Genomic DNA, 55857 nt, shown 5'->3' with positions numbered 1-55857 from the left:
CGCACCCGGTCCAAGGAGATCCTCGCCTCCACCGGCGTGAACCCGAACACCCGCGTTCGTGACCTGGCCGAGGAAGACCTCGTCAAGATCCGCGAGCACGTGGACGCCAACCTCCGCACCGAGGGTGACCTCCGCCGTGAGGTCCAGGCGAACATCCGCCGCAAGGTCGAGATCGGCTGCTACCAGGGCATCCGCCACCGTCGTGGCCTGCCCGTCCACGGTCAGCGCACCAGCACGAACGCGCGTACCCGCAAGGGCCCGCGTCGCGCCATCGCTGGTAAGAAGAAGCCGGGCAAGAAGTAGTCCTCAGCGGACGCACTGCGGACCTCCGGTTCTCCGGAACCCGCAGCAACCAGCGGTCTTCGCTGTAGGACCGATCACCTCCCCTCTCCATCTGGAGTCAAGACATGCCCCCCAAGGGTCGTCAGGGCGCAGCCAAGAAGGTGCGTCGCAAGGAAAAGAAGAACGTCGCTCACGGCCACGCGCACATCAAGAGCACGTTCAACAACACCATCGTCTCGATCACGGACCCCTCGGGCAACGTGATCTCCTGGGCCTCCGCCGGCCACGTCGGCTTCAAGGGCTCGCGCAAGTCCACCCCCTTCGCCGCGCAGATGGCCGCCGAGTCGGCCGCCCGCCGCGCGCAGGAGCACGGCATGCGCAAGGTCGACGTCTTCGTCAAGGGTCCCGGCTCCGGCCGTGAGACCGCGATCCGCTCGCTCCAGGCCACCGGCCTGGAGGTCGGTTCGATCCAGGACGTCACCCCGACGCCGCACAACGGCTGCCGTCCGCCGAAGCGTCGCCGCGTCTGATGCGTCGCGGCCGGTGACGGCCGCGCGTCAGTAGCGTTCAGGTCCGGGCGGTACGCCTCATTCGGGGCGTACCGCCCGTACCCTTGTCTCATCTGTCGGGCATCAAATAGTGGGTGCCCACGACTGAAGGATCACCGCATGCTTATCGCTCAGCGTCCGTCGCTGACCGAAGAGGTCGTCGACGAGTTCCGCTCCCGGTTCGTGATCGAGCCGCTGGAGCCGGGCTTCGGTTACACCCTCGGCAACTCCCTCCGCCGCACCCTCCTCTCCTCGATCCCCGGTGCCGCTGTCACCAGCATCCGGATCGACGGGGTCCTGCACGAGTTCACCACCGTGCCGGGCGTCAAGGAGGACGTGACCGACCTCATCCTCAACATCAAGCAGCTGGTCGTCTCCTCGGAGCACGACGAGCCCGTCGTGATGTACCTGCGCAAGCAGGGCCCGGGTCTGGTCACCGCCGCCGACATCGCGCCACCGGCCGGTGTCGAGGTGCACAACCCCGACCTCGTTCTCGCCACGCTCAACGGCAAGGGCAAGCTGGAGATGGAGCTGACCGTCGAGCGCGGTCGCGGCTACGTCTCCGCCGTCCAGAACAAGCAGGTCGGCCAGGAGATCGGCCGCATCCCGGTCGACTCCATCTACTCGCCGGTGCTCAAGGTCACGTACAAGGTCGAGGCGACCCGTGTCGAGCAGCGCACCGACTTCGACAAGCTGATCGTCGACGTCGAGACCAAGCAGGCCATGCGTCCCCGTGACGCCATGGCGTCGGCCGGTAAGACCCTGGTCGAGCTGTTCGGTCTGGCGCGCGAGCTCAACATCGACGCCGAGGGCATCGACATGGGCCCGTCCCCGACGGACGCCGCTCTCGCCGCCGATCTGGCTCTGCCGATCGAGGAGCTGGAGCTCACGGTCCGTTCGTACAACTGCCTCAAGCGCGAGGGCATCCACTCCGTGGGTGAGCTCGTGGCCCGTTCCGAGGCGGACCTGCTCGACATCCGCAACTTCGGCGCCAAGTCGATCGACGAGGTCAAGGCGAAGCTGGCCGGTATGGGCCTCGCGCTGAAGGACTCGCCTCCCGGCTTCGACCCGACCGCCGCCGCCGACGCCTTCGGCGCCGACGACGACGCGGACGCCGGTTTCGTGGAGACCGAGCAGTACTGAGTCGCCTCCCGGCTGGGAGTGCCCGGTTTCGAGGGCGCCCCGGGCCGGGGCTGAGGCTTCGTCCTCAATCGCCGGGCGGGCTGGAGTGTGGCTGATGCCGGATTCCCAGCCCCGGCCGGCACGTATGACTTCCGTGAGGCGTCCGCTTCGCGGGAACTGACACCGGTACCTGATACGGCCGGTGCAGCACACAAGGAGAATCACCATGCCGCGTCCCGCAAAGGGTGCCCGTCTGGGCGGCAGCGCCGCGCACGAGCGTCTGCTCCTCGCCAACCTGGCGAAGTCGCTGTTCGAGCACGGCCGCATCACGACGACCGAGGCCAAGGCCCGCCGCCTGCGTCCGGTCGCCGAGCGCCTCGTCACCAAGGCGAAGAAGGGCGACATCCACAACCGTCGCCTGGTGCTCCAGACGATCACGGACAAGAGCGTCGTCCACACGCTCTTCACCGAGATCGCTCCCCGGTACGAGAACCGCCCCGGTGGTTACACCCGTATCACCAAGATCGGCAACCGTCGTGGCGACAACGCCCCGATGGCGGTCATCGAGCTGGTCGAGGCGCTGACCGTGGCCCAGCAGGCCACCGGTGAGGCCGAGGCCGCGACGAAGCGTGCGGTCAAGGAAGACGCCCTCAAGAAGGACGAGGCCCCCGCGGCCGAGTCCGTCGAGGACGCCAAGCCGGCCGACGACGCTGAGTCCAAGGACGCCTGAGCGTTCTGAGACGGACCACGGGACGGGCCCGCATCACCCTTCGGGGCGGTGCGGGCCCGTTCTGCTGACCAGGGGCAGTGGAGAGGAAGACGCGGTGAGTGACGAGGCGGAGCCCGGTTTCGTACGGGTGCGGCTGGACCTGTCCTACGACGGCAAGGACTTCTCCGGCTGGGCGAAGCAGACCAGCCGGCGGACGGTGCAGGGGGAGATCGAGGACGCGCTGCGGACCGTGACCCGCTCGGCGGTGACGTACGACCTGACGGTGGCGGGCCGTACGGACGCCGGGGTGCACGCGCGCGGTCAGGTCGCCCATGTGGACCTGCCGGAGGCGGTGTGGGCCGAGCACGAGGAGAAGCTGCTGCGCCGGCTGGCGGGCCGGCTGCCGTTGGACGTACGGATCTGGCGCGCGGCCCCCGCCGCGGCGGGGTTCAACGCCCGGTTCTCCGCGCTGTGGCGCCGGTACGCCTACCGCGTCGGCGACCGGCCCGGCGGGGTGGACCCGCTGACCCGGGGTCATGTGCTGTGGCACGACCGGCCGTTGGACGTGGACGCGATGAACGAGGCGGCCGCGTTGATGGTGGGCGAGCACGACTTCGCCGCGTACTGCAAGAAGCGCGAGGGTGCGACGACCATCCGTACCCTCCAGAAGCTGAGCTGGGTACGGGACGAGGATTCCGGTGTGCTCACCGCGACCGTGCAGGCGGACGCGTTCTGCCACAACATGGTGCGGGCGCTGATCGGGGCGGCCCTGTTCGTGGGGGACGGGCGACGTCCGGCCTCCTGGCCCGCCGAGGTGCTCGCCGCAAAGGTGCGCGACCCCGGCGTGCACGTGGTGCGCCCGCACGGGCTGACGCTGGAGGAAGTGGCCTACCCGGCGGACGACTTGCTGGCGTCCCGGGCCGAAGAGGCCCGGAACGTGCGGACGTTGCCGGGGGTGGGCTGCTGCTGATCGGGCTGCGTGCGGCGGTTGGTGGGTTGCGCTGCCGGTTGCCGCCGCCGGTCCCGAACTCCCGGGTGGCTGCGCGGGAGTCCGGTCACCGGTCAGCCGTTGGGGTCGGCGGCGGCCTGCGAGGCCTGGAGCTGGCCCCGGCCGTGGATCTGGCGGAACGTGAAGTTCGTCAGGTCCTTGTTGACCGCGTAGACGTTCTTGTCGGCGGCGGTGACCCGCTGGCCGTTCAGAAAGCCGCCGACGGTGAAGTAGGCGTAACGGCCGTAGGAGTTGTAGGTGCGCAGGCAGACCGTGCCGCCACGGCAGAAGGTGTCGACGCCTCCGCCGCTGAGCGAGGCGAGACCGCCCGATGCCTGGTCGACGGTCTTCTTCGCGCGGGCCTCGGTGTCGAAGACGGCGACGCCGACCGTGATGGCCACCCCGTCCTTGCGGTAGGTGGCCCGGATGAGCTGCGTGCATCCGTTGTTCGTGAGGACCGAGCCGAGGGCGCCCTGGGTGCCCGTCGCACACTTCGCGGAGCTGCTCGTCGCGCCCTTGAGGTGGACACGGTCGCCCATGGTGAGCTTCTTGCCGGGGAAGAACCCGTCGACGGTGATCGGCGCCTTGTCCTTCTCGGCGCTGGATATGTACTCCTTGGGGTCCGGCGGGGGCGGCGGCGCGACCGAGGAGAAGGAGGGCGCGGGCCCGGAGGTGTCCTCGGGGAGGTCTGCCGGGGCGGGGAGTTGGCTCGCGTTCTTGTCGGCCTTGCCGTTGCCACCACCGTTCGACGTGACCACGGCGGTGGTCACGATCGCGCCGATCGCCACGGTGGCCAGTGCGCCGCCGCCGATCATCAGCATTCTCTTCCGGCGGGTGCGCGCCGCGGACTCGTCCGCCAGCGCCGCCCAGTCCGGAGTCCCGTCGCCCCCGGGCCCCCAGGAGGCCCCCCCTTGCCCAAAGCTCATGGGCGCAGTTTAGGGGGTGACGTAAACCGGTTGGGCCAGGAGTTCGCGGACCGTGACAATGCTCTGTATGGGACATCTCGAAGCGGGCCACCTGGAGTACTACCTACCGGACGGGCGGGTGCTGCTCGGCGATGCCTCGTTCCGGGTGGCCGACGGGGCCGTCGTCGCGCTCGTCGGGGCGAACGGGGCGGGGAAGACGACGTTGCTGCGGCTGCTGGCGGGGGAGCTCCAGCCGCACGGCGGCACGGTCTCGGTGAGCGGCGGCCTCGGTGTGATGCCGCAGTTCGTGGGGTCGGTGCGGGACGAGCGGACCGTGCGGGACCTGCTGGTTTCGGTGTCGCAGCCGAGGATCAGGGAGGCCGCGAAGGCCGTCGACGCGGCCGAGGAACGCATTCTCACCGTTGACGACGAGGCCGCGCAGATGGCGTACGCGCAGGCGCTGAGCGACTGGGCGGAGGCGCGCGGGTACGAGGCCGAGACGGTCTGGGACATGTGCACCATGGCCGCGCTGGGCGTCCCGTACGAGAAGGCGCAGTGGCGCGAGGTGCGCACGCTCAGCGGTGGCGAGCAGAAGCGGCTGGTCCTGGAGGCGCTGCTGCGCGGGCCCGACGAGGTCCTGCTGCTCGACGAGCCGGACAACTACCTGGACGTGCCGGGCAAGCGGTGGCTGGAGGGGAAGCTGAAGGAGACCCGTAAGACGGTCCTCTTCGTCTCCCACGACCGGGAACTGCTGTCCCGGGCCGCGGAGAAGATCGTCAGCGTCGAGCCGAGTCCGGCGGGCAGCGACGTGTGGGTGCACGGCGGCGGCTTCGCCACGTACCACGACGCGCGCAAGGAGCGGTTCGCCCGGTTCGAGGAGCTGCTGCGGCGCTGGCAGGAGGAGCACGCACGGCTGAAGGCGCTCGTCCTGCGGATGCGGCAGCAGGCGGCGAACAGTCCCGACATGGCCAACCGCTACCACGCGATGCAGACGCGCTTCAAGAAGTTCGAGGAGGCGGGACCGCCGCCGGAGCCGCCGCGCGAGCAGGACATCACGATGCGGCTGCGCGGCGGGCGGACCGGTGTGCGGGCGGTGACCTGCAAGGGCCTGGAGCTGACCGGGCTGATGAAACCGTTCGACCTGGAGATCTTCTACGGCGAACGGGTCGCGGTCCTCGGCTCCAACGGGTCGGGCAAGTCGCACTTCCTGCGGCTGCTGGCGGGGGAGCCGGTGGCGCACACGGGGGAGTGGAAGCTCGGGGCGCGAGTCGTGCCCGGGCACTTCGCCCAGACCCATGCGCATCCCGAGCTGCTCGGGAAGACGCTGGTGGAGATCCTCTGGTCCCAGCACGCGAAGGACCGGGGCGGGGCGATGGGGGTGCTGCGGCGGTACGAGCTGGAGCGGCAGGGGGACCAGGCGTTCGAGCGGCTCTCCGGCGGGCAGCAGGCGCGGTTCCAGATCCTGCTGCTGGAGCTGGCCGGCACGACGGCGCTGCTGCTGGACGAGCCGACGGACAACCTGGACCTGGAGTCGGCGGAGGCGTTGCAGGACGGGCTTGAGGTGTACGACGGGACGGTGATGGCCGTCACGCACGACCGGTGGTTCGCGAAGTCCTTCGACCGGTATCTGGTCTTCGGGTCGGACGGGGTGGTGCGGGAGACGGGGGAGCCGGTGTGGGATGAGCGGAGGGTTCAGCGGGAGCGGTGACCTTGGGCGGTCGGCGGCGGGGGGTGGGGCGGTCTGGGTGCGGGTGCTTGGTGCCGTGCGGCGTCGTTGCGGGGGCGCTGCCCCCGGGCCCCCGCGCCTCAAACGCCGGCGGGGCTGAACGGACCGCCTCAAACGCCGGCGGGGCTGGGAAGGTCGCCTCAAACGCCGGCGGGGCTGGGGTGGTGCGGCGGGGCTGGACGGACCGCCTCAAGCGCCCACGGGGCCCGAAGGTCGTCTCGCAAGCGGGGCTGACCGCGCCCGGGGCGTTTTGACCCGTGTGGGGGGTCGCCGGTAGGCTTCCCCTTTGTTATGCGTATCGGCCGCGTCGTCATGGCGCTCAGGGCCCTTACGTAGGTTCTCTGGAGCAGTTACCAGTGGCTCGCATACGGGCAGCGTCCCGGCAGTGTGAGCCCCAGCTGCATGATCGCTTCAGGGGTGCCATGTGTTGTCTGGACCTCATCCACTAAGAAGCGAAGGCTACGAAGTGCGTACGTACAGCCCCAAGCCCGGCGATGTCACTCGCCAGTGGCACATCATTGACGCTCAGGACATCGTCCTGGGTCGTCTGGCCACCACGGCGGCGAACCTCCTCCGAGGCAAGCACAAGGCGATCTACGCCCCCCACATGGACATGGGCGACTTCGTCATCATCATCAACGCCGACAAGGTGCACCTGTCCGGCAACAAGAAGACCCAGAAGATGGCGTACCGCCACTCGGGCTTCCCGGGCGGTCTCCGTTCGGTGCGCTACGACGAGCTCCTCTCGAAGAACCCCGAGAAGGCCGTCGAGAAGGCCATCAAGGGCATGATCCCCAAGAACACCCTGGGCCGTCAGATGCTCTCGAAGCTCAAGGTCTACGCGGGCGACCAGCACCCGCACGCTGCTCAGCAGCCGGTCCCGTTCGAGATCACCCAGGTCGCGCAGTAGTTCCGGCCACCCCCTAAGACATACAGAAAGATCTGAGGAGAATCGTGGCCGAGACCACTGTTGAGACGACCACCGACGACACGGTGGGCACCGAGGGCGAAGAGACCTTCGCCGAGGTGACCACCTTCGAGTCCGAGGTCCCCGTCGAGGGTGAGTACACCTCCGAGTCGCTCGCCGGCCGCTTCGGCGACCCGCAGCCCGCGGCCGGCCTTGGCCGTCGCAAGAACGCCATCGCCCGCGTCCGGATCGTTCCGGGCACCGGCAAGTGGAAGATCAACGGTCGCACCCTTGAGGACTACTTCCCCAACAAGGTGCACCAGCAGGAAGTCAACGAGCCCTTCAAGGTGCTCGAGCTCGACGGCCGCTACGACGTCATCGCCCGCATCTCGGGTGGCGGCGTCTCCGGTCAGGCCGGCGCCCTGCGCCTCGGCGTGGCCCGCGCGCTGAACGAGGCGGACGTGGACAACAACCGCGCCACGCTGAAGAAGGCCGGCTTCCTCTCCCGCGACGACCGTGCGGTCGAGCGCAAGAAGGCCGGTCTCAAGAAGGCCCGTAAGGCCCCGCAGTACAGCAAGCGCTAAACATCGCCTGCTCGACTGTCACGTTCGCCCCGGCGGCACACTCCGTGCTGCCGGGGCGTTCGTTTATCGGCGCTCGCGGGCGTATAACGGCATAAGACGTTCATCGGCCCGGACGGGATCGCGGCCCGGTGGACGCCGTCGCACATCTCGCGGGACGGGTACGGGGACAGTCGGTCGCCATGCCGCCCGGTGTGCCCTTTTGCATTTTTGCGTTGCTTTCATCGCTTTCGTTGTTTTCGTTGTTTGGTTTCTCAGTTCGTTTGCTGTGCAGTAGTGGTTTGCGGTTTCGGAGCACTTCGGAGGACACCAGTGGGACGACTCTTCGGTACGGACGGAGTGCGGGGTGTCGCCAACGCCGATCTGACGGCCGAGCTCGCGCTCGGCCTCTCGGTCGCGGCGGCGCACGTACTCGCCGAGGCAGGCACCTTCGCGGGCCATCGCCCGACCGCCGTGGTCGGACGTGATCCGCGGGCCTCCGGAGAGTTCCTGGAGGCCGCCGTCGTGGCGGGCCTGGCCAGCGCCGGAGTGGACGTGCTGCGCGTCGGCGTTCTGCCGACGCCCGCGGTCGCCCACCTCACCGGGGTGCTCGACGCCGACCTCGGCGTGATGCTCTCCGCCAGCCACAACGCGATGCCCGACAACGGCATCAAGTTCTTCGCGCGCGGCGGTCACAAGCTGGCCGACGAGCTGGAGGACCGCATCGAGACGGTCTACGACCAGCACCGCACCGGTGAGCCGTGGAACCGTCCCACCGGCGCGGGCGTCGGCCGGGTCACCGACTACACCGAGGGATTCGACCGGTACGTCGCCCACCTCGTCGGCGTCCTCCCCAACCGGCTCGACGGCCTGAAGGTCGTCCTGGACGAGGCGCACGGCGCCGCCGCCCGGGTCTCGCCCGCCGCGTTCGCGCGCGCCGGCGCCCAGGTCGTCACCATCGGGGCCGACCCGGACGGCCTGAACATCAACGAGGGCTGCGGCTCCACCCACCTGGAGCTGCTGCGCGCCGCCGTCGTCGAGCACGGGGCCGACCTCGGCATCGCGCACGACGGCGACGCCGACCGCTGCCTCGCCGTGGACGCGGCGGGCGAGGAGGTCGACGGCGACCAGATCCTCGCGGTGCTGGCCCTCGCCATGCGGGAGGCCGGGCAGCTGCGCAAGGAGACCGTCGTCGGCACCGTCATGTCGAACCTCGGCTTCAAGATCGCCATGGAGCGCGAGGGCATCCAGCTCGTCCAGACGGCGGTCGGCGACCGTTACGTCCTGGAGTCGATGAAGGCCGAGGGGTTCGCGCTGGGCGGCGAGCAGTCCGGGCACGTCATCGTCCTGGACCACGCCACGACCGGCGACGGCACGCTGACCGGCCTGATGCTGGCCGCCCGCGTCGCCGCCACCGGCCGGAGCCTCGCCGACCTGGCCGGGGTCATGCAGCGCCTGCCCCAGGTCCTCATCAACGTCCCCGACGTCGACAAGACCCGGGTGAACACCTCGGCCGAGCTGGCCGCCGCGGTCGTCGAGGCGGAGAGCGAGCTCGGCGAGACCGGTCGCGTACTGCTGCGCCAGTCGGGCACGGAGCCGCTGGTGCGGGTCATGGTCGAGGCCGCCGACATCGAGCAGGCGCGGGCCGTCGCGGGCCGGCTGGCCGATGTGGTGAAGTCCGCACTGGGCTGAGCCGTCACGTTCGGCCCGGCGTGCGGGTCGGGGACCCCGGGCCCGGCGTGCGGGCCAGGGACCCCGGACCCGGCGTGCGGGTCACGGACCGCGGGCCCGGCGCCCGGGCAGCGGGCCGACTGGGCACGCGCTCACGGAAGCCCCCGGCACGGTCGCCGGGGGCTTTCGCGTGGGGTGCCCGAGGCGGGTGGGATCACTCCCGAGGCAGGGCGGGGCGTTCCACGACGATCATGGCGGCGTCGTCGTTCAGGTGTCCACCGACGTGGCGCAGCAGGTCGCGCCGGAAGCGGTGGAGGAAGGCGTCGGGATCGCGCTCGCTCCAGCCGGTGATGCGGTCGGTGAGCGGGTAGAAGGCGCCGGTGGCGTCGCGGGCCTCGGTGACCCCGTCCGTGTACAGCAGCAGGAGGTCTCCCGGCTCGAACGCGAAGCTGGCGACGTCGTAGCGGGGATGCGCCAGTTCGCCCAGGCCGAGCGGGGGCGCCGGGTGCCTGGCGTGCATGGTCGTCGGCCGGCCGTCGCGCAGGACGACCGGAGGCGGGTGTCCGCAGGAGATCATCTGGACCGGGCCGTTCCGGTCGGGGATGTCCATGATGGTGGCGGTGATGAACGTTTCCCCGAAGCGGCCCGTCTCGCCCGGTTCCATCAGGTCCCAGCACACGCTGCGGTCGAGGTAGGTCACCAGCTCGCCCAGGCCCGCCTGGCGGTGCGCGGCGACCCGGAACGCTCCGAGCAGCAGGGCGGCGTCGTTGACCGCGCCCAGCCCCTTGCCCCGGACGTCGCCGACGATCAGCCGGGTGCCGGAGGTGGTGCGCGCCGCCGCGTACAGGTCGCCGCCGATCCGGGCCTCCGCCTCCGCGGCGAGGTAGAGGGCGGAGGCGCGCAGGGGGCCGAGTCTCCGGGGCAGCGGGGGCAGGACCACGCGCTGGGCGGCTTCGGAGACGTACCGGACCTGTGTCAGCTCCGTCGCGCGACGCTCCCGCACCACGCAGAAGACCACCAGGCTCACGCCGACCAGGATCAGGGCGATGATCTGCGCCTCGTGGTTGGCGGAGAGCAGTTCATCGGGATCGCGGATGACCCCGATGAGGGTCTGCGCGACGACCGCCAGTGCGGCGACCAGTCCCACGGTCCTGGGCCCGCCGAACGACGGCGTGATCGCCGGGGCCGCGACGAGCAGCGGACCGAGATGGATGTCGGGCGGGGCGAGGATGTCGATCACGGACACCGCGACGATCCACATGATCGGGATGGCGACCAGCGCCCACCGAGGGCGGGGTTCTTCTGGGCGCTGCGACATGTCTACTCTCTACACCGCCCTTGCCCGGTTCGCACCGGCTGCCGAGGGGGCCGGCCGGTGGCTCACGTCCGTACGGAGGCCCCTGGAGTGCTCGCCGGGGGCTTCCGTGCGCGGCTGATCTTCCACAGGCCCTTCTGGAGCAGCAGCGTCAGAGTGCCCGCCAGGACGATCCCGCCGAGGTTGGCGAGGAGCTGCTGGCCCGAGCCGACCGTCTGCTGGTAGTCGGAGTAGCTGAACGCGACGGCCGCGTTGGCGGCGGCCGGGACGGTCGTCACGGAGATCGCCACGCCGATCAGGGCCCCGGACTTCGCCGAGGTGAGGGAGAGCGTCCCGGCGATGCCCGCCAGGAACGCCACGACGAACGACATCCAGTCCGGCTTCCAGATGAACGCGGTGTTGGGCCGGTCCGCGTCGATCATGTCCCGGTTGAAGAGCCCGAAGGCGTCCATCAGCCAGGCGAAGCCCGCCGTCATCACCATGGCGATGACGAAACCGCCGATCAGGGCCCAGAGCGAACGCGCCACCAGGCGCGGTGCGCGCTGGACCAGCGCTGTGGAGACTCCGGCCAGCGGACCGAACTCCGGCCCGACGGCCATCGCGCCCACGATCAGGATGGCGTTGTCGAGCATCACGCCACAGGCCGCGAGCATCGTGGCGACGGCGAGGAAGGACACGTAGGTGATGGTGAACGTCGACTCTTCGTGGGTGGCTTCCGTCAGCTCCTCCCACAGCACCGCGTCCGCGCCCTCGCCCGGCGCCTCGTGCTCCGCCCGGTCCGCGTGCGCGGACAGCGTGAGCTCCTGGTTCTCCATGGTGATCGACCCGGACTTGTCGATGCCGAGCCGGCGCAGCGCACGGATCAGCTCGTCCCCGGCCTCCCGCGCCACGTCGCACATCACCACATCCCCCGCCGGGGAACGGGCGGCGCCCGGCAGGACCACCAGATGGGCCGTGCCGACGGTGGACTCCAGCAGGGTGACGACCTGGTCGGTGGTCTCGGCGGGCACGATCAGACGCAGGTGCAGCACGCGGCACGCCCTCCCGGGCTGAGGGGTCAGAGCTTGCGCAGGGACAGCTTCTGGACCTTGTGGTCCGGCCCCTTGCGGAGCACCAGGGTGGCACGGCCGCGCGTCGGAGCGACGTTCTCCAGCAGATTCGGCTTGTTGATGGTCCGCCACATGGTGCGCGCGTAGTCCAGCGCCTCCTCCTCGGAGACCTGGGTGTACTTGCGGAAGTACGAGGACGGGTCCTGGAACGCCGTGGCGCGCAGTTTGCGGAAGCGGTTCAGATACCAGGTCTCGATGTCCTCGGCGCGCGCGTCCACGTACACGCTGAAGTCGAAGTAGTCGGCGAGCCCGACCCTGGTGCGGCCGTCGCTGCCGGGCAGCGCGGGCTGGAGGACGTTGAGGCCCTCGACGATGAGGATGTCCGGGCGGCGCACGGTGAGCCGTTCGCCGGGGACGATGTCGTAGATCAGGTGCGAGTAGACGGGGGCGGTCACCTCGTCCTTGCCCGCCTTGATGTCGGCGACGAACCGGGTCAGGGCGCGCCGGTCGTAGGACTCCGGGAACCCTTTGCGCGAGGTCAGCCCGCGCGCCTGGAGTTCCTTCATCGGCAGCAGGAACCCGTCCGTGGTCACCAGCTCGACCCGCGGGTGCTCGGGCCAGCGGGCCAGCAGCGCCTGGAGGATACGGGCGCTGGTGGACTTGCCGACGGCGACACTGCCCGCGACCCCTATGACGAACGGGGTGCCGCGCTGCGCCCCGTGCCCGTTGCCGGCGTCCCCGAGGAAGGTGTTCAGCGCGCCGCGCAGCCCGGAGGTGGCCTGGACGTACAGGTTGAGGAGCCGGGAGAGCGGCAGATAGACGTCCCGCACCTCGTCCAGGTCGATGACGTCCCCGAGCCCCCGCAGCCGCTCCACCTCGTCGGCGGTCAGCGGCAGCGGGGTCTTGTCCCGCAGCGCGCTCCACTCGTCGCGCGAGAGGTCGACGTACGGGGTCGGCGCGTGCTCGGTGCGACGGTGGGGGCTCCGTGCGGGCGAAGTGATCACCCTTCATTGTTGCGGGAGTTTTAACGGAGTGGGGGGTGGGGTCGGTCACGTGGGTGTCGGGGCGGGGCCGAGGCCGTTCACGGCCGGCACAGGCTGTGCCGGAGCACGACGTGAGGGGGGTAGCCCCCGTGCGGGTCCGGGTGAGCACCCCATCGCTCCTGTACGCACCCGGTGGGCATCCTGATTGCGGACAGCCACGAAGGACGACCAAGGACGGGCAGCATGAGCACACGCAAGCGGGCGTTCCACGGAGCGCTCACTCTGACCGTAGCCCTCGGCATCGCGGCAGCCGCGTTACCGGTCGCCGCTGCCGAGCGCACTCCCGCCGCGGTAGCGGCCTCCGCTCGCGTCACCGCTCGCGCTCCCTCGAACGCCGCCACCGACTCCGACACCCGGCTGCGGGGGCTCCTGCACCGGCTCACGACCGTCGACGGCGGTCCCGGAGCCCTCGTCGAGACGCGGGACCGGCGCGGCCGCACCGTGCTCGCCGATGGTGTCGCGGACGTCACGAGCCGGACTCCGGTGCACCGGGACAGCAGATTCCGGATCGGCAGCATGACCAAGACGTTCACAGCGACGGTCCTGTTGCAGCTGGTGGGAGAACGGCGCGTCCAGCTGGACGCACCGGTGGAGCGCTACCTTCCCGGAGTCGTCCGCGGGCACGGCAACGACGGGCGGACGATCACCGTGCGCCAACTGCTCCAGCACACCAGCGGCCTGCCCGATTTCCTGGACCACTTCGACCTGCTGGAGATCGTCGAGAATCCTCTGGCCCATCGCGATCCTCTCGACCTGGTGAACATCGCGCTCGCCCAGCCGCCGGAGTTCGGTCCGGGCGAGGGCTGGAGCTACTCCAACACGGGTTACCTGCTCGTCGGGATGATCATCGAGCGAGTGACCGGCAACACCTACGGAGAGGAGATCGAGCGGCGCGTCATCGAGCCGCTGAGCCTGTCCGGGACGTCCGTCCCGGGCGACGACCCCACGATTTCCGGACCGCATCCGCGCGGCTATGTGCGACCGGGCGCTGACGCGCCGCTCCTGGACATCACCGCGGTCAACCCCTCCGTCGGAGGCGCGGCCGGGGGGATGATCTCCAGCGGCAGCGATGTCAACCGGTTCCTGAAGGCGCTTCTGGGCGGCGAGCTGCTGCACCCGGCCCAGCTCGGGGAGATGACGAGGACCCGCTCGACCGGCGGCTCGGACGGCCGGCGGTACGGCCTCGGCCTGGAGAGCAGGCCGCTGCCCCGCGGCGGGCGTTACTGGGGCCACACCGGGGACTTCATCGGATACGAGACGGCCGCCGGCGCGACGTTCGACGGCAAACAGGCCACGGCCATGGTGAATCTCGGCCCGGGGGGCTCGGATGCCCAGAGCGACGACCTCCAGGCTGCCGTCGAGACGGCGCTCTCACGGGGCAGTGGAGGGAAGGTTCACGGGCGGCGATGAGGCGTCCCGCGAGACGCTTCACCGCCCGTCCGTTCCGGATGCGGCCCCCGCGCGCCGCTACGCGTCCTGGGGATACCAGCGCAGCTCGACCGTGTTGCCGTCCGGGTCGCGTACGTAGACCGACGTGGCAGAGCCCCGGGCCCCGAAGCGGGGAACCGGGCCCTCCTTCACCGTGAACACCCCGGAGTCGATGACCTCCTGCCAGTCGAGCGGGTCGACGACGAGGCAGATGTGGTCCACGTTCGACTCGCCGCGCGGCCGGTCGAGCAGGTCGATGATCGTGGTCTGGCTGACCCGGACCGAGGGGAACGGCACCTTCCCCTCCCGCCACTCCTCGACCCGGACGGGCTCCAGGCCGAGCGGCCCGCAGTAGAACTCAAGGGCCCGCTCCACGTCCCCGACGTTGAGGACGAGGTGATCGAAGTCCTTGACGCGGACGATCGGCTGTACGGGCATGGCTCAGGCCTCCAAGGATGCGGTGCGAGCCGCCCAGACCTGTCCGGGCGGAGGTTGCGCCCACCGGGTCGTGACGCTCGCGACGCGGTGGGGCGGGAGAGGGCGCGGAGAGGGCACGGGGAGCGTGGGTCACCGGGTCGCGGTCCACCGCGACCCGGTGACCCACGACGTAAATGCTTTTAAGTACCCGTCTTTCATCACTGGGGAAATAACCCCACCCGACCCCCTGCGTGGACCTCTGCGGGTCCCGGTCAGCTCCGGCGGGCCCGCGATCACTCACATGGGTGAAGTGTGCCAACCGAGCTGGATTTATGACCTGTTGGCGGGCATATGCTCACACTGACCACCACTCAGGCATGAGACGGCCCCCGGCCGGGACTGGCATCCCGACCGAAGGCCTGACCACCGAGGAAGCAGGAGACTTCCCGATGGATACCCAGCAGATTAGCGCGCCCTCGCGCGCCCCGTCCTCCGGTGTCGTACACATCAACATCCGGCTCACCGACGGCTACACGATCATCTCCAACCGGCTCGCCCAGCACCGAGGTCTCTCCCTGCTGGCGATCGGCCTCGGCACCCACATCCAGTCGCTGCCCGACGGACGGCGCGTCGGCATCAAGGTGCTCGCCGCGCTCTTCCCGGAGAGCGAGGCCCGTATCGCCGCCGCGCTGCGGGAGTTGGAGCGGCACGGGTTCCTGCGCCGCACCCGGGAGCGCGTCGGAGGCGGGCGGCTGGTCACGCGTACGGAGTCGTACAACCACCCGGAGGCGGCGGCGCGGGGTGCCGTGGCGGGGCGGGGGCGTGCGCCTGTGGCCACGGTCGTGCCCGCGCCGGAGCCCGTACGCGAGCCCGCGCCAGGGCCCGTACCGGTACCGGAGCCCGTACGCGTCTCCGTGTCGGAGCCGGTCCCCATGCCCGCGCCGGTGCCGGCACGTGTACCCGTGCCGGAGCCGGTCCCCGTGCCGGAGCCCGTCACCGCGCCCGTCCCCGCGCCCGTCCCCGTCCCGGCGGAAGCCGTCCCCGGTCCTCGCCTTCTGCCGTCGCCCACCGCGCCCCGTAAGTCGCGCCTGCCGCTGCCCGTCCCTCGACGGCCCACCGAGGCCCTGTACGCGGCGGCGGCCGCCCTGCTCGCCGGGCTCCCGCGCGCCGCGCCGCTGTTCCTCCTCTCCGAGGAGGACGCGCGGGCTCTCGTGCCGGGGGTCGCCGCCTGGCTGGAGCGCGGGGCGCGGCCGGATGCCGTACGGGCGGCGCTCACCGATGATCCGCCCGTTCCCCTCCGGCACCCGGCCAAGCTGCTGCGGCACCGGCTCATCGCGCTCCTCCCGCCGCCGCTGCCCGCCGCCGTGCCCGTCGTCCCGCTCCAGAACTGCGACGACTGCGACCGGGCCTTCCGGTCGTCCGTGCCGGGGTGCTGCGGGGAGTGCGGGGACGTACACGCGTACGCCGAGGGGCCCTGCCTGATCGGCGCGTGAATCCGTGAATCAGCTGATCCGGTCGCAGATGCTGTCCGTCCTGGCCGCCGGACCGGCCACCCTCTTGGCTCCGGTGGGGCTGATGTCGAGCGTGTACGCGCCGTCGACGACGTACAGGCCCCGGGGGAGGTTGCCCTCGCCCACGCCGACCAGGACCGGGCCGAGCACTCGCCAGAACTGGGCCCCGGATGCGTACACGTCGACCAGTGCGGTGCCGCTCACGTCGGCGTCGTAATGGGCCCCGGTCTCCTTGTTCGTCACCCGGATCACGAGGTCGCCCTTGTAGGCGCTCCGGGTGACCCCCTCGGCGGGCGGGGGCAGTTCGCGGCGCACGACCTCGTCCACGATCGGCTCGCCGTGGACGGCGAACGCGCACCGCTCGCCCGCCGCGACGTCCCAGGGGGCCGAGGGGGCCGGTTCCCAGCCGGAGCCGTGCGGAGCGGGGGCGGGCGTGGCCGCCGTGGCCGGGACCGTGCCGAGTGCCAGTGCGGCCATACAGGCCGTGCCGAGAACACCGAGAACGTTGCGGCGCATGCAAACTCCCCAAAAGTCGCCGGCCGGAGGCCGGGATCGCGTGCTTTCCGACGTTCCGAAGCATGCGCCGGGCCGCTCACCAAAGGCTCACCACGAGGGACGGTCCGGGCGGTCCCCGTCCGCCGAACAGCGACGAGCGCGTCCTTGAGTTCCCCGCCCATGTTGCCCAGGGGTGGCCTTCGGGCCAGGGGCGGCCGGATGCTGTCCCGATGGAATTCCAGCTGCTCGGACCGTTCGCCGCCCTCCACCACGGGCGACCGGTGCTCGCCGCCCTGCGCCGTCAGGAACGGTGTCTGCTCGCGCTCCTCGCCCTGGAGGCGGGCCGGGCCGTGCCGACCGGCCGGCTCATCGACCTGCTCTGGAACGGCGAGGCTCCGGCCGGGGCCCGGTCCACCGTGCACACGTACATCGGCAGGCTCCGTGCCGCCCTCGGGCCCGACGGCGTACAGCTGGAGACGCGGAACGACGGCTACCTCCTGCGCCCCGACGATCACCTGATCGACACCCTGGCCTTCGAGGACGGCGTACGGGAGGCCGCGGCGGCCGGGGACGACGAGGAGCGGGTGCGCCACTACGACCGGGCGCTGGGGCTGTGGCGGGGCGAGCTGCTCGCGGACGTCGCGGACGCGGCCCTGCGCGACCGGATCGGCCGGCGGCTCGGCGCGCTGCGGCTGTCGGCGGCGGAGGAACGCGCCCGGCTCCTCCTCTCGCTGGGGCGGCACGAGCGCGTCGCCGTGGAGCTGCCCCCGCTCGCCGAGGAACACCCCGAGCGCGAACGCCTCGTCGCGGACGCCATGATCGCCCTGCACCGCAGCCGTCAGTCGGCGGACGCGCTCCGGCTCTACCGGGCCGCGCGCGGCACCCTGCGGTCCGCCTTCGACGCCGAACCGGGGCAGGACCTGCGGACCCTGCACGACCGCATACGCCGGGACGACCCGGCCCTGCGGCGGCCCGTGGCGCCCACGTACGCCGTCCGGGTGCGGGGGGAGTGGCTGCCGTGGAACACCAGCGGGGACCCGGCCCTGGAGTTCTGCAACACCTACGCCGGCTGGGGCGGCGAGCGGCGGCCCGGCTCGGAATGGCTCCGCGGCTACCGCACGCTCGCCGTCTGGGCCGGGCACCTGGACCTTCTCGACGACCGTACGGTCACCCGGCTGCTGCGGAGGGCGCAGGAGCGGCCCGAGGAGGCGAGCGCCGTACTGGCGGCGGCGCGGGAGTTCCGCGGCGCGCTGTACGGCTGCCTCGCCGGGGACCCCGGCGAGGCACGCGACGGCGCGTTCGCCCGGGTCGCCGAGGTGATCCAGGAGTCCATGCGCCACGCCGTCTTCGTCCGGGGCGAGGACGGCCTCGGGCGCTGGAGCCCGGACCCGGATTGCGGCCCCCGGCTCCCGCTGCACGCCGTGGCCCAGCGCGCCGCGGACCTGCTCGCCGACCCGCGCCGCCTCACCGTCCGCGCCTGCCCGGGGAAGGGCTGCGGGTGGCTCTTCCTGGACGCGGGCGGGCGACGCCGCTGGTGCAGCCTGGGGGTGTGCGGGCGGGCGGGGGCCGGTGACGGTGGGGGGCGCGGGTGAGGCGCGACCGGCGCGCCCGGCGTGCCCGATGGCCGGAACCACTATCTTGACCCGAGCATGACATCGCACGATCCTGTGCCCGTCGCACAGCTCCACCCCCCACCCCGACGGACTCAGGAGACTGCCGCATGCGACCCGACACCGAACGGACCTCCCGGCCGAGAACCCGGCCGGCGAAGACCCGACGCAACGCCGTGCTCGCCGTCCTGCTCGCCCTCGGCCTCGCGGCCCCCGCGACCGCCGTGGCCACCGCCGAGCCCTCCGCCCCGAACGCGGCCGTCGCCGCCGACGAGCGGGTGCTCCAGTACGAGATCACCGGGCGCACCACCCCGGCCGCCCGCACCGACATCGCCCGCGCGGGCGTCTCGATCGACGAGGTGCACGACCACGGCATCGTGATCACCGCGGATGCCGCCCAGGCGAAGAAGCTCCGGGCGCGCGGTCACATCCTGGAGGCCCTGCCCGCGCCCGACGCCCACGCGCACGCGGCGGACGGAGTCGGCGTACAGGACTTCCCGCCCGCCGACTCCCGCTACCACAACTACGCCGAGATGACGGCCGCGATCGACGCCCGCATCGCCGCGAACCCCTCGATCATGAGCAAGCGGGTCATCGGGAAGACCCACCAGGGCCGGGACATCATCGCGGTCAAGGTCAGCGACAACGTGGGCTCCGACGAGGCCGAGCCCGAAGTGCTGTTCACCGCCCACCAGCACGCCCGTGAGCACCTGACCGTCGAGATGTCCCTCTACCTGCTCCGCGAGTTCGCCGCCGGCTACGGCTCCGACTCCCGGATCACGCAGGCGGTCAACGGCCGTGAGCTGTGGATCGTGCCGGACATGAACCCGGACGGCGGCGAGTACGACATCGCCTCCGGCTCGTACCGCAGCTGGCGCAAGAACCGGCAGCCCAACTCCGGCTCCAGCGCGATCGGCACCGACCTCAACCGCAACTGGGCCTACAAGTGGGGCTGCTGCGGCGGCTCCTCCTCCAGCCCGTCCTCGGACACCTACCGCGGCCGGGCCGCCGAGTCCGCGCCCGAGACGAAGGTCGTGGCGGACTTCGTGCGCAGCCGGGTCGTCGGCGGCAAGCAGCAGATCACGGCGGCCATCGACTTCCACACGTACAGCGAGCTGGTGCTGTGGCCCTTCGGCTACACGTACAACGACACCGCCCCCGGCATGACCGCCGACGACCGCAACGCGTTCGCGGCCGTCGGCGGGAAGATGGCGGCGAGCAACGGCTACACCGCCGAGCAGTCCAGCGACCTGTACATCACCGACGGGTCGATCGACGACTGGCTGTGGGGCTCGCAGAAGATCTTCGGCTACACCTTCGAGATGTACCCGCGCTCGGCTTCCGGCGGCGGTTTCTACCCGCCGGACGAGGTCATCGAGCGCGAGACCTCCCGTAACCGGGACGCGGTCCTGCAACTGATCGAGAACGCGGACTGCATGTACCGGTCGATCGGCAAGGAGGGGCAGTACTGCTCCTGAGGCCCATGAGGGCCGAGGGCCGGAACGGTGGGCCGCGCCTGGCGGTGTGACATGCCGTCGGGCGCGGCTCGCCCTGCCGTGGGGCCGCCTCCGGCCTTATGGTGCCGCTATGTGCGGAATCGTGGGTTATGTCGGTATGCAGTCGGCGCAGGACGTCGTCGTCGCGGGACTCAAGCGCCTCGAATACCGGGGTTACGACTCGGCGGGCGTCGCCGTTCTCGCGGACGGCGGGCTCGCCGCCGCGAAGAAGGCGGGCAAGCTCGTCAATCTGGAGAAGGAGCTGTCCGCCCGGCCGCTGCCGGCCGGGCGGACCGGCATCGGGCACACCCGCTGGGCGACGCACGGAGCGCCCACCGACGCCAACGCCCACCCGCACCTGGACAACGCGGGCCGGGTCGCGGTCGTGCACAACGGCATCATCGAGAACTTCGCGGCCCTCCGGCGCGAGCTGACCGGGCGCGGGCACGCCCTGGGGTCGGAGACGGACACCGAGGTCGTCGGGCATCTGCTGGCCGAGGCCTTCTCGGCGGGCGGGGACCTGGCGGACGCGATGCGCCAGGTGTGCCGGCGGCTGGAAGGGGCGTTCACCCTCGTCGCCGTGCACGCGGACCAGCCGGACGTGGTGGTCGGCGCCCGGCGCAACTCGCCGCTCGTCGTGGGCGTGGGACAGGGCGAGTGGTTCCTCGCCTCGGACGTCGCCGCCTTCATCGCGCACACCCGCTCCGCGATCGAGCTGGGCCAGGACCAGGTCGTCGAGCTGAGCCCCGAGGGCGTCACCGTCACCGGGTTCGACGGGGAGCCGGCGGACGTACGTGAGTACCACGTCGACTGGGACGCCTCCGCCGCGGAGAAGGGCGGCTACGCCTCCTTCATGCTCAAGGAAATCGCCGACCAGCCCCAGGCCGTCGCCGACACCCTCCTCGGCCGGGTCGACGGCGAAGGCGCGCTCCACCTCGACGAGGTGCGCATCCCGGACGCCGAACTGCGCGAGGTCGACAAGGTCGTCATCGTCGCCTGCGGGACCGCCTTCCACGCCGGGATGATCGCCAAGTACGCCATCGAGCACTGGACGCGGCTGCCCTGCGAGACCGAGCTGGCCAGCGAGTTCCGCTACCGGGACCCGATCCTGGACCAGCGCACCCTCGTCGTCGCCATCTCGCAGTCCGGCGAGACCATGGACACCCTGATGGCCCTGCGGCACGCCCGCGAACAGGGCGCGAAGGTGCTCGCCATCTGCAACACGAACGGCTCGACGATCCCGCGCGAGTCCGACGCCGTGCTCTACACCCACGCCGGGCCCGAGGTCGCCGTCGCCTCCACCAAGGCCTTCCTCACCCAGCTCGTCGCCTGCTACCTCGTCGCCCTCTACCTCGGCCAGGTGCGCGGCACCAAGTGGGGCGACGAGATCCGCACGGTGGTGCGCCAGCTCTCCGCCGTCTCCGGCGAGGTCGACCGCGTCCTGGAGACGATGGGACCCGTGCGCGAGCTGGCCCGGTCGCTCGCCCACCACGACACCGTCCTCTTCGTCGGGCGGCACGTGGGCTACCCGGTCGCCCTCGAAGGCGCGCTCAAGCTCAAGGAACTCGCCTACATGCACGCCGAGGGCTTCGCGGCCGGCGAGCTGAAGCACGGGCCGATCGCGCTCATCGAGGAGGGCCTGCCGGTCGTCGTCATCGTCCCCTCGCCGCGCGGGCGTTCGGTCCTCCACGACAAGATCGTCTCCAACATCCAGGAGATCCGGGCCCGGGGGGCGTGCACGATCGTCGTGGCCGAGGAGGGCGACGAGGCCGTTGTCCCGTACGCCGACCACCTCATCACCGTCCCGGCAACGCCTACGCTGCTTCAGCCGCTGGTCGCCACCGTGCCGCTCCAGGTCTTCGCCTGCGAGCTCGCGACGGCCCGCGGCAACGAGGTGGACCAGCCGCGCAATCTGGCGAAGTCCGTGACCGTGGAGTGAGCCGGGGCGCGCCCGGGTGGCAAGGTGACAAGGGTGGGTTCGTGATCATTGGGGTGGGCATCGACGTGGCCGAGATCGAGCGGTTCGGCGCCGCGCTGGAGCGTACGCCCCAGTTGGCCGACCGGCTCTTCGTCGGGAACGAGCTGACACTGCCGAGCGGCGAGCGGCGCGGGGTCGCCTCGCTCGCCGCCCGGTTCGCCGCGAAGGAGGCCCTGGCCAAGGCGCTCGGCGCACCGGGCGGGCTGCTCTGGAGCGACGCGGAGATCTGGGTCGAGGAGAGCGGGCAGCCCCGGCTGCGGGTTCGCGGCACGGTCGCCGCCCGCGCCGCCGCACTCGGCGTACGGAGCTGGCACGTCTCGCTCAGCCATGACGCGGGGGTGGCGTCGGCGGTGGTCATCGCGGAGGGGTGAGCACCCGCACCGATGAACCCGCCACGCCCCCCGACGCTGGCGTCCGGCTCCGTGATCGCGGAGGGTTGGACCCATGCGACGTGCCTACAGCGTGGAGACCGTACGGGCCGCCGAGGCCGCCCTCAAGCAACGCCTGCCCGAAGGCGCCCTGATGCTGCGCGCCGCCGCAGGGCTCGCCGTGGCCTGCGGCGATCTGCTGCGGCGCAACGGCCGGGTGTACGGGTCCCGGGTCCTGCTCCTCGTCGGCAGCGGCGACAACGGCGGCGACGCGCTCCACGCGGGCGCCCGCCTCGCCCGCCGGGGCGCGGGCGTGCGGGCCCTGCTGCTCGCCCCGGACCGGGTTCACCCGGGCGGCCTCGCCGCGCTGCTGGCGGCCGGGGGGCACGTCGTGGACGGACCGGACGGGCTCGGCGTGCTCGACCTCGTCGTGGACGGCATCACCGGAATCGGCGGGCGCGGCGGGCTGCGCGAGGACGCCACCGAGCTGCTGCACACGGTGACCCGGGACCGTACCCCGGTCATCTCCGTCGACCTGCCGAGCGGCGTGGAGGCCGATACCGGGGAGGTGCACGGCGAGGCCGTCCGGGCGGACGCGACCGTCACCTTCGGCACCTACAAGCCCGGCCTCCTGATCGACCCGGCCGCCGAACACGCCGGGGCCCTGCGGCTGGTGGACATCGGGCTCGGCCCGGAACTGCCCGAGCCGCCGGACCTGGAGGCGCTCCAGTACGCGGACGTCGCGGCGCTGCTGCCGGTCCCGGGCGCGGAGAGCGACAAGTACCGGCGCGGGGTCGTCGGCGTCGTCGCCGGGTCCGAGCGGTACCCGGGCGCGGCGGTCCTCGCGGTCGCGGGCGCGCTGCGCGGCGGGGCCGGGGCCGTGCGGTACGTCGGACCGGGCGCGGACGCGGTGATCGCCCGGTTCCCCGAGGCGCTGGTGCACGCCGGGCCGCCGTCGAAGGCCGGGCGCGTGCAGGCCTGGGTGGTCGGCCCCGGGCTCGGCGACGGGCGGCGGGCCGAGGCGGCCGTCGCCGATGTGCTGGCCGCCGATGTGCCCGTGCTCGTCGACGCGGACGGGCTGCGGCTGCTGGACGCCGAGACCGTACGGACCCGGACCGCCCCGACCGTCCTCACCCCGCACGCGGGGGAGGCGGCGGCGCTGCTGGGCACGGCCCGCGAGGAGGTCGAGTCCGGGCGGCTCACCGCGGTGCGCGAACTGGCCGCCCGCTTCCGCGCCACCGTGCTCCTCAAGGGCTCCACGACCCTGATCGCGGAGGCCCGCGACACCCCCGTACGGGTCAACCCGACCGGCACGTCCTGGCTCGCCACGGCGGGCAGCGGTGATGTGCTCTCCGGGCTGACGGGGTCCCTGCTCGCGGCCGGACTCCCACCGCGCGACGCCGCGTCCGTGGGCGCGTATCTGCACGGTCTCGCCGCCCGGCACGGCTCCGACGGGGCCCCGGTCTCCGCGCAGGACGTCGCCGACGGCATCCCGGCGGCCTGGCGCGACGTGCGGGCGGGGTGAGGCGGGGGCCATGCTGGAAGCTCCGGCGGAAGGGTGGTCCGGACGGTGAGCGAGCCCGTACGCGTACGCAGGGTCTACGACCCGGTCGGGGACGACGACGGCACCCGGGTGCTGGTCGACCGGCTCTGGCCGCGGGGCGTCTCCAGGGAGCGGGCCGCCGTCGACGTGTGGCTGAAGGACGCCACGCCCTCGGACGAGCTGCGCTCCTGGTACCACCAGGACCGCTCCGGCGCGCGCCGCGACGTCTTCGTCGAGCGCTACCGCACCGAGCTGGACGACCCGGCGCACGCGGAGGCGGTCGAGCGGCTGGTGGGCCTGGTGCGCGAGGGCGGACCCGTCACCTTGATCACCGCCGTCAAGGATGTCGAGGACAGCCATGTCCCGGTCCTGGTCGACCACCTCCACCATGTGATGAAACGTACATAAGCCTGGATACCGGCGTGCGCTGCCGGGGAGGCGGCAGACGGCTCTGAGACACTGGGCGCGATGAACGAGACAGCGTCCTTGAGAGCCCGTGCCGAGATCGACCTCGCCGCGCTGCGCGCCAATGTGCGCGTCCTGCGCGAGCGGGCGGCCGGTGCGCAGCTCATGGCCGTGGTGAAGTCCGACGGATACGGGCACGGGGCGGTCCCCTGTGCGAGGGCCGCGCGGGAGGCCGGGGCGGCCTGGCTGGGCACCGCGACCCCGCACGAGGCCCTCGCCCTGCGTGCGGCGGGTCTGGACGGCCGGATCATGTGCTGGCTGTGGACGCCCGGCGGCCCCTGGCGCGAGGCGATCGAGGCCGACATCGACGTGTCGGTCGGCGGCATGTGGGCGCTGCGCGAGGTCGTCGCCGCCGCCGAGGCCGCGGACCGCCCCGCCCGCGTCCAGCTCAAGGCCGACACCGGCCTCGGCCGGGGCGGCTGCCAACCCGCCGACTGGCCCGAACTGGTCACCGAGGCCCGCGCCGCCGAACGGACCGGACACGTCCGGATCACCGGCCTGTGGTCGCACTTCGCCTGCGCCGACGAACCGGGCCACCCCTCGATCGCCGCCCAGCTCGACGTGTACCGCGACATGGTGGCGTACGCCGAGAAGGAGGGTGTCGACCCCGAGGTCCGGCACATGGCCAACTCCCCGGCCACGCTCACGGTCCCCGAGGCGCACTTCGACCTCGTGCGGACCGGCATCGCGATGTACGGCATCTCGCCCGCGCCCGAGCTGGGCACGTCCGCCGGCCTCGGGCTGCGCCCCGTGATGACGCTCGCCGCGGCCGTCGCCCTGGTCAAGGACGCCCCGGCCGGACACGGCGTCAGCTACGGCCACCACTACACGACGTCCGGCGAGACGACACTCGGCCTGATCCCCGTCGGCTACGCGGACGGCGTCCCGCGCCACGCGTCCGGCAGCGGGCCTGTCCTGGTCGGCGGGAAGGTGCGCACGGTCGCGGGCCGCGTCGCCATGGACCAGTTCGTCGTCGACCTCGACGGCGACCGGCCCGAGGCGGGCGCGGAAGCGGTGCTGTTCGGGCCGGGCGACCGGGGCGAGCCGACCGCGCAGGACTGGGCGGAGGCCGCCGACACCATCGCCTACGAGATCGTCACCCGCATCGGCGCCCGGGTGCCCAGGGTGTACGTGAACGAGACGGCCGACGAGCTGACCGGGGGCGCGGCGCAGTGAGCGAGAGCAGCGCGGAGGCCGTCGTGGCCGCGACCGCCGTCACCGCGGCCACCGCGGCCGGCTGGCGTCGGGCCGGGATCGCCGGGGCCGCGATAGGGGTGCTCGCCGCGGGGGCGGCGGCCGGGGTCGCCGTCGAGCGGCTCACGGTCGGGCGCGGCATGCGCAAGAAGGCACGCCTCGCACTGGACGCGACCGGGCCCTACGGCTCGCTGCGCGGCATGCCGGGCCGGGCCGTCGCCGACGACGGCACCGAGCTGTACTACGAGATCGACGAGATCGAGGCCGACGAGGACGAGGGCTCGGCCGGGCCCGCCGGCCGCCGCCGGCGGCTCTTCGGACGCAAGGCCCCCGCGCCGGTCACCGTCGTCTTCAGCCACGGCTACTGCCTCGGCCAGGACTCCTGGCACTTCCAGCGGGCCGCCCTGCGCGGCCTCGTGCGGACCGTCTACTGGGACCAGCGCAGCCACGGCCGCTCCGAGCGGGGCCGGTCCCAGGCGGGCGGGGTGCCGGTCGGCATCGACCAGCTCGGCCGCGACCTGAAGGCGGTCATCGACGCGGCGGCCCCCGAGGGCCCGCTGGTGCTGGCCGGGCACTCCATGGGCGGCATGACGATGATGGCGCTGGCCGACCAGTACCCGGCCCTGATCCGGGACCGGGTCGCCGCCGTCGCCCTGATCGGCACCTCCAGCGGCAAGCTCGGCGAGGTCAACTTCGGGCTGCCGGTGGCGGGCGTGAACGCGGTGCGCCGGGTGCTGCCGGGCGTGCTGAAGGCGCTCGGCTCGCAGGCGGAGCTGGTGGAGAAGGGGCGGCGGGCCACGGCGGACCTCTTCGCCGGGCTGATCAAGCGGTACTCGTTCGGTTCGCGGGACGTGGATCCGGCGGTGTCCCGGTTCGCCGAACGGCTGATCGAGTCCACCCCGATCGACGTGGTCGCCGAGTTCTACCCGGCGTTCACCGAGCACGACAAGAGCGGCGCGCTGCCCGCGTTCCGGGACGTGCCGGTGCTGATCCTGGCCGGGGACAAGGACCTGGTGACCCCCAGCTCGCACAGCGAGGCCATCGCGGACGTCCTGCCCGACGCCGAGCTGGTGATCGTGCCGGACGCCGGGCACCTGGTGATGCTGGAGCACCCGGAGACCGTCACGGACCGGCTGGCCGACCTGCTCGTACGCAGCGGCACCGTGCCGGCCGCTAACGTTGGCGGACATGGAAGCACCGCACAACAGCCCGGCCGCTGAGACCGCTCCGCAGGCCACGGGGGCGACCGCCCCCGAGCCCGCCACGACGACCGCCGGGGCCGCACCCGAAGCCGTCGCCGTGCCGGAAGCCGGGCCCGTACCCGAAGCCGTCGCCGTGACGCTCACCGTCACGTCCCCCGAACAGATGCAGGACCTGGGCCGCCGCCTCGCCCGGGTGCTGGCCCCCGGCGACCTGGTGATGCTCACGGGCGAGCTGGGCGCCGGGAAGACGACGCTCACCCGGGGCCTGGGCGAGGGCCTCGGCGTGCGCGGCGCGGTCACCTCCCCGACCTTCGTCATCGCCCGCGTCCACCCCTCCCTGGTCGAGGGCCCCGCCCTGGTCCACGTCGACGCGTACCGCCTGGGCGGCGGGCTCGACGAGATGGAGGACCTGGACCTGGACGTGTCGCTGCCGGAGTCGGTGGTGGTCGTGGAGTGGGGCGACGGCAAGGTCGAGGAGCTCTCGGAGGACCGGCTGCGGGTCCTCATCGACCGCGCGACCGGCGACACGGACGACGAACGGCGCGAGGTGACCCTGGTCGGCATCGGGGCGCGCTGGGCGGGGCTGCGGGAGGAGCTGGCGTAACGCCCCGGTCGGGGCCCGCCGGCGGACCGGCACTGGCCTTCCCGACAGGGCGTCGGTAAATTGTTGCGCGGAGGGCCGTGGTCGTGGTCACATGGGTACGAGACGTGGTTAGGTTTACCTAACCTCGCCCTCCACCGGAGCACCCAGGAGGCATCCATGCCGACGCCCGAGCGCGCAGCGCAGCCGCGACCGACTCCGTCCGCCCTGTCGATGAAAGACCTGCTGGCCTCGTGCGCCGCGGCCACCGCGGTCTCCACCCCGCCGAGCGACGCGGCGAGCGAGCCGCACGCGGAGGGCGGGAACGAGGAGAGCGGCCACGGGAACGCGGTCCGGCGGCGGGCGGCGTAAGAGCCTTCCGAGGTCCGTGCGGGCCTGCGGGACGAGCTTTCCCGGGGCCCCGCGGGCCTACGGGACGACGACGACCTTCGCGCCGACCGTCGCGAAGGTCCACATCGCGTTGCCGTCCGAGCGCTTCATCCGGACGCCGCCGGTCTTCGACGTCGGGTCCGGGCTGGCCATCGAGCCGTCCTGCGCGGCGCTGAAGCCGATCGCCACCTCGTCCACGTTCGCGAAGCGGACCACGTGCTCGATCGGGACGCCGTCCGAGCCCTGGACCGTGCCCGAGCGCGAGGTGACCTTGTGGACCCCGGGCGGCGGGCTGACGGGGCTCGGCATGACCGTGAAGGTCCGGATCGACTTCTCGTCCTCGTTGACCAGCCACACCCGGCGGTCCTTCAGCGCGTACACCACGCGCTCGCCCTTGCCGGAGGAGGCCGGGACCGCCAGTGGGTCGGCCGGCGGCTTCGGCTTGGCGGAGGGCCGCGCCGAGGCCGAGGCGGAGCTCTTCGGGCCCGGCGAGGAGGCCACCGATCCGGGGGCGCTGGCCGAGGCCTGGTAAGCGAGGAAGGCGACCGCGGCGACCGCCGCGGCGGTGAGCCCGGCCACGATTCCCGAGCTGCTCCTTGCCACCGTGAACTCCCCTTTCGACGGCCGTCTGCCGCATGTCGTACAAGCGTTTACGTCGTACCCGCGGATACCCGGTGACGGTAGCAGCAGCGCGGGCACGGACCGGGACGCCGTACGGACGCCGTAACGCCGTCGGCGGAGCCGTAGGCTGTTTGCGTGCTCTTGCTCGCCATGGATACCGCCACGCCCGCCGTCACCGTCGCCCTGCACGACGGTACGTCCGTCATCGCCTCCTCCGGGCAGGTCGACGCCCGCCGGCACGGGGAACTGCTGCTCCCCGCCGTCGACCGCGTCCTCGCCGAGGCCGGGACGAAGCTCGACGCCGTGACGGGCGTGGTCGTGGGCGTCGGCCCCGGCCCGTACACCGGCCTGCGGGTCGGCCTGGTCACCGCCGCCACCTTCGGCTCCGCCCTCTCCGTACCGGTCCACGGTCTGTGCACCCTGGACGGGCTCGCGTACGCCGCGGGGCAGGCCGGTCTGGAAGGGCCGTTCGCCGTGGCGACGGACGCCCGCCGCAAGGAGGTGTACTGGGCTCGGTACGAGGACGCCCGCACCCGTTCGGGCGAACCCGCCGTCGACCGGCCCGCCGACATCGCCGAAGCCCTCGCCGGGCTTCCCGTGGTCGGCGCCGGCGCGGTGCTCTACCCCGACGCCTTCCCGGACGCGCGCGGCCCCGAGCACGTCGCCGCCGGGGCGCTCGCCGCGCTCGCCGCCGAGCGGCTGGCCGCCGGGCAGGAACTGCTGGAGCCGCAGCCGCTCTATCTGCGCCGGCCCGACGCCCAGGTCCCGAAGAACTACAAGGTGGTCACCCCCAAGTGAGCGCCACCACCGCCGTACTGCGCGAGATGCGCTGGTGGGACATCGAACCGGTGCTGGAGCTCGAACACGCGCTGTTCCCGGACGACGCCTGGTCGCCCGGCATGTTCTGGTCCGAGCTGGCGCACGCCCGCGGCCCCGGCGCCACCCGCCACTACGTCGTCGCCGAGGAGTCCGCCACCGGGCGTATCGTCGGATACGCGGGGCTCGCCGCCCTCGGCGACCTCTCCGACGTCCAGACGATCGCGGTCAGCCGTGCGGCCTGGGGCACCGGCCTCGGCTCCGAGCTCCTCGCCGATCTGCTGAAGGCAGCAACCGCCTTCGAGTGCGCCACCGTGCTGCTGGAGGTCCGGGTCGACAACGCCCGGGCGCAGAAGCTGTACGAGCGCTTCGGTTTCGAGCCGATCGGCTTCCGGCGCGGCTACTACCAGCCGGGGAACATCGACGCCCTGGTCATGCGCCTCACCATGCACGAACACGTAGCGGACAACGCACCAGAGACCGGGACTGAATGATGGCTGCCGACGAACCCCTCGTACTCGGCATCGAGACCTCCTGCGACGAGACCGGCGTGGGCATCGTGCGCGGCACGACGCTGCTCGCCGACGCCGTCGCCTCCAGCGTCGACACCCACGCCCGCTTCGGCGGCGTCGTCCCGGAGATCGCCTCCCGCGCCCACCTGGAGGCGATGGTCCCCACCATCGAGCGCGCCCTGAAGGAGGCGGGCGTCAGCGCCCGCGACCTCGACGGGATCGCCGTCACCTCCGGCCCCGGGCTCGCCGGAGCCCTGCTCGTCGGCGTCTCGGCCGCGAAGGCGTACGCGTACGCGCTCGGCAAGCCGCTCTACGGGGTCAACCACCTCGCCTCGCACATCTGCGTCGACCAGCTGGAGCACGGGCCGCTGCCCGAGCCGACGATGGCCCTGCTGGTCAGCGGCGGCCACTCCTCGCTCCTGCTGGCCCCCGACATCACCAGCGACGTCCGCCCGCTCGGCGCGACGATCGACGACGCGGCGGGCGAGGCGTTCGACAAGATCGCCCGGGTGCTGGATCTGGGCTTCCCCGGCGGCCCCGTGATCGACCGGCTCGCGAAGGAGGGCGACCCGAAGTCCATCGCCTTCCCCCGCGGTCTGACCGGCCCGCGCGACGCCCCGTACGACTTCTCCTTCTCCGGTCTGAAGACGTCGGTGGCGCGCTGGATCGAGGCGAAGCGCGCGGCGGGCGAGGAGGTGCCGGTACGGGATGTGGCGGCGTCCTTCCAGGAGGCCGTGGTGGACGTGCTCACCCGCAAGGCGGTCCGGGCCTGCAAGGACGAGGGCGTCGACCACCTGATGATCGGCGGCGGCGTCGCGGCCAACTCCCGGCTGCGCGCCCTGGCCCTGGAGCGGTGCGAGCGGGCCGGCATCCGGCTGCGGGTGCCGCGCCCGAAGCTCTGCACCGACAACGGCGCGATGGTCGCGGCGCTCGGCGCGGAGATGGTCGCCCGCAACCGGCTCCCCTCCGACCTGGAGCTGTCCGCCGACTCCTCGCTGCCGGTCACGGAGCCGCACGTGCCCGGCGCCCACCACGCCGCTTCTCCTGCGCACGACCACGTGCACGAGATCAGCAAGGACAACCTGTACTCATGAGCGCCTCGGCCATCGTCCTGATGTGGGAGGCCCGCGCCGCCGAGGGCCGCGGCGGCGAACTGCTGGAGTGGGCGCGGGCGCGCGCCGCGGAGCTGGCCCGCGAGCCGCACCGCACCGAACTGCTGCGTGCCCCGCAGGACCGGGTGCTGGTGATGACCTGGTGGCGGGACGCCTCGTACGGTGACGACCTCCCCGAACTCCCCGAGCCCGCCGCCGCCCTGATCACCCGCCCGGTGCACCGCTGGCGGTTCGAGGCGGTGGGCTGAGCCCCACCCCGGCGGGCGAACCTGTTCTGCCTGCTGCCGGCCTCCGCCCAGTTCGGCGCGTTCTGTCTGCTCCTTCGGCATCGGTCTGTGCTGCGTCCCGCTCGGCACCGCCGCCACCAGGGACCTGGCGTACCCCGAGACCGGCATGGCCTCGGGATACGCGGCTGCCTTCTGGGCCGCTGCGGGGCCTCCTGGCGGCAGCAGCCCTGGCGGCGTACGTCCTGCTGCCCGCGGAGCGGAAGACCTCCGCGGGGCCGGTCGCCGTGGAGCCGGAGCGGGGCGCGCGGCCACCCCGTGAGCCCGCCCGGGTGCGGGGCGAGGGGGCCGTGGCGTGTCCGATGAGTTCGCGTGCCCGGGGCGGTCTACCTTCCACGACGTGCGGACCGGCCGGCCCGGACGCGTGGACGGCCCGACGAGGAGAAGACCATGCAGAAGATCACCCCCTGTCTCTGGTACGACGGCCAAGCGAAGGAGGCGGCCGAGCACTACATCGCGATCTTCGGCGGTGACTCCCGCATCCGGGACATCACCTACTACGGCGCGGAGGCCCCCGGCGAGACGGGTTCCGTGCTGACCGTCGACTTCCGGCTCGCGGGCCAGGACTACGTGGGGCTCAACGGCGGCCCGCAGTTCCCGTTCACCGAGGCGATCTCGCTCTCCGTGGACTGCGCCGACCAGGCCGAGGTGGACCGGTTCTGGGACGCGCTCTCCGAGGGCGGGGAGGAGGGCCAGTGCGGCTGGCTCAAGGACCGGTTCGGGGTCTCCTGGCAGATCGTCCCGAACGAGCTGCCCCGGCTGCTCGCCGACCCGGACCCGGCGAAGGCGGACCGGGCCATGAAGGCGATGCTCGGCATGGGCAAGCTGGACATCCAGGCCCTGCGCGACGCCTGAACGGGCGCACGGCGCGGAGGGCCTGAGCGAGCGCGTGGCCCCGGTGGCCCGATCGGTAGTGTTCTGCCCATGCCACACCGTGCCCCGCTTCCGCCGCCTCCTCCGCCCGTCGAGATCCGCTCCTGGCCCGACCGCGAGGCGATGCTCGCCGACCGGGCGGTGGTCCTGGGCGAGTTGGTGAAGATGCACGTGGGGCCGGGGCGGCTCGGGCTGCTGTGGATGTGGGCCGCGCTCGCCGCGATCGGCTGGAGCCTGGTGGGCTCGGCCGTCGTCATGTTCGAGCAGGCGGTCGACTTCTTCAGCGGCATCGCCGGGGGCGTCTGTCTGGTCATCGGCGCGGTGGTCCTGATCCCGGCCGTCGCCTTCGTCTGCCTGGGCATCGCCCGGGACCGCGAGGTCCGGTCGCTGCTGGACGCGTGGGGTGCGCTGGACCGCGACCCGGAGCGCGACCGGCCGCTGCGGCGGCCCGGGCTGAGCCTCGCCTGGCTGCTGCTGTCGTTCGTCCTGGGCGCGGCGGGGCTGGCCCTCTGCGTCATCGGGCCCGCGAGCGCGCGGCCCGGCCGGGAGACGTACGGGCTCGTCGCCCTGGTCATGGGCGTCGGCATGGTCGCGTGGCTGACCGCGCTGCTCGGCGCCGTGAAGGCCCTGGCGCACCGCCGCTGGGTGGTGCGCGTCCTGATGGGGGCCGGAACCGCGACGGGGGCCGGAACCGCGACGGGGGCCGGAACCGCGACGGGGGCCGGAACCGCGACCGGGGCCGGGACCGGGGCCGGAACCCCGACCGGGGCGGGGGCCGGGACCGGGGCTGCGGGGCCGCCGGCCGCGCGGGAGCCCGAGCGCCCGCCCTTCACCCGCACCGGCGGACCCGGCCACCGCTGAGCCGATTCGGTCGTGCGGTCAGCCCAGCGGGTGGCCGATCAGCATCGTCGGCGCCCCCGCCACCCGGGTCAGGAACACCGTCGCCGAGCCCGGTCCGCTCAGCTTCATCCGGCGGCGCAGCTCCTCCGGTTCGACCGCCGAGCCGCGCTTCTTGACGGTGAGCACGCCGACCTGACGCTCCCGCAGCAGCGCCTTCAGCTTCTTCATGTTGAACGGCAGCTGATCGGTGATCCCGTACCCGGAGACGTACGGGGAGGAGTACGGCACGTCGTTCGTGATGTACGCGATCGTCTCGTCCACCAGCCGCCCGCCGCACCGCTCCACGAGGTCGGCGACGAGGTGGGCCCGGATCACCGCGCCGTCCGGCTCGTACAGATAGCGCCCGACCGGGCCGACCGGCGGGGCCGGCAGCGGGGCCGGGGCGGTCAGGGTCGCCCCGGCGGGCAGCAGCGTGGCCCGGAACGCGCCGGGCGCGAAGCCCTCCCCGTACCAGAGCACCGCCTCCTTCACGTCCCCGCCGTCCGAGATCCACTCGGCCTCCGCCTCCGGGCCGATCGCCTCGTGCGGGATGCCCGGGGCGATCTTCAGGGCCGCCCTGGGAGCCTTCAGCGCGGCGGCCGTGGCCCAGGAGAGCGGCGGTGAGTACGCCTCCGGATCGAAGATCCTGCCGCGTCCGCCCCGCCGGGCCGGGTCCACGAAGACCGCGTCGTACGGGGCGGTGTCGATCTCCGTGACATCGGCGCACCGGACCTCGATCAGCCCGTCCAGGCCGAGCGCCGCCGCGTTGGCGCGGGCCACCTCGGCGGTCAGCGGATCGCGGTCCACGGCGAGCACCGAGATCCCGGCGCGGGCCAGCGCGATCGCGTCGCCGCCGATGCCGCAGCACAGGTCCGCCACGCTCCGCACGCCGAGCCCGGCGAACCGGGCGGCGCGGTGGGCGGCGACCGAGGTGCGGGTGGCCTGCTCGACCCCGTTGGGCGTGAAGAACATCCGGTAGGCGTCCTCGGCCCCGAACTTGGCCACCGCCCGCTGCCGCAGCCGGGCCTGGCCGAGCGCCGCCGACACCAGCTCCGCCGGGTGCGTGCGGCGCAGCCGCGTCGCGGTGGCCAGCTCGTCGGCGGGGTCGTGGTCGCGCAGCTCGGCCAGCAGCCGCTCGCCCTCGGGGGTGCGCAGCGCGGCGAAGGCGGCGCGGGCGGGGTCGTCGGACGGGGCGGCGGGGGTCGATGCGTTCACCCGGTCCATTGTGGGCCAGCCGGGGGCAGGTCCCGTCCGGCCCCGGGGCCGGTGCGAGTCCCTGTGGGCCGGCCGGGGGACGGCGCCGGTCCGCTCGCGGTGTCGAAAGGGCGCACGGGCCGACGGCTGGCAGGATGCGGCGCCATGCAGCTAGTACGACAAAAAGAAAAATCAGCCATGAAGCGGCACAGGTCGGGCGTCGTCGTGCTGGCGGCCCTGCTGGCCGCCGCCGTCGCCTCCGGATGCGCGGCGGAGACCGGCGGCAGCGGCGCGGGTGCCCCCGGCGGGCCCGCGAAGCCCACCGCCGGCCCGTCGGGCGACGCGGCCCCGCAGGCCGGGCCCGGCCGGGCCCCGGACACGTACGCCGAGACGGTCAGGAAGAAGCAGGCCGCACGCGCCGTCGCCGCGAAGAAGTGGGGGCTCGCCAAGGCCCCGCTCGCTCCCCCCGAGCCGCCGAAGGTGAAGCCGCGCATCACCACCCGCAAGGGCTTCGAGGTCCGCGACGACGCGGGCCTGCCGCCCGTCTTCACCACCGTCCCGACCAAGGAGAAGATCGTCTTCCTGACGATGGACGACGGGGCGGAGAAGGATCCCGAGCTGCTGCGGATGATGACCGAACTGGACATCCCGTACAGCGCGTTCGTCAGTGACTACGTCATCAACGACGACTACGGCTACTTCAAGAAGATGCAGAAGCGCGGGGTGGTCATCAGCAACCACACGCTCAACCACCGCTATCTGCCCGGCCTCTCCCACGCCCAGCAGAAGCGGGAGATCTGCGGCCAGCAGGAGAAGATCCTCAAGCACTACGGCAAGCGCCCCACCCTCTTCCGCCCGCCCTACGGCAACTACAACCGCGACACCCTCGTCGTCGCCAAGTCCTGCGGGATCACCGCCGTACCCCTGTGGTCGTCCGAGGCCTTCCCCGACCACATGGAATGGCGCGAGTGGGACCGGGACCTGCACCCCGGCGACATCGTCCTCACCCACTTCCGGGGCAAGGAGGACTGGAAGGGCTCGATGCCCGACATGATCCGCCGGGTCATGAAGACCATCACGGACAAGGGGTACGCGGTGGCGAAGCTGGAGGACTACGTCTGACCGGCGCCCTTCCCCGCGCCCGGCCGCGAATGCGCGCTCAGCCTCCGCTGCGCGCGCATTCGTCGTTGTCGCCGCCGCTGAGGCAGGGCGGGGAGTTCCAGGTGGGAGCGGGTTCCGGAGCCTCCCGGCCGGTTCCCTGCGCGGCGGACGCCAGGACCGCCACACCCAGCGCCATCGCGACGACCACCTGCATCCCGCCGGACCAGAGCCATCCGCCGCGCAGCAACGCCGCGGCGAGGCAGGCGACCAGGAGGGCGAGGACGCCGAGAACGACGATCGGCGTCCAGCCCGTGCCCGGGTCCGCGGGCGGCGGCCCGGACACCTCGCCCTCGGCCGCCTCCCGCGACCGCGCCAGGCCCCGCAGCACCAGCCACACCGTCAGCAACGCCCCGAGCGACGCCTCCGCGACCACCAGCAGCAGGCCCACCAACGGATCCGCGCACCCGCCCGGGTTCGACGACGGCTGCCGCGGGGCGTCGGCTCTCTCGTCCGGCCGTCCGGGCAGGCGGCTCTCGGGTCGCGTCATCTCCGTACCGTCGTACGGAACGCGACGCTCCACCCCAGCGTTGTCCGGACGGTGACCGGATGGAGCCCGGGCCGAGACGGCGCGAGGGTGGTGAATTGGCACTCCGCTTGACCGAGTGCTAATCGCGGTCATAGTCTCGGGTCTGGCACTCCCCCCTGGAGAGTGCCAGCACCACACTGTGCGACAGGGCAGGTCCGGCACCCGCGACGACGGATCGGTCTGGTCGCCACCCACAGACTGTTAAACCCCGTGAGATCTCCGAAGGGGGAGACCGGATCGTGTCGACCACCAGCTCCAAGGTTGCGATCAAGCCGCTTGAGGACCGCATTGTGGTCCAGCCGCTCGACGCCGAGCAGACCACGGCTTCCGGCCTGGTCATTCCGGACACCGCGAAGGAGAAGCCCCAGGAGGGCGTCGTCCTCGCCGTGGGCCCGGGCCGCTTCGAGAACGGCGAGCGGCTTCCGCTCGACGTCAAGACCGGCGACGTCGTCCTGTACAGCAAGTACGGCGGCACCGAGGTGAAGTACAACGGCGAGGAGTACCTCGTCCTCTCGGCCCGCGACGTTCTCGCGATCGTCGAGAAGTAATTCACCCACGTTTGCTTGTGTTCTGCGCCCCTGGCCCCCTGCGTAACAACTAGCCGGGCGGCGAGGGGCGCAGTTCATTTTGAGAGGGAAAACAGCCCATGGCGAAGATTCTGAAGTTCGACGAGGACGCCCGTCGCGCCCTTGAGCGCGGCGTCAACAAGCTTGCCGACACGGTCAAGGTGACGATCGGCCCCAAGGGCCGCAACGTCGTCATCGACAAGAAGTTCGGCGCTCCCACCATCACCAACGACGGTGTCACCATCGCGCGCGAGGTCGAGCTCGACGACCCGTACGAGAACCTCGGCGCCCAGCTCGTCAAGGAGGTGGCGACCAAGACCAACGACGTAGCGGGTGACGGCACCACCACCGCGACCGTGCTGGCCCAGGCGCTCGTCCGCGAGGGCCTGCGCAACGTCGCCGCGGGCGCCTCCCCGGCCGCCCTGAAGAAGGGCATCGATGCCGCGGTCAAGGCCGTGTCCGAGGAGCTCCTCGCGACCGCCCGCCCGATCGACGACAAGGCCGACATCGCCGCCGTGGCCGCGCTCTCCGCGCAGGACCCGCAGGTCGGCGAGCTCATCGCGGACGCGATGGACAAGGTCGGCAAGGACGGTGTCATCACCGTCGAGGAGTCCAACACCTTCGGTCTGGACCTGGAGTTCACCGAGGGCATGGCCTTCGACAAGGGCTACCTGTCGCCGTACATGGTGTCCGACCAGGAGCGTATGGAGGCCGTCCTCGACGACCCGTACATCCTGATCCACCAGGGCAAGATCGGCTCCATCCAGGAGCTGCTCCCGCTCCTGGAGAAGGTCATCCAGGCCGGCGCCTCCAAGCCGCTCCTGATCATCGCCGAGGACGTCGAGGGCGAGGCGCTCTCCACCCTCGTCGTCAACAAGATCCGCGGCACCTTCAACGCCGTCGCGGTGAAGGCCCCGGGCTTCGGCGACCGCCGCAAGGCCATGCTCGGCGACATCGCCACCCTCACCGGTGCGACCGTCATCGCCGAGGAGGTCGGCCTCAAGCTCGACGGCGCCGGTCTCGACGTGCTGGGCACCGCCCGCCGCGTCACCGTCTCCAAGGACGACACGACCATCGTCGACGGCGGGGGCAACTCCGACGACGTCAAGGGCCGCGTCAACCAGATCAAGGCCGAGATCGAGTCCACGGACTCCGACTGGGACCGCGAGAAGCTCCAGGAGCGCCTCGCGAAGCTGGCCGGCGGCGTGTGCGTCATCCGCGTCGGCGCCGCCACCGAGGTGGAGCTCAAGGAGAAGAAGCACCGCCTTGAGGACGCCATCTCGGCGACCCGCGCCGCGGTCGAGGAGGGCATCGTCTCCGGCGGTGGCTCCTCCCTCGTCCACGCCGTGAAGGTCCTGGAGGGCAACCTCGGCAAGACCGGCGACGAGGCCACCGGTGTCGCGGTCGTGCGCCGCGCCGCCGTCGAGCCGCTGCGCTGGATCGCCGAGAACGCCGGCCTGGAGGGTTACGTCATCACCTCCAAGGTCTCCGAGCTCGACAAGGGCCAGGGCTTCAACGCCGCCACCGGCGAGTACGGCGACCTGGTCAAGGCCGGCGTCATCGACCCGGTCAAGGTCACCCGCTCCGCCCTGGAGAACGCCGCGTCCATCGCGTCGCTGCTGCTCACGACCGAGACCCTGGTCGTCGAGAAGCCGGCCGAGGAAGAGGCCGACGCCGGTCACGGCGGCCACGGCCACTCCCACTAGTACCGCCGTACCGTTCGGTACGCCTTCCCGGTACGCCTGAGGCCCGGCACCCCCTCGCGGGGGCGCCGGGCCTCGGTGCGTCTCCGGTCCGGCGAACCCACCACCTGCGGGGCCGGAGCAGCTCCCGTACCGCTACTGCGGACCGTACTTCCGCCCCGTCCGCGAGGTGACCCCGCCGAGCAGGCCCCGCGGGGCGACCTTGACCAGCCCCATCAGCGCCTTGTAGCGCGGGTCCGGGATCGACACCGTCTTCCCCCGGGCCAGATCCGCCAGCGCCGAGGCCACCAGCTTGTCCGCGTCCAGCCACATCCAGCTCGGGATGTTGTCCGTGCCCATCCCGGCCCGCTCGTGGAACTCCGTCCGCACGAACCCGGGGCACAGCGCCATCAGCCGCACCCCCGACCCGGCCAGATCACGCGCCGCGCCCTGGGTGAACTGCACCACCCACGCCTTGGACGCCCCGTAGGTGCCGCGCGGCACGAACGCCGCGACCGACGCCACGTTGACGACCCCGCCCCGGCCCCGCTCCTTCATCCCGGCGACGGCCGCCGAGGTCAGCCGCAGCACCGCCTCGCAGTGCACCTTCAGCATCGTCAGCTCGTCGGCCATGGACACTTCCAGGAAGCGCCCCTTGTTGCCGAACCCGGCGTTGTTCACCAGCAGATCGACCGGGTGCCGGCGGTCCGCGAGCCGCTTCTCGACCGCCTCGATCCCGCCGCCCGTGGACAGGTCGGCGCTCAGTACCTCGGCCTCGATGCCGTGCCGGTCGTGCAGTTCGGTGGCTTGCTCGCGCAGCCGCGCGGTGTCCCGTGCCACCAGCACCAGGTTGTGCCCCTGGGCCGCGAGCCGCCGCGCGAACGCGGCCCCGATACCCGCCGTCGCGCCCGTGATCAGTGCAGTCGTCATACGCGGCACGTTAGTGCCCCGCATGGTCGGGCACCTCACCCGCCCGCTGTCCCTTGTCCACCACCACGAACTGGCCCATCATCCCGTCGTCCTCGTGGGACAGCAGATGGCAGTGGTACATGTACGGGATGTCCGGATCGGACGGCCCCTCGAACCGCAGGGCGATCCGCACGGTCGAGCCCATCGGCACGGCCACCGTGTCCTTGCGACCCCGCAGCGCCGGCTCCGGCCGCTTCCCGTTCACGTCCAGCACCCGGAACTGCACATCGTGCACATGGAAGTTGTGGGTCATGTCGCCGCCGTTGCGCAGCGTCCAGACCTCCGTCGTCCCCCGGGTGACCGTCTCGTCGATCCGGTCCATGGCCATCGGCTGCCCGTTGATGCCGGACCTGCGCAGCTCGAAGTGGCGGCTGCGCACCGCGGCGTCGGCCTCCGGCAGCTCCAGCCCCTGGTCCACGGCCAGCCGGTCCGGCACCCCGGGGGAGGGGCGCAGCCGCTCGGCCGCCCGCAACTGGAGTACGTCGAAGGAGTCGTCGCCCCCGTCGAACCGCCGCTCCCAGCCGTTCCCGTCCCGCCACGGGTAGCTGCGCAGCACCGTCCGCTCACCCGGCCGCATCGTCACGACGACCTCCGCCCGCTCACCCGGCGACAGCTGCACCCGGTTCATCGGCGCGGGCGCGCCCAGCAGCCCGCCGTCCGTCCCCACCAGGTCGAAGGAGCGGTCGTCGTCGAAGCCGAAGGTGTAGATGCGCGCGGTCGACGCGTTCAGCAGGCGCAGCCGTACGCGCTCGTCGCCGACCTCGGCGTACGGGTCGAGCGTGCCGTTCACCATCGTCCGCTCGCCCAGGAAGCCGGTGTTGGCCAGGAACCGGTGCCCGTGGTCGAACCTCGCGCCGTCGAAGGTCACGTCCTGCACCATCACCGGCAGATCGTCCACCCCGTACGTCTTCGGCAGCTTCAGCCGCCCGGAGTTCTCGTCGTCGAGCAGGAACATCCCGGCCAGACCCCGCTGTACGTGCCGCTCCGTCGCGCCGTGCGGATGCGGGTGGTACCAGAGCGTCGAGGCCGGCTGGTCGACCTTCCAGTGCGGGGTCCAGGAGCCGCCGGCCTCGACCATCTGGTGCGGTCCGCCGTCCATCGCGGCGGGCAGGTGCATCCCGTGCCAGTGCACGCTGGACGCCTCGTCGAGCGTGTTGCGCACCCGGACCTTCACCCGCTCGCCGCGCTCCGCCCGCAGCGTCGGGCCCAGATGGCCGCCGTTGAACCCCATGGTCGGGGTCGCCACCCCCGTCCGGAACTCCGTGCTCCCCGCCCGCATCCGCAGATCGAAGACGCGTGTGCCGTCCTCGTCCACCGTCGAGGGGGCGAGCGGGGGCACCGCCAGCGCGTTGTCGAAGCGGGCCTTGCCCACCGTGCTGATGTCGGCGCTCGACCACAGCCACGCGAACGAGCCGCCGACCGCCGCCCCGAACACCCCCGCCACCACCGCCAGCGCGATGAGCACCCGCTTCAACCGCTGTCGTCCCCTGGTCTTCTCCATGCTCATCAGCATTCCGAGACCACCGGCCCCCGGGCATGGGGCAGAGCCCTGAACCGCCCCCGACCGGGCCCTGACGACCAGGCCGGGGGAGACCCTCAGTACGGGTCAGGGTGGCCCCGGGGCGAAGCACAGCATGCGGACGCCGCACCCGGAGGCGTACGGATCGCCGGGCGGGGGCTGCTGCGGCGGGACCGGGGTTTTTCGGGCATGGCCGTCCCCCTGAGACGTGCCGCACGGGCCCGAGCGCCTCCCGTACGCGGCCCTCCCGCCGGCTCTCAGCCCTGCTGCGCGGCGTACTCCCGGGCCTTCCGCAGCGCCTCGGGGTGCAGGGCCTCCCCGGCGGCCAGCAGTGCGGGCAGCAGGGTGCGTTCGGTCGTGACGGCCCGGAACTGCAGGGCGGCGGTGACGTCGTGGCCGGGCCGGTGCACGATCTCGACGGGGTCCCCCGCGCGGACGGTGCCCGGTTCGATGACCCGCAGATACGCGCCGGTGGCACCCTGCTGGGTGAACCGCCGCACCCACCCCTCCTCCCCGAGGTGGTGGGCGAAGGTCCGGCACGGGACGCGCCCCGAGGTCACCTCCAGCAGCAGGTCCGTCCCCACCCGCCAGCGTTCGCCGATCCGCGCCCCGCTCACGTCGACGCCCAGGGTCGTGAAGTTCTCGCCGAACACCCCGTTGGCCAGCTTCCGGCCGCCCAGCTCCCGCTCCCAGGCGTCCAGCTCCTCCCGGGCGAAGGCGTACACCGCCTGGTCGCTGCCGCCGTGATGACGCAGGTCGCACACCGCGTCCCCGGCCAGCCCGCTGCCGCCGACGCCCTTGGGCCCGGGTTCGAGAACCTCCACGGGGCCCTCCACCGGGCGCTTGTCGATCCCGGAGAGGCCGCCCGGGTTGCTGGTCTGCGCGGAGGGGCGGGGTCGGCCGATGTTCACGGTCAGCAGCTTCATACGGTCACGCTAACCGGCCCCGCCCCCAAAGAAGCACATCATTAGTTCGCCCCTCCTCCAACAATTTCTTATGCTGGCGGGGTGATCGAAGCTCGCCACCTCCGTGTCCTGCGTGCCGTGTCCACCACCGGCTCGTTCTCCGCCGCAGCCCGCGAACTCGGCTGCACCCAGCCCGCCGTCAGCCAGCAGATGAAGGCCCTGGAGTCCTCCGCGGGCACCACGCTGCTGATCCGCACCGGACGCGAGATGCGCCTCACCCAGGCCGGCGAGGCGCTGGTACGGCACGCCTCCGGCATCCTCGCGGGACTGACCGCCGCGGAGGAGGAGGTCGCCGCCATCGCCGGACTGCGGGCCGGCCGGGTCCGGCTGGTCTCCTTCCCCAGCGGCAGCTCCACGCTGGTCCCGGGAGCACTGGCCGCCCTGCGCGCCGAACACCCCGGGACCAGGGTCTCGCTCGTCGAGGCCGAGCCGCCGCGCTCGGTGGACCTGCTGCGCGAGGGCGACTGCGACATCGCGCTGGCGTTCCGGTACGGGGCGACCGGCGGCGAATGGGACGACCTGGTGGTCCGGCCGCTGCTCACCGACCGGCTGATCGGCCTGCTCCCGGAGGGGCACCGGCTGGCGGAGGCGTCGAGCGTGTCCATCGGCGAGCTGGCGGAGGAGTCATGGATCGCGGGCTGCCCGCGCTGCCGTCGTCAGCTGGTCGAGGTCTGCGAGGAGTCCGGCTTCGCCCCGCGCATCGACTTCGCCACCGACGACTACCCGGCGGTGATGGGCCTCGTCGGGGCGGGGCTCGGGGTGGCGGTGCTGCCGGAGCTGGCCGTCGAGTCGGTACGCCCCAAGGGGGCCAGGGCCGTGCCGGTGGAGCCCGCGATCGAGCGGGAGATCGTCGCGCTGACCCTGCCGGACCTGGCCCGGGTTCCGGCGGTGGCGGCGACCCTGGACCAGCTGGCGCGGACGGCCGCCCGCTGAGGCCGGTCGGTGCCGTGACGCCCGCCGGGCCCCGCGGCGCACGGGCGGTGAGGGGTCCGGCTCCGCTGCGGCTGGTCGCGGGCCGGATGGCTGAAGATGCCGAAGAATCGTTTCTTCGCTCAGATGCGGCGTACGGGTGTCAGGGGGTGCCGGAACCCGGTCCGGCGGCGGGGGCCCCGGAGGGCGCGGCGGTGATCAGCCGGGTTCTGGCCCGGCCCATCAGCTCTTCGCGTTCGTCCTCCGTCAGGCCGCCCCACACTCCGTAGGGCTCCCGTACGGCCAGTGCGTGCGCCGCGCACTCGGCCCGTACCGGGCAGCGCATGCACACCTCCTTGGCGGAGGTCTCGCGAGCGCTCCGCGCCGCACCGCGCTCCCCCTCCGGATGGAAGAACAGGGAGCTGTCCACGCCTCGGCAGGCGGCGAGCAGCTGCCAGTCCCACAGGTCTGCGTTGGGTCCGGGAAGGCGGGAGAAATCTGCCATTGCTTGTCCCCTCGGAGCTGTGCTGCGTCGGAAGCGGCATCCTCGACCGTCTGTGATCGACGGCCTGCTGTGTTCGGACCGTCTGTGATCGGTGTGACCGAAGTCTCGACCGTACATCTACGGTGCTAGTAGATGTAAATATGACTGATTGCGAATCTAGCCTCAGACACCCTCAAAAGGGAAGAAATGGTGCCGAACAGGGCATGCCAACGAGTGAAGATCCGGTTGACGGGTGAATCACCCGCGCCGTTCTCCTCCGTGTACGGCCCTTCACGTAGAGTGCCGAACCCGACCGCCCGACCCGTAACTCTTTCGAGTGACCGTCGTTAAGGGAACGGATGCGGTTGACGGATATCCGGCTCGGGCACATGTCCGAGGGGGTCGACCGCACAGGTGACGACTTGTATCAGCCTGGAGGCTCAAGGTGACGCGCATCAGCTGCGGAGGACGGTCATGACATCCGTCCTCGTCTGCGACGACTCCCCGCTTGCCCGAGAAGCGCTCCGTCGCGCGGTGGCCACTGTGCCCGGCGTCGAGCGCGTGACGACGGCGGCCAACGGCGAGGAAGTCCTCCGCCGCTGGGGTGCCGATCGTTCGGATCTGATTCTGATGGACGTACGCATGCCCGGTCTGGGGGGTGTGGAGACGGTCCGGCGACTGCTCTCCGCCGACCCCGGGGCCCGGATCATCATGCTGACCGTGGCCGAGGACCTGGACGGCGTCGCGCTCGCGGTCGCCGCCGGGGCCCGCGGGTATCTGCACAAGGACGCCTCGCGCGCCGAACTGCGGGCCACCGTCACACAGGCGCTGGCCGACCCGACGTGGCGGCTCGCCCCGCGCCGGCTGCGGTCCGCCGAGATGGGCGCGGCTCCCACGCTCACCGCGCGGGAGATCCAGGTGCTCGAAGGCATGAGCCACGGCCGCTCCAACGCGGAGATCGGCCGTGAGCTGTTCCTCTCCGAGGACACCGTCAAGACCCACGCCCGGCGCCTGTTCAAGAAGCTCGGGGCCTCGGACCGCGCCCATGCGGTGGCCCTCGGATTCCGCTGGGGTCTGGTCCGCTGACGACGCGGCCCGGGCCGCGCCCCGTCCGCAGGCCGGCGGACGGGGTCACGGAACGGGCCACCGGCTCCACACCCCCTGTCCGGGCGCCCGTCCAGCGGTGCCATGTGACGCTTCCCGGCCGATGACGCATCCTTGAGTCGTGGAGTTCCTCAGGAACGATTCGGTCGAGCGGAAGGGGAGGGCGCAGGACATGACATCCGGCGCACCCGCTCATAACGCTTCGGTGCACAACTCGGGACGCGGTGGAGCGGACCGTACGGCGCCAAGGCACCATGGTTCGATGCGCGACGACGAAACCACGGTGATCGGTGCCCTCGTGCACCGGGCCGTCGACGGCGACGCGCAGGCCACCCATGATCTGCTGGCCCACGTCCACCCCCTCGCGCTGCGCTACTGCCGCTCCCGGCTGAACCGCCTTCCCGGTGACGCTCGCCACTTCGTGGAGGACCTGGCGCAGGAGGTCTGCGTCGCGGTGCTCATGGCGCTGCCGCGCTACAAGGACACCGGCCGGCCCTTCGAGGCCTTCGTCTTCGCGATCGCCGGCCACAAGGTCGCCGACCTCCAGCGCGCCGCGATGCGCCACCCGGGGTCGACCGCCGTCCCCTCCGACGAGATGCCGGAGCGGCCCGACGACTCCCTCGGCCCGGAGGAGCGCGCGCTGCTCAGCAGCGACGCCGCCTGGGCCAAGAAGCTCCTCGCCAACCTCCCGGAGAGCCAGCGCGAGCTGCTGGTCCTGCGGGTGGCGGTGGGGCTCACCGCCGAGGAGACCGGACGGATGCTCGGGATGTCGCCGGGTGCGGTCCGGGTCGCTCAGCACCGCGCGCTCAGCAGGCTCCGGGCGCTCGCGGAGCAGTAGAGACACCCGCGCCGGCCCTCCCCGGCGGCGCTGTAGAAAGCTACAGAACCGCCAAGTGATCTTGATCGTGGAATGAGACACCCGTGGAGCCCGTTAGCATGGACATCCGCACCGATCAAGGCCATTTGGGGAAGGTGTCATGACTGCAAACGTCGACGGAGTGCCCGAGAAATTCGCGACGCTCGGGTTGACCTACGACGACGTGCTGCTGTTGCCCGGCGCGTCCGAGGTCCTGCCCAACGCGGTCGACACCTCGACCCTCATCTCGCGCAACGTACGGGTGAACATCCCCCTGCTGTCCGCCGCCATGGACAAGGTGACCGAGGCCCGGATGGCCATCGCCATGGCCCGGCAGGGCGGCGTCGGCGTGCTGCACCGCAACCTCTCCATCGAGGACCAGGTCAACCAGGTCGACCTGGTCAAGCGGTCCGAGTCTGGCATGGTCACCGACCCGATCACCGTGCACCCCGACGCCACGCTCGGCGAGGCGGACGCGCTCTGCGCGAAGTTCCGCATCAGCGGCGTGCCGGTCACCGACGCCGCCGGCAAGCTCCTGGGCATCGTCACCAACCGCGACATGGCCTTCGAGTCGGACCGCTCGCGCCAGGTGCGCGAGGTCATGACGCCGATGCCGCTGGTCACCGGCAAGGTCGGGATCTCCGGCGTCGAGGCCATGGAGCTGCTGCGCCGCCACAAGATCGAGAAGCTGCCGCTGGTCGACGAGGCGGGCATCCTCAAGGGCCTCATCACGGTCAAGGACTTCAAGAAGGCCGAGCAGTACCCGAACGCCGCCAAGGACGCCGAAGGCCGTCTCCTGGTCGGCGCGGCCGTCGGCGCCAGCCCCGAGGCGCTGGAGCGCGCACAGGCGCTCGCGTCCGCCGGGGTCGACTTCCTGATCGTCGACACCTCGCACGGGCACAACAGCAACGCCCTCGCCTGGATGGCGAAGATCAAGTCGAGCGTCGGCGTGGACGTCATCGGCGGCAACGTCGCCACCCGCGACGGCGCCCAGGCGCTGATCGACGCCGGCGTCGACGGCGTGAAGGTCGGCGTCGGACCCGGCTCGATCTGCACCACCCGCGTGGTCGCCGGCATCGGCGTCCCGCAGGTCACCGCGATCTACGAGGCCGCGCTCGCCGCGCGTGCCGCGGGCGTGCCGGTGATCGGCGACGGCGGCCTCCAGTACAGCGGCGACATCGGCAAGGCGCTCGCCGCCGGCGCGGACAGCGTGATGCTGGGCAGCCTGCTGGCGGGCTGCGAGGAGTCGCCGGGCGAGCTGATGTTCATCAACGGCAAGCAGTTCAAGTCGTACCGCGGCATGGGCTCGCTGGGCGCGATGCAGTCCCGCGGCCAGGGCCGGTCCTACTCCAAGGACCGCTACTTCCAGGCCGAGGTCTCCTCGGACGACAAGCTCGTCCCCGAGGGCATCGAGGGCCAGGTGCCCTACCGGGGCCCGCTGGCCAACGTCCTCCACCAGCTCGTCGGCGGCCTGCGCCAGACCATGGGCTACGTCGGCGCCGCGTCCGTCGACCAGATGGAGAGCAAGGGCCGCTTCGTCCGGATCACCTCGGCGGGTCTCAAGGAGAGCCACCCGCACGACATCCAGATGACGGTGGAAGCGCCGAACTACAGCAGGAAGTAACGCATCAGCGCAGGTGAGGGGCGGACCGGAGTTCCCGGTACCGCCCCTCATGTGTGCGTCGGGGATACTGGTCAGCGCAGACGTAGAGGGAAAGGCCACACATCGTGACTGAGATCGAGATCGGGCGCGGCAAGCGCGGCCGCCGGGCTTACGCATTCGACGACATCGCCGTCGTTCCGAGTCGCCGCACCCGCGACCCGAAGGAGGTCTCGATCGCCTGGCAGATCGACGCCTACCGCTTCGAGCTGCCGTTCCTGGCCGCTCCCATGGACTCCGTGGTATCCCCGCAGCACGCCATCCGGATCGGTGAGCTCGGCGGCCTGGGCGTGCTGAACCTGGAAGGCCTGTGGACCCGGCACGCCGACCCGCAGCCGCTGCTCGACGAGATCGCCGGGATGCCGGTCGAGTCCGCGACCCGCCGGCTCCAGGAGATCTACTCCGCGCCGATCCAGGAGGAGCTGATCGGACAGCGCATCAAGGAGGTGCGCGACTCCGGCGTCGTCACCGCCGCCGCGCTCTCCCCGCAGCGCACCGCCCAGTTCTCCAAGGCGGTCGTCGACGCGGGCGTCGACATCTTCGTCATCCGCGGTACGACGGTCTCCGCCGAGCACGTCTCGGGCGCGGCCGAGCCGCTGAACCTGAAGCAGTTCATCTACGAGCTGGACGTCCCGGTCATCGTCGGCGGCTGCGCCACGTACACCGCCGCCCTGCACCTGATGCGGACCGGCGCGGCCGGCGTCCTCGTCGGCTTCGGCGGCGGCGCCGCGCACACCACGCGCAATGTCTTCGGCATCCAGGTCCCGATGGCCACCGCCGTCGCGGACGTCGCCGGGGCCCGCCGCGACTACATGGACGAGTCCGGCGGCCGGTATGTGCACGTCATCGCCGACGGCGGCGTCGGCTGGTCCGGCGACCTGCCGAAGGCCATCGCCTGCGGTGCGGACGCCGTGATGATGGGCTCTCCGCTGGCCCGCGCCACGGACGCGCCGGGCCGTGGCCGCCACTGGGGCATGGAGGCCGTCCACGAGGACGTGCCGCGCGGCAAGCTGGTCGACCTCGGCTCGGTCGGGACGACGGAGGAGGTCCTCACCGGCCCCTCGCACACCCCGGACGGCTCGATGAACATCTTCGGCGCCCTGCGCCGCGCGATGGCCACCACCGGCTACAGCGACCTCAAGGAGTTCCAGCGCGTCGAGGTGACGGTGGCGGACTCGCAGCACCGCCGCTGACCTCGCGTACTCCCGTACGCACACGGAAGGGCCCGGACCGTTCGACGGTCCGGGCCCTTCCGTACGCTGCCGCGGGTGTCAGCCGGCCTTCCTGGCGCCACCGACGGCGGCGACCGCGCCGAGGGCGAGGAAGCAGTAGGTCATGATGTCGGCCTCCTCGGACCAGGCCGCCGTCACGGTGTCGAAGTGGTCGCCGACCACCTCGGAGAACGGGATCTGCGCCAGGTCGGCGAGGACCATCGAGATGCCGACGAGCTGACCGAGGTAGACGGCGCCGACCGAGAAGACGGCCGACGCGGCGATGACCGCCGGGTTGGAGCCGCCGACCTTGCTCGCCGCGAAGCCGACCAGGAAGCCGACGCCGATCGCCGCGTAGCCGACCTCGCGCTCGATGGAGCCCGCGATGACGCCGTACAGGATGCCCGCGACGATCGCCGCGCCGAGCGCGACCCCCACGCCGAGGAGGATGTTGTCGCGGGCCGGGGGAGCAGGGGTGAAAGGCGCTCCGCCGGCGAACGGGGCGCCCTGGCCGGGCTGCTGGCCCGCGAACGGGTTGCCGGTAGGGGCCGGGGGCTGCTGGCCGTAGGGGTTGCCGGTGGGCGCGCCGGGAGCCTGCTGGCCGTACGGGTTGCCGGTCGGTGCGGACGGTGCGCCCTGACCCGGCCCGCCCGCGTACGGGTTGCCGTCGACGGGCTGACCGCCGTAGGGCTGCTGGGGCTGGTTCGGCGGCTGCACGGGCTGACTCACGGTGGGGCTCCCCCTGGGACGGCTGCGCACGCGTGTGCGTAGTTCGCATGTCTGTGCGCTCTGTGACGCCGCAGAGTAGCAGCACCGTCCGGATCCGGTCACTGGCAATCTTTCGACGGCCTGTCACATCCCGGGGCGCCTCCTACAGCCGGTGCGCGGCCCCCGCCGGAGTGGCCCCCCGGGTGTCCAGGAGCAGTTGGGCCTTCACCGCGAGTCCCTGGAGGTCGTAGGTGCGGTGCTGCTGGAGCAGTACGGTCAGGTCGGCTGCGGCTGCCGCTTCGTACAGCGAGTCCGCCCGGGGGACGGGGCGTTCGCGCACCCGCCAGTCCAGGACGTGCGGGTCGTGGTAGCCGATCTGGGCGCCCATGTCCATCAGCCGGGTGGCGATCTCCCGTGCGGGCGCTGCCTCTTGGTCGGCGCTGTCCGGCTTGTAGGTGACGCCGAGCAGCAGGACGCGTGCGCCCCGGACGGACTTGCCGTGCTCGTTCAGGAGGGTGGCGCAGCGCTGGATGACGTAACTGGGCATCCGGTCATTGATCTCCTGCGCCAGCGAGACCATCCGCAGCGGGTGTCCGGGGGTGCGGGTGCTGTAGGGCAGGCAACCGGGGTCCACCGGGACGCCGTGTCCGCCGACGCCGGGCCCCGGGCGGAAGGGCTGGAAGCCGAACGGCTTGGTCTCGGCGCACCGGATGACGTCCCAGAAGTCGACGCCGAGGTCGTGGCAGAGCACCGCCATCTCGTTGACCAGCGCGATGTTGACGTGCCGGAAGTTGGTCTCCAGCACCTTCGTCATCTCCGCCTCGCGCGGTCCGCGGGCCCGGACGACCTTGTCGGTGAGCCGTCCGTAGAAGGCGGCGGCCGACTCGGTGCAGGCGGGGGTGAGGCCGCCGATGACCTTGGGCGTGTTGGCCAGGGTGTGGGTGCGGTTGCCGGGGTCGAGCCGGCCGGGGGAGCAGGCGAGGTGGAAGTCGCGTCCGGCGACGAGTCCGGAGCCCTCTTCGAGCAGGGGGCGCAGGAAGGTCTCGGTGGTGCCGGGCGGCACGGCGGACTCCAGCAGCACGGTGGTGTGCGGACGCAGCCGGGCCGCCAGGGCGCGGGCCGCGTCGCCGAGCGCGGTGAGGTCGATGGCGCGGTCGGGGCCGAGCGGGGTGGGGGAGCAGATCACGGCGGTCCGGACCCGGCCCAGCTCGGCGGCGTCGGTGGTGGGCCGGAAGCCGCCGGAGAGCATGCGGCGGATCTCGGACGCGGTGAGGGTGCCCTCGACGGGGCTGCGGCCCGCTCCGAGCTCCGCGTAGGGGCGTGGATCGGGGTCGTAGCCGATGGTGGCGATTCCGGCGGTCACGGCGGCCTGGGCGAGGGGCAGGCCGAGGTGACCGAGTCCGATGACGGCGAGGTCTGCGGGCATACAGGAAGACCCCCTAAGTGCGGAGAGCGAAGATCGCAACTGCTGTGGACAGTGCAATGTCAGACTAGGCGTAAATATGACCTATATGTCGCATTCCGTGGCTCCTGACGCCCGGGTGTTGTCCACAGGCGGTGGCTGAACTCGGAGAGCGCGGACAGAATCGAGGGGTGGGCACGGGCGGCCGGCCCCTCGGCCGGGTGGCACTCCCGTGTCCGACCACCCCGATCCACCGGGAGGCAGCAGTGAGGACAGCGACACTGGGACCCGCCGAGCGCACCGCAGCGCTCGCCGCCATGGCCGAGCGCGAACTGGACGTGCTGGTCGTGGGGGCGGGCGTGGTCGGCGCGGGCACGGTGCTCGACGCCGCCACCAGAGGCCTCTCGACCGGCCTGGTCGAGGCGCGCGACTGGGCGTCCGGCACATCGAGCAGGTCGAGCAAGCTGATCCACGGCGGCCTGCGCTATCTGGAGATGCTCGACTTCGCCCTGGTCCGGGAGGCCCTCAAGGAGCGCGGGCTGCTCCTGGAGCGGCTCGCCCCGCACCTGGTCAAGCCCGTGCCCTTCCTCTACCCCTTGCAGCACAAGGGCTGGGAGCGGCTGTACGCCGGCTCCGGCGTCGCGCTGTACGACGCGATGTCGGTCTCCTCCGGCCATGGCCGGGGCCTTCCCGTCCACCGCCACCTCTCCCGCAAGCACGCCCTGCGGGTCGCCCCGGCGCTGAAGAAGGACGCCCTGGTCGGCGCCTTGCAGTACTACGACGCCCAGATGGACGACGCCCGTTTCGTCACCGAGTTGGTGCGCACCGCCGCGTCCTACGGCGCCTACGTGGCGAACCAGGCCCGGGTCGTCGGCTTCCTCCGCGAGGGCGAGCGGGTCGTCGGCGCGCTCGTACGGGACGTCGAGAGCGGCACGGAGTACGAGGTCCGGGCCAAGCAGGTCGTCAACGCGACCGGTGTGTGGACCGACGACACCCAGGGGCTCATCGGCGAGCGCGGACAGTTCCACGTCCGGGCCTCCAAGGGCATCCACCTCGTCGTCCCCAAGGACCGCATCCACTCCTCCACCGGCCTCATCCTGCGCACCGAGAAGTCCGTCCTCTTCGTCATCCCCTGGGGCCGGCACTGGATCGTCGGCACCACCGACACCGACTGGGATCTGGACAAGGCCCACCCGGCCGCCTCCAGCGCCGATATCGACTATCTCCTCCAGCACGTCAACTCCGTCCTGAACACCCCGCTGACCAGGGACGACGTCCAGGGCGTCTACGCCGGACTGCGGCCGCTGCTGGCCGGCGAGTCGGACGCCACCAGCAAGCTGTCGCGCGAGCACACCGTGGCCCACCCCGCCCCCGGCCTGGTCGTCGTGGCGGGCGGCAAGTACACGACGTACCGGGTCATGGCCAAGGACGCGGTGGACGAGGCGGTGCACGGACTCGATCAGCGGGTCGCCGCCTGCGTCACCGAGGACACCCCGCTGCTGGGGGCCGAGGGATACAAGGCCCTGTGGAACGCGCGCGCCCGGATCGCGGCCCGGACCGGACTCCATGTCGCCCGGGTGGAGCATCTGCTCAACCGGTACGGCTCAATGACCGAGGAAATTCTGGAACTGATCCTCGCCGACCCCACCCTGGGCGAGCCGCTGCCCGCCGCCGACGACTATCTGCGCGCCGAGATCGTCTACGCGGCCTCCCACGAGGGCGCCCGCCATCTGGACGACGTACTGACCCGGCGCACCCGGATCTCCATCGAGACCTTCGACCGGGGCACCCGCAGCGCCCGGCTCTGCGCGGAGCTGATGGCACCGGTGCTGGGCTGGGACGAGGGGCGGATCGACCGGGAGGTCGAGCACTACGAGAAGCGGGTGGAGGCCGAGCGCGAGTCGCAGCGGCAGCCCGACGACCTCACGGCGGACGCGGCCCGGCTCGGCGCACCGGACATCGTGCCGATCTAGGCGGGTCGTCGAACTGCCGCCGCCGCCCGGCGGCCGGCAGTTCGGCGACAGGGCCGAGAGGGCGCCCGGCTGTCCCGGAAGACCCCGGGGCGGCGGCCACCGCCTGTTGCCCCCGGGTCAGTTGGGCTCCGCCGGCCCGGTGGGGCGGTGTCCGCCGCCCGGACCGGCCTGGACGGGGAGGCCGGGTTGGTAGGAGGCTGTGGGGGCTTCCCTCTTCGGACCGCAGTGCGGCGGACCCCGGACCCGGCACCAGAACCGGTCCCGGGGTGAGGGACAATGAACGCTCTGCCAGGGCGGGTTGATCGCAGAGGGGACGCATGTCGGAGGCGGAGCAGGCACGGGAGCCCCAACGGGACAAGAACGGTCGTCTCCTCGCGGGGCGCTACCGGCTCGGTGAGGTGCTCGGCCGGGGTGGCATGGGTACGGTCTGGCGCGCCGACGACGAGACGCTCGGCCGCACGGTCGCGGTCAAGGAGCTGCGGTTCCCCGGGGCGATCGACGAGGACGAGAAGCGCCGGCTGATCACGCGCACCCTGCGCGAGGCCAAGGCGATCGCACGGATCCGCAACAACAGCGCGGTGACCGTCTACGACGTGGTCGACGAGGACGACCGCCCGTGGATCGTCATGGAGCTGATCGAGGGCAAGTCGCTCGCCGAGGCGATCCGCGAGGACGGCACGCTGACGCCGAGGCGGGCCGCCGAGGTGGGGCTCGCCATCCTCGACGTGCTGCGCGCGGCGCACCGCGAGGGCATCCTGCACCGCGATGTGAAGCCGTCCAACGTGCTGATCGCCGAGGACGGGCGCGTCGTGCTCACCGACTTCGGCATCGCCCAGGTCGAGGGCGACCCGTCGGTCACCTCCACCGGCATGCTCGTCGGCGCCCCCTCGTACATCTCGCCGGAACGGGCCCGTGGTCACAAGCCCGGCCCGCCCGCCGACCTGTGGTCCCTCGGCGGACTGCTGTACGCGAGCGTCGAGGGCTGCCCGCCGTACGACAAGGGCTCGGCCATCGCCACCCTGACCGCCGTGATGACCGAACCGCTCGACCCGCCGAAGAACGCCGGTCCGCTCACCGAGGTCATCTACGGGCTGCTCGCCCGGGACCCCGACCAGCGTCTCGACGACGCCGGGGCGCGGGCGTTGCTCAACGACGTCATCAACGCCCCCGACGTTCCCGCGCCGGCCCCCGCGGACTCCACCCAGATCATGGCGCTGCCGCCGGCTCCCGCCGCCGACCCCCTCGTCAAGCGGACGCCGAAGCAGCCCAAGGCGCCGAAGCCGCCGAAGCAGTCCACCGGAACGGGCGAGTCCGGCGAGGGCGCGCGCGACCGGCTGCGCGGCGCCCTGCGTTCCGTGCGCAACGCGAAGACCCCGGCGGCGGCCGCCGCCGCGGGCACGGCCGCCGCGGCGTCGACAGGCTCTCCGGCCGCCGCTGCCACCGGATCGCCCGTCGCTCCGCCCAAGCCGCCGTCGCCGCCCGGGACTCCCGCCCGGGGCGCGAAGTCCGGCGCGGCGGCGGGGTCCGCCCCGGCGAGCGCGAAGGGAGCCGTCGCGGCCCCCGACGCCCCCGCCGGCGCCCCGAAGTCCGCGACGGCCGCGAGTGCATCCGTACCCGGGCAGCGTCCGCCCGGCTCGCCCGCGTCCACGCGCGCCTCGATCACCGACGTGGTGCCCCGCCGCACCCTGGCGATCATCGCGGGCGTCGTCGCGCTGGCCATCCTCGGCACGGTCCTCGCCCTCGCCCTCGGGGGCGACGACGCGGACAAGAGCGGCAAGGGCGACACCGCAGCGTCGGCCGGAGCCTCGACCGGCGGCGCCGACGACAAGGGCGACGACACGGGCGGCGGTTCGTCCGGTGGGAAGGGCGACGGCCAGAAGGAGGGCCAGGGCACGGAGGACGGCCGGGCCTCCGAGGACCCGTCCGGCGAGGGCTCCGACGACCCGAAGACCGACGACCCCAAGGGCGACGAGGGCGACGAGGGCGACGAGCCGGGCGCGGGCGACTCCCTGCCCGCCGGCTACGAGAAGGTCACCGACAGCCGGTTCCGCTTCACCATGGCGATGCCCGGGGACTTCAAGCGCACCGGTATCGCCGGCAGCAACTCCGGAGGCATCTACAACGCCCGCCAGGGCAGCTTCCCCCGGGTCCAGGTCGACTTCAACAGCTCGCCCAAGGACGATGCCGCGGCCGCCTGGCGCGGGGCCGTCGGCAGCGCCAAGGTCCTCAGCGACGGCTACCGGCACGGCAGCATAAAGAAGGTCGAGTACAACGGCTATCCGACCGTCGCCGACTGGACGTTCGAGCGCAACCACAACGGCGTCCGGGTCAAGGTGCTCAACCGAGGCTTCAAGGTGGACGCCGGGCGCGGCTACTCGATCATGATCAGCTGCGAGGTGGACGAGTGGGACGGCGACGAGTGCCGGACGCTGCGCGAAACGGCGTTCGCCACGTTCACCCCCACGAACTGACCGCCCGCCCATGCCGGGCCAGGCCGGGCCACGCCGGGAGCGCCAGGGCCCGGCTGTGGGAAACGTTTGTGCGGGCCGGGTTTGGCGCGACCCGGCCCGTCGGCCCGCGATGCCACGTATCGTAAGAGACCGGAGACCGTACGCAGCCGGAACGACAGGTCAATTGCCCGCCGAATGACCGTAACTGACGGATACGTGCACCTCTGAGGACCGGGGGAACAGCGCGCTCTGGGGAGGCGTCGTGGACGACTACGCGGGTCGGGTGCTTGCCGACCGCTACCGCCTTCCGCTGCCCCCGTCCGATGGGTACGAACTGGTCGAGACCCGGGCGTTCGACACATACAGCGGTCAGGAAGTCCTGGTCCGCCAGGTGCCGTTGCCGGAGATCGTGGACGCCGAGGTGCTCGACGCCGACGGGCAGGCCCCGATGTCCGGGCGCACCACCGGGCGTGCGGTCCGCCGCAGTACGGACCCCGCGGTCCGGCGGGCGATCGAGGCAGCGCAGTCCGCCGCCCAGGTGCCCGACCACCCCCGTCTTGACCAGGTCTTCGACGTGTTCGCCGAAGCGGGTTCGCTGTGGATAGTCAGCGAGCTCGTGGCGGCCCGGCCGCTCGCCGCCCTCCTCGCCGAGCGCCCCCTCACCCCCTACCGGGCCGCCGAGATCGGCTCCGACGTGCTCACCGCCCTGCGGGTGCTGCACGCCCACGGCTGGACCCATCGCAACATCACCGTGCGCACGGTCCTGGTGTGCGACGACGGCCGCGTCATGCTCACCGGTCTCGCGGCGGGTGCCGCCGAGGAGGCCCTCTGCGGGTACGCCACCGGACCGCAGCCCGACGCCGATCCGGTGGCCGGCCCGACCACGTACGGCATCCCGGCCGGCGAGCCCACCCCGCCGAGGGAGCTGGGCGGCGCCCATCAGCTCCCGCCGGCCAGGAGCGACGAGGGCCAGGGGTCCGTCGAGAGCCACCAGGGCCACGGGTCCGTCGAGAGCCGCCAGGACCACGGCATCGTCGAGAGCTACCCAGGCTACGAGGACGCCGAGAGCTACCAGTCCGTCGAGAGCTACGAGGCTGCCGGGCAGGACCCGGACGTCCAGGAGTTCACCCGGTACGGGAGTGGCGACGGCGGCGAGGGGCGCGGGGGCCGAGGGCTTCCCGTTCCGCCGCTGCCGCAGGGGTACGCGCCGCGCCTGGACGACGACCGGTACGACGACGACCGGGGGAACAGCGACCGGGGCAACGACGACCGGTACGACGACGACGGGGGGAACAGCGACCGGGGCAACGACGACCGGTACGACCTGCCGCCGGGCCGCGCGGCCGAGCCGGTCCCGGGGCAGCGGGCCGACGGGCAGGAGATCGTCCCGCGCCCCGCCGCCCCGGCCGTCCCGTACACCGCCGTACCGCCCCCCGCCGAGCCGGGCGCGTCGAGCGCCGCTCAGCTGCGGGCCGCCCGCGCCGGGGCGATAGCCGCCTACCGGGCGGGTGCGCGGGCCGCCGCCCGGGTCACCGAGGACCGGCAGCAGGCCGACGGCGCCCCGGCCGATCTCACGAAGCCGCAGAGGGACGCGGGCGGAGCCGCCCCGGCCGCGGGCAGCGCCGGATCCGCACCCGGCACCGAGACCACGGGCGCGGGCACGGACAGGGACGCGGGCACGGACCCCCAGGGCTCCGCCCCCGGCGTCCGCGCCCTCCCGTACCAGCGGCCGGCCCCCGCCGCCCCCGGGCCGACCGCCCCCTGGGGCAGCCCCGCCGAGGACCCCTACGACGACGAGGACGACGAGGACGACGAGGAGGGCCCCAGGCCGCCGGGCCGCCGCGTCCACCTCGCCGGGACCTGGGACGACGGGCCCCGCGCGCGGCCCGTCTCCGCCGGCGGCTCCGGCGAGGACGCGC

Annotated in this window: 53 protein-coding genes (2 of these 53 cut by a window edge); 38 read left to right on the top strand and 15 right to left on the bottom strand. The window is 72.3% G+C overall.

Annotation, left to right across the window (positions count from 1 at the left end):
- From rpsM to truA, 5 genes are all read left to right on the top strand, one after another.
- On the top strand, positions 1 to 303 hold the 3' portion of the coding sequence (gene rpsM, locus ACFWRV_RS05120) for a 30S ribosomal protein S13 (RefSeq protein ID WP_003966938.1). 78 nt of this gene lie to the left of the window's left edge; the window shows 303 of its 381 coding nt (coding positions 79–381); its start codon lies beyond the left edge, outside the window; its stop codon occupies positions 301 to 303.
- A 104-nt stretch (positions 304 to 407) separates the two neighbouring features.
- Positions 408 to 812, top strand: a complete 405-nt coding sequence (rpsK, locus tag ACFWRV_RS05115) for a 30S ribosomal protein S11 (RefSeq protein WP_003956432.1) — start codon at positions 408 to 410, stop codon at positions 810 to 812.
- A 138-nt stretch (positions 813 to 950) separates the two neighbouring features.
- A complete protein-coding gene (locus ACFWRV_RS05110) occupies positions 951 to 1973 on the top strand; it encodes a DNA-directed RNA polymerase subunit alpha (RefSeq protein WP_003966937.1) in 1023 nt (340 codons plus the stop codon).
- A gap of 205 nt (positions 1974 to 2178) precedes the next feature.
- Positions 2179 to 2682, top strand: a complete 504-nt coding sequence (gene rplQ, locus ACFWRV_RS05105) for a 50S ribosomal protein L17 (RefSeq protein WP_030578028.1) — start codon at positions 2179 to 2181, stop codon at positions 2680 to 2682.
- A 94-nt stretch (positions 2683 to 2776) separates the two neighbouring features.
- The gene (truA, locus tag ACFWRV_RS05100; protein WP_384328425.1) at positions 2777 to 3631 is read left to right on the top strand and encodes a tRNA pseudouridine(38-40) synthase TruA; all 855 of its coding nucleotides are present in this window, start codon (positions 2777 to 2779) and stop codon (positions 3629 to 3631) included.
- A 92-nt stretch (positions 3632 to 3723) separates the two neighbouring features.
- Here truA and ACFWRV_RS05095 read toward each other — a convergent pair whose 3' ends face one another.
- Positions 3724 to 4575, bottom strand: a complete 852-nt coding sequence (locus ACFWRV_RS05095) for a hypothetical protein (RefSeq protein ID WP_384328422.1) — start codon at positions 4573 to 4575, stop codon at positions 3724 to 3726.
- Positions 4576 to 4642: 67 nt separating this feature from the next.
- Here ACFWRV_RS05095 and ACFWRV_RS05090 point away from each other — a divergent pair, with 67 nt between their 5' ends.
- The 4 genes from ACFWRV_RS05090 (at position 4643) to glmM (ending at position 9439) form a co-directional block, all read left to right on the top strand.
- Positions 4643 to 6262 carry an ABC-F family ATP-binding cassette domain-containing protein gene (locus ACFWRV_RS05090; RefSeq protein WP_384328419.1) on the top strand — a complete coding sequence of 540 codons (1620 nt, stop codon included), beginning with the start codon at positions 4643 to 4645 and terminating at the stop codon, positions 6260 to 6262.
- 484 nt (positions 6263 to 6746) lie between these two features.
- Positions 6747 to 7190, top strand: coding sequence for a 50S ribosomal protein L13 (gene rplM / locus ACFWRV_RS05085; protein ID WP_018960214.1), 444 nt, complete (start codon positions 6747 to 6749; stop codon positions 7188 to 7190).
- 44 nt (positions 7191 to 7234) lie between these two features.
- A complete protein-coding gene (gene rpsI / locus ACFWRV_RS05080) occupies positions 7235 to 7771 on the top strand; it encodes a 30S ribosomal protein S9 (protein ID WP_096625078.1) in 537 nt (178 codons plus the stop codon).
- Between the two features lie 309 nt (positions 7772 to 8080).
- Positions 8081 to 9439 carry a phosphoglucosamine mutase gene (gene glmM / locus ACFWRV_RS05075; RefSeq protein WP_384328414.1) on the top strand — a complete coding sequence of 453 codons (1359 nt, stop codon included), beginning with the start codon at positions 8081 to 8083 and terminating at the stop codon, positions 9437 to 9439.
- A 193-nt stretch (positions 9440 to 9632) separates the two neighbouring features.
- On the opposite strand, the gene ACFWRV_RS05070 is transcribed toward glmM, so the two are convergent.
- From ACFWRV_RS05070 to coaA, 3 genes are all read right to left on the bottom strand, one after another.
- Positions 9633 to 10736, bottom strand: coding sequence for a PP2C family protein-serine/threonine phosphatase (locus ACFWRV_RS05070; RefSeq protein ID WP_384328411.1), 1104 nt, complete (start codon positions 10734 to 10736; stop codon positions 9633 to 9635).
- A 62-nt stretch (positions 10737 to 10798) separates the two neighbouring features.
- Positions 10799 to 11764: a DUF389 domain-containing protein gene (locus tag ACFWRV_RS05065; protein ID WP_384328408.1), complete on the bottom strand. Its 966-nt coding sequence runs from the start codon at positions 11762 to 11764 to the stop codon at positions 10799 to 10801.
- A 26-nt stretch (positions 11765 to 11790) separates the two neighbouring features.
- Positions 11791 to 12786, bottom strand: coding sequence for a type I pantothenate kinase (gene coaA, locus ACFWRV_RS05060; protein WP_384328405.1), 996 nt, complete (start codon positions 12784 to 12786; stop codon positions 11791 to 11793).
- 222 nt (positions 12787 to 13008) lie between these two features.
- Here coaA and ACFWRV_RS05055 point away from each other — a divergent pair, with 222 nt between their 5' ends.
- Positions 13009 to 14235 carry a serine hydrolase domain-containing protein gene (locus ACFWRV_RS05055; protein WP_384328402.1) on the top strand — a complete coding sequence of 409 codons (1227 nt, stop codon included), beginning with the start codon at positions 13009 to 13011 and terminating at the stop codon, positions 14233 to 14235.
- A gap of 57 nt (positions 14236 to 14292) precedes the next feature.
- Here the strand turns inward: ACFWRV_RS05055 and ACFWRV_RS05050 are convergent, their stop codons facing one another.
- Positions 14293 to 14691: a VOC family protein gene (locus ACFWRV_RS05050; RefSeq protein WP_384328399.1), complete on the bottom strand. Its 399-nt coding sequence runs from the start codon at positions 14689 to 14691 to the stop codon at positions 14293 to 14295.
- A gap of 428 nt (positions 14692 to 15119) precedes the next feature.
- On the opposite strand from ACFWRV_RS05050, the gene ACFWRV_RS05045 reads away from it, so the two are divergent.
- A complete protein-coding gene (locus ACFWRV_RS05045) occupies positions 15120 to 16163 on the top strand; it encodes a hypothetical protein (protein ID WP_384328397.1) in 1044 nt (347 codons plus the stop codon).
- Between the two features lie 9 nt (positions 16164 to 16172).
- On the opposite strand, the gene ACFWRV_RS05040 is transcribed toward ACFWRV_RS05045, so the two are convergent.
- Entirely contained in the window at positions 16173 to 16697 is a 525-nt protein-coding gene (locus tag ACFWRV_RS05040) for a hypothetical protein (RefSeq protein ID WP_384328394.1), read from the bottom strand.
- A gap of 209 nt (positions 16698 to 16906) precedes the next feature.
- On the opposite strand from ACFWRV_RS05040, the gene ACFWRV_RS05035 reads away from it, so the two are divergent.
- From ACFWRV_RS05035 to ACFWRV_RS04990, 10 genes are all read left to right on the top strand, one after another.
- The gene (locus ACFWRV_RS05035) at positions 16907 to 18268 is read left to right on the top strand and encodes a BTAD domain-containing putative transcriptional regulator (protein ID WP_384328392.1); all 1362 of its coding nucleotides are present in this window, start codon (positions 16907 to 16909) and stop codon (positions 18266 to 18268) included.
- A 128-nt stretch (positions 18269 to 18396) separates the two neighbouring features.
- A complete protein-coding gene (locus tag ACFWRV_RS05030) occupies positions 18397 to 19764 on the top strand; it encodes a M14 family metallopeptidase (RefSeq protein WP_384328389.1) in 1368 nt (455 codons plus the stop codon).
- Positions 19765 to 19873: 109 nt separating this feature from the next.
- Positions 19874 to 21721, top strand: coding sequence for a glutamine--fructose-6-phosphate transaminase (isomerizing) (gene glmS, locus ACFWRV_RS05025; RefSeq protein WP_384328386.1), 1848 nt, complete (start codon positions 19874 to 19876; stop codon positions 21719 to 21721).
- A gap of 41 nt (positions 21722 to 21762) precedes the next feature.
- Positions 21763 to 22131, top strand: coding sequence for a holo-ACP synthase (locus ACFWRV_RS05020; protein WP_384328383.1), 369 nt, complete (start codon positions 21763 to 21765; stop codon positions 22129 to 22131).
- Positions 22132 to 22204: 73 nt separating this feature from the next.
- Positions 22205 to 23653: an NAD(P)H-hydrate dehydratase gene (locus ACFWRV_RS05015; protein ID WP_384328380.1), complete on the top strand. Its 1449-nt coding sequence runs from the start codon at positions 22205 to 22207 to the stop codon at positions 23651 to 23653.
- Positions 23654 to 23698: 45 nt separating this feature from the next.
- The gene (locus ACFWRV_RS05010; RefSeq protein ID WP_384328377.1) at positions 23699 to 24079 is read left to right on the top strand and encodes a DUF488 domain-containing protein; all 381 of its coding nucleotides are present in this window, start codon (positions 23699 to 23701) and stop codon (positions 24077 to 24079) included.
- A gap of 60 nt (positions 24080 to 24139) precedes the next feature.
- The gene (gene alr, locus ACFWRV_RS05005) at positions 24140 to 25312 is read left to right on the top strand and encodes an alanine racemase (protein ID WP_384328374.1); all 1173 of its coding nucleotides are present in this window, start codon (positions 24140 to 24142) and stop codon (positions 25310 to 25312) included.
- Entirely contained in the window at positions 25309 to 26550 is a 1242-nt protein-coding gene (locus ACFWRV_RS05000; RefSeq protein WP_384328371.1) for an alpha/beta fold hydrolase, read from the top strand. Before alr ends, ACFWRV_RS05000 begins: the two co-directional genes overlap by 4 nt.
- A complete protein-coding gene (gene tsaE, locus ACFWRV_RS04995; RefSeq protein ID WP_384328368.1) occupies positions 26519 to 27136 on the top strand; it encodes a tRNA (adenosine(37)-N6)-threonylcarbamoyltransferase complex ATPase subunit type 1 TsaE in 618 nt (205 codons plus the stop codon). The genes ACFWRV_RS05000 and tsaE overlap by 32 nt, the downstream gene beginning before the upstream one ends.
- A 156-nt stretch (positions 27137 to 27292) precedes the next feature.
- Positions 27293 to 27484 (top strand): hypothetical protein, encoded by a 192-nt coding sequence (locus tag ACFWRV_RS04990; protein ID WP_384328365.1) that lies wholly within the window; start codon positions 27293 to 27295, stop codon positions 27482 to 27484.
- 57 nt (positions 27485 to 27541) lie between these two features.
- Here the strand turns inward: ACFWRV_RS04990 and ACFWRV_RS04985 are convergent, their stop codons facing one another.
- The gene (locus ACFWRV_RS04985; RefSeq protein ID WP_384328593.1) at positions 27542 to 28081 is read right to left on the bottom strand and encodes a hypothetical protein; all 540 of its coding nucleotides are present in this window, start codon (positions 28079 to 28081) and stop codon (positions 27542 to 27544) included.
- A gap of 192 nt (positions 28082 to 28273) precedes the next feature.
- Here ACFWRV_RS04985 and tsaB point away from each other — a divergent pair, with 192 nt between their 5' ends.
- The 6 genes from tsaB to ACFWRV_RS04955 all read left to right on the top strand — a co-directional run bounded on the left by tsaB (position 28274) and on the right by ACFWRV_RS04955 (position 32581).
- Positions 28274 to 28921: a tRNA (adenosine(37)-N6)-threonylcarbamoyltransferase complex dimerization subunit type 1 TsaB gene (gene tsaB / locus ACFWRV_RS04980; RefSeq protein ID WP_384328591.1), complete on the top strand. Its 648-nt coding sequence runs from the start codon at positions 28274 to 28276 to the stop codon at positions 28919 to 28921.
- Positions 28918 to 29433: a ribosomal protein S18-alanine N-acetyltransferase gene (rimI, locus tag ACFWRV_RS04975; RefSeq protein ID WP_384328362.1), complete on the top strand. Its 516-nt coding sequence runs from the start codon at positions 28918 to 28920 to the stop codon at positions 29431 to 29433. The genes tsaB and rimI overlap by 4 nt, the downstream gene beginning before the upstream one ends.
- A complete protein-coding gene (gene tsaD, locus ACFWRV_RS04970; RefSeq protein WP_384328359.1) occupies positions 29433 to 30545 on the top strand; it encodes a tRNA (adenosine(37)-N6)-threonylcarbamoyltransferase complex transferase subunit TsaD in 1113 nt (370 codons plus the stop codon). Before rimI ends, tsaD begins: the two co-directional genes overlap by 1 nt.
- Positions 30542 to 30811: a hypothetical protein gene (locus ACFWRV_RS04965; protein WP_384328356.1), complete on the top strand. Its 270-nt coding sequence runs from the start codon at positions 30542 to 30544 to the stop codon at positions 30809 to 30811. Before tsaD ends, ACFWRV_RS04965 begins: the two co-directional genes overlap by 4 nt.
- Positions 30812 to 31237: 426 nt before the next feature.
- On the top strand, positions 31238 to 31702 hold the full coding sequence (locus ACFWRV_RS04960) for a VOC family protein (protein ID WP_384328354.1): 465 nt from the start codon (positions 31238 to 31240) through the stop codon (positions 31700 to 31702).
- A 69-nt stretch (positions 31703 to 31771) separates the two neighbouring features.
- Complete coding sequence (locus tag ACFWRV_RS04955; protein ID WP_384328351.1) at positions 31772 to 32581, top strand: hypothetical protein; 810 nt, start codon at positions 31772 to 31774, stop codon at positions 32579 to 32581.
- Positions 32582 to 32599: 18 nt separating this feature from the next.
- Here the strand turns inward: ACFWRV_RS04955 and ACFWRV_RS04950 are convergent, their stop codons facing one another.
- Positions 32600 to 33823, bottom strand: a complete 1224-nt coding sequence (locus ACFWRV_RS04950; RefSeq protein ID WP_384328348.1) for a methyltransferase domain-containing protein — start codon at positions 33821 to 33823, stop codon at positions 32600 to 32602.
- A gap of 168 nt (positions 33824 to 33991) precedes the next feature.
- Here ACFWRV_RS04950 and ACFWRV_RS04945 point away from each other — a divergent pair, with 168 nt between their 5' ends.
- Positions 33992 to 34915: a polysaccharide deacetylase family protein gene (locus tag ACFWRV_RS04945; RefSeq protein WP_384328346.1), complete on the top strand. Its 924-nt coding sequence runs from the start codon at positions 33992 to 33994 to the stop codon at positions 34913 to 34915.
- A 37-nt stretch (positions 34916 to 34952) separates the two neighbouring features.
- Here the strand turns inward: ACFWRV_RS04945 and ACFWRV_RS04940 are convergent, their stop codons facing one another.
- A complete protein-coding gene (locus ACFWRV_RS04940; RefSeq protein ID WP_384328344.1) occupies positions 34953 to 35441 on the bottom strand; it encodes a DUF6234 family protein in 489 nt (162 codons plus the stop codon).
- Between the two features lie 278 nt (positions 35442 to 35719).
- Here ACFWRV_RS04940 and groES point away from each other — a divergent pair, with 278 nt between their 5' ends.
- Positions 35720 to 36028, top strand: coding sequence for a co-chaperone GroES (gene groES / locus ACFWRV_RS04935; RefSeq protein WP_003966899.1), 309 nt, complete (start codon positions 35720 to 35722; stop codon positions 36026 to 36028).
- A 98-nt stretch (positions 36029 to 36126) separates the two neighbouring features.
- Positions 36127 to 37752, top strand: a complete 1626-nt coding sequence (gene groL, locus ACFWRV_RS04930; RefSeq protein ID WP_384328340.1) for a chaperonin GroEL — start codon at positions 36127 to 36129, stop codon at positions 37750 to 37752.
- Between the two features lie 132 nt (positions 37753 to 37884).
- Here groL and ACFWRV_RS04925 read toward each other — a convergent pair whose 3' ends face one another.
- From ACFWRV_RS04925 to ACFWRV_RS04915, 3 genes are all read right to left on the bottom strand, one after another.
- A complete protein-coding gene (locus tag ACFWRV_RS04925; RefSeq protein ID WP_384328337.1) occupies positions 37885 to 38658 on the bottom strand; it encodes an SDR family NAD(P)-dependent oxidoreductase in 774 nt (257 codons plus the stop codon).
- A gap of 10 nt (positions 38659 to 38668) precedes the next feature.
- On the bottom strand, positions 38669 to 40198 hold the full coding sequence (locus ACFWRV_RS04920; protein WP_384328334.1) for a multicopper oxidase family protein: 1530 nt from the start codon (positions 40196 to 40198) through the stop codon (positions 38669 to 38671).
- A 275-nt stretch (positions 40199 to 40473) separates the two neighbouring features.
- Entirely contained in the window at positions 40474 to 41142 is a 669-nt protein-coding gene (locus ACFWRV_RS04915) for an MOSC domain-containing protein (RefSeq protein ID WP_384328331.1), read from the bottom strand.
- Between the two features lie 81 nt (positions 41143 to 41223).
- Here ACFWRV_RS04915 and ACFWRV_RS04910 point away from each other — a divergent pair, with 81 nt between their 5' ends.
- The gene (locus ACFWRV_RS04910) at positions 41224 to 42114 is read left to right on the top strand and encodes a LysR family transcriptional regulator (protein ID WP_384328328.1); all 891 of its coding nucleotides are present in this window, start codon (positions 41224 to 41226) and stop codon (positions 42112 to 42114) included.
- A 139-nt stretch (positions 42115 to 42253) separates the two neighbouring features.
- On the opposite strand, the gene ACFWRV_RS04905 is transcribed toward ACFWRV_RS04910, so the two are convergent.
- Positions 42254 to 42595 (bottom strand): WhiB family transcriptional regulator, encoded by a 342-nt coding sequence (locus ACFWRV_RS04905; protein WP_384328326.1) that lies wholly within the window; start codon positions 42593 to 42595, stop codon positions 42254 to 42256.
- Positions 42596 to 43048: 453 nt separating this feature from the next.
- Here ACFWRV_RS04905 and ACFWRV_RS04900 point away from each other — a divergent pair, with 453 nt between their 5' ends.
- From ACFWRV_RS04900 to ACFWRV_RS04885, 4 genes are all read left to right on the top strand, one after another.
- Positions 43049 to 43660 carry a response regulator transcription factor gene (locus tag ACFWRV_RS04900; RefSeq protein ID WP_003948568.1) on the top strand — a complete coding sequence of 204 codons (612 nt, stop codon included), beginning with the start codon at positions 43049 to 43051 and terminating at the stop codon, positions 43658 to 43660.
- Between the two features lie 280 nt (positions 43661 to 43940).
- A complete protein-coding gene (locus ACFWRV_RS04895) occupies positions 43941 to 44516 on the top strand; it encodes a sigma-70 family RNA polymerase sigma factor (protein ID WP_006126954.1) in 576 nt (191 codons plus the stop codon).
- Between the two features lie 139 nt (positions 44517 to 44655).
- Entirely contained in the window at positions 44656 to 46158 is a 1503-nt protein-coding gene (gene guaB / locus ACFWRV_RS04890; protein ID WP_384328323.1) for an IMP dehydrogenase, read from the top strand.
- A 104-nt stretch (positions 46159 to 46262) separates the two neighbouring features.
- Positions 46263 to 47387, top strand: coding sequence for a GuaB3 family IMP dehydrogenase-related protein (locus ACFWRV_RS04885; RefSeq protein ID WP_097870356.1), 1125 nt, complete (start codon positions 46263 to 46265; stop codon positions 47385 to 47387).
- A gap of 78 nt (positions 47388 to 47465) precedes the next feature.
- Here the strand turns inward: ACFWRV_RS04885 and ACFWRV_RS04880 are convergent, their stop codons facing one another.
- Positions 47466 to 48134 carry a hypothetical protein gene (locus ACFWRV_RS04880; RefSeq protein WP_384328321.1) on the bottom strand — a complete coding sequence of 223 codons (669 nt, stop codon included), beginning with the start codon at positions 48132 to 48134 and terminating at the stop codon, positions 47466 to 47468.
- Positions 48135 to 48276: 142 nt separating this feature from the next.
- Positions 48277 to 49539, bottom strand: a complete 1263-nt coding sequence (locus tag ACFWRV_RS04875; protein WP_384328318.1) for a nucleotide sugar dehydrogenase — start codon at positions 49537 to 49539, stop codon at positions 48277 to 48279.
- Positions 49540 to 49781: 242 nt separating this feature from the next.
- On the opposite strand from ACFWRV_RS04875, the gene ACFWRV_RS04870 reads away from it, so the two are divergent.
- The 3 genes from ACFWRV_RS04870 to ACFWRV_RS04860 all read left to right on the top strand — a co-directional run.
- Complete coding sequence (locus ACFWRV_RS04870) at positions 49782 to 51488, top strand: glycerol-3-phosphate dehydrogenase/oxidase (RefSeq protein WP_384328315.1); 1707 nt, start codon at positions 49782 to 49784, stop codon at positions 51486 to 51488.
- Positions 51489 to 51805: 317 nt separating this feature from the next.
- The gene (locus ACFWRV_RS04865) at positions 51806 to 53959 is read left to right on the top strand and encodes a serine/threonine-protein kinase (protein WP_384328312.1); all 2154 of its coding nucleotides are present in this window, start codon (positions 51806 to 51808) and stop codon (positions 53957 to 53959) included.
- 241 nt (positions 53960 to 54200) lie between these two features.
- Positions 54201 to 55857, top strand: the 5' portion of a protein-coding gene (locus tag ACFWRV_RS04860) for a protein kinase (RefSeq protein WP_384328308.1). 1550 nt of this gene lie beyond the right edge of the window; 1657 of the gene's 3207 nt are visible here — the first part of the coding sequence; it begins with the start codon at positions 54201 to 54203; its stop codon lies beyond the right edge, outside the window.

It is taken from the genome of Streptomyces sp. NPDC058576 (genome assembly GCF_042718715.1).
Lineage (GTDB): Bacteria > Actinomycetota > Actinomycetes > Streptomycetales > Streptomycetaceae > Streptomyces.
The sequence above is the reverse complement of the archived record's forward strand: the minus strand, read 5'-3'. Positions and strand labels throughout refer to the sequence as shown.

Coding starts and splice junctions, on each gene's coding strand:
- glmS (WP_384328386.1), top strand. CDS start 19,874: ATGTGCGGAATCGTGGGTTATGTCGGTATGCAGTCGGCGCAGGACGTC.
- rpsK (WP_003956432.1), top strand. CDS start 408: ATGCCCCCCAAGGGTCGTCAGGGCGCAGCCAAGAAGGTGCGTCGCAAG.
- ACFWRV_RS04945 (WP_384328346.1), top strand. CDS start 33,992: ATGAAGCGGCACAGGTCGGGCGTCGTCGTGCTGGCGGCCCTGCTGGCC.
- ACFWRV_RS04925 (WP_384328337.1), bottom strand. CDS start 38,658: ATGACGACTGCACTGATCACGGGCGCGACGGCGGGTATCGGGGCCGCG.
- tsaB (WP_384328591.1), top strand. CDS start 28,274: ATGGATACCGCCACGCCCGCCGTCACCGTCGCCCTGCACGACGGTACG.
- ACFWRV_RS05045 (WP_384328397.1), top strand. CDS start 15,120: ATGGATACCCAGCAGATTAGCGCGCCCTCGCGCGCCCCGTCCTCCGGT.
- ACFWRV_RS04865 (WP_384328312.1), top strand. CDS start 51,806: ATGTCGGAGGCGGAGCAGGCACGGGAGCCCCAACGGGACAAGAACGGT.
- alr (WP_384328374.1), top strand. CDS start 24,140: ATGAACGAGACAGCGTCCTTGAGAGCCCGTGCCGAGATCGACCTCGCC.
- guaB (WP_384328323.1), top strand. CDS start 44,656: ATGACTGCAAACGTCGACGGAGTGCCCGAGAAATTCGCGACGCTCGGG.
- ACFWRV_RS05040 (WP_384328394.1), bottom strand. CDS start 16,697: ATGCGCCGCAACGTTCTCGGTGTTCTCGGCACGGCCTGTATGGCCGCA.
- ACFWRV_RS04900 (WP_003948568.1), top strand. CDS start 43,049: ATGACATCCGTCCTCGTCTGCGACGACTCCCCGCTTGCCCGAGAAGCG.
- ACFWRV_RS04915 (WP_384328331.1), bottom strand. CDS start 41,142: ATGAAGCTGCTGACCGTGAACATCGGCCGACCCCGCCCCTCCGCGCAG.
- ACFWRV_RS04960 (WP_384328354.1), top strand. CDS start 31,238: ATGCAGAAGATCACCCCCTGTCTCTGGTACGACGGCCAAGCGAAGGAG.
- ACFWRV_RS04875 (WP_384328318.1), bottom strand. CDS start 49,539: ATGCCCGCAGACCTCGCCGTCATCGGACTCGGTCACCTCGGCCTGCCC.
- ACFWRV_RS04950 (WP_384328348.1), bottom strand. CDS start 33,823: ATGGACCGGGTGAACGCATCGACCCCCGCCGCCCCGTCCGACGACCCC.
- tsaD (WP_384328359.1), top strand. CDS start 29,433: ATGGCTGCCGACGAACCCCTCGTACTCGGCATCGAGACCTCCTGCGAC.
- ACFWRV_RS04905 (WP_384328326.1), bottom strand. CDS start 42,595: ATGGCAGATTTCTCCCGCCTTCCCGGACCCAACGCAGACCTGTGGGAC.
- ACFWRV_RS05050 (WP_384328399.1), bottom strand. CDS start 14,691: ATGCCCGTACAGCCGATCGTCCGCGTCAAGGACTTCGATCACCTCGTC.
- ACFWRV_RS05030 (WP_384328389.1), top strand. CDS start 18,397: ATGCGACCCGACACCGAACGGACCTCCCGGCCGAGAACCCGGCCGGCG.
- ACFWRV_RS05090 (WP_384328419.1), top strand. CDS start 4,643: ATGGGACATCTCGAAGCGGGCCACCTGGAGTACTACCTACCGGACGGG.
- ACFWRV_RS05110 (WP_003966937.1), top strand. CDS start 951: ATGCTTATCGCTCAGCGTCCGTCGCTGACCGAAGAGGTCGTCGACGAG.
- ACFWRV_RS04965 (WP_384328356.1), top strand. CDS start 30,542: ATGAGCGCCTCGGCCATCGTCCTGATGTGGGAGGCCCGCGCCGCCGAG.
- ACFWRV_RS04955 (WP_384328351.1), top strand. CDS start 31,772: ATGCCACACCGTGCCCCGCTTCCGCCGCCTCCTCCGCCCGTCGAGATC.
- tsaE (WP_384328368.1), top strand. CDS start 26,519: ATGGAAGCACCGCACAACAGCCCGGCCGCTGAGACCGCTCCGCAGGCC.
- ACFWRV_RS05035 (WP_384328392.1), top strand. CDS start 16,907: ATGGAATTCCAGCTGCTCGGACCGTTCGCCGCCCTCCACCACGGGCGA.
- groL (WP_384328340.1), top strand. CDS start 36,127: ATGGCGAAGATTCTGAAGTTCGACGAGGACGCCCGTCGCGCCCTTGAG.
- ACFWRV_RS05095 (WP_384328422.1), bottom strand. CDS start 4,575: ATGAGCTTTGGGCAAGGGGGGGCCTCCTGGGGGCCCGGGGGCGACGGG.
- ACFWRV_RS05015 (WP_384328380.1), top strand. CDS start 22,205: ATGCGACGTGCCTACAGCGTGGAGACCGTACGGGCCGCCGAGGCCGCC.
- ACFWRV_RS04940 (WP_384328344.1), bottom strand. CDS start 35,441: ATGACGCGACCCGAGAGCCGCCTGCCCGGACGGCCGGACGAGAGAGCC.
- rplQ (WP_030578028.1), top strand. CDS start 2,179: ATGCCGCGTCCCGCAAAGGGTGCCCGTCTGGGCGGCAGCGCCGCGCAC.
- ACFWRV_RS05055 (WP_384328402.1), top strand. CDS start 13,009: ATGAGCACACGCAAGCGGGCGTTCCACGGAGCGCTCACTCTGACCGTA.
- ACFWRV_RS04920 (WP_384328334.1), bottom strand. CDS start 40,198: ATGGAGAAGACCAGGGGACGACAGCGGTTGAAGCGGGTGCTCATCGCG.
- ACFWRV_RS05070 (WP_384328411.1), bottom strand. CDS start 10,736: ATGTCGCAGCGCCCAGAAGAACCCCGCCCTCGGTGGGCGCTGGTCGCC.
- ACFWRV_RS04990 (WP_384328365.1), top strand. CDS start 27,293: ATGCCGACGCCCGAGCGCGCAGCGCAGCCGCGACCGACTCCGTCCGCC.
- ACFWRV_RS04895 (WP_006126954.1), top strand. CDS start 43,941: ATGCGCGACGACGAAACCACGGTGATCGGTGCCCTCGTGCACCGGGCC.